Annotated in this window: 43 protein-coding genes and 1 riboswitch (1 of these 44 running past the window's edge); of the genes, 17 read left to right on the top strand and 26 right to left on the bottom strand. The window is 53.7% G+C overall.

Annotated features, from left to right (window positions below; translation table 11 throughout):
- Positions 1 to 1,418 (top strand): Do family serine endopeptidase (locus tag DK507_RS09910; RefSeq protein WP_109356265.1); only part of this gene is annotated, 1,418 nt, incomplete at its 5' end.
- A 104-nt stretch (positions 1,419 to 1,522) separates the two neighbouring features.
- Positions 1,523 to 3,103: a helicase HerA-like domain-containing protein gene (locus DK507_RS09905; protein WP_109356182.1), complete on the top strand. Its 1,581-nt coding sequence runs from the start codon at positions 1,523 to 1,525 to the stop codon at positions 3,101 to 3,103.
- A 9-nt stretch (positions 3,104 to 3,112) separates the two neighbouring features.
- Here the strand turns inward: DK507_RS09905 and DK507_RS09900 are convergent, their stop codons facing one another.
- Positions 3,113 to 3,523, bottom strand: a complete 411-nt coding sequence (locus DK507_RS09900) for a thioesterase family protein (RefSeq protein ID WP_109356181.1) — start codon at positions 3,521 to 3,523, stop codon at positions 3,113 to 3,115.
- Between the two features lie 173 nt (positions 3,524 to 3,696).
- Here DK507_RS09900 and DK507_RS09890 point away from each other — a divergent pair, with 173 nt between their 5' ends.
- The gene (locus DK507_RS09890) at positions 3,697 to 4,410 is read left to right on the top strand and encodes a glutathione S-transferase family protein (RefSeq protein ID WP_162558993.1); all 714 of its coding nucleotides are present in this window, start codon (positions 3,697 to 3,699) and stop codon (positions 4,408 to 4,410) included.
- Between the two features lie 16 nt (positions 4,411 to 4,426).
- Here DK507_RS09890 and DK507_RS09885 read toward each other — a convergent pair whose 3' ends face one another.
- Both DK507_RS09885 and queF read right to left on the bottom strand, forming a co-directional pair.
- The gene (locus DK507_RS09885; protein WP_109356179.1) at positions 4,427 to 5,515 is read right to left on the bottom strand and encodes a glutathione S-transferase family protein; all 1,089 of its coding nucleotides are present in this window, start codon (positions 5,513 to 5,515) and stop codon (positions 4,427 to 4,429) included.
- A gap of 1 nt (position 5,516) precedes the next feature.
- The gene (gene queF / locus DK507_RS09880; RefSeq protein ID WP_109356178.1) at positions 5,517 to 5,987 is read right to left on the bottom strand and encodes a preQ(1) synthase; all 471 of its coding nucleotides are present in this window, start codon (positions 5,985 to 5,987) and stop codon (positions 5,517 to 5,519) included.
- A gap of 130 nt (positions 5,988 to 6,117) precedes the next feature.
- On the opposite strand from queF, the gene DK507_RS09875 reads away from it, so the two are divergent.
- From DK507_RS09875 to DK507_RS09855, 5 genes are all read left to right on the top strand, one after another.
- A complete protein-coding gene (locus DK507_RS09875) occupies positions 6,118 to 7,518 on the top strand; it encodes an LPXTG cell wall anchor domain-containing protein (RefSeq protein ID WP_162558992.1) in 1,401 nt (466 codons plus the stop codon).
- A 72-nt stretch (positions 7,519 to 7,590) separates the two neighbouring features.
- Positions 7,591 to 9,120, top strand: a complete 1,530-nt coding sequence (locus DK507_RS09870) for a cryptochrome/photolyase family protein (RefSeq protein WP_109356176.1) — start codon at positions 7,591 to 7,593, stop codon at positions 9,118 to 9,120.
- A gap of 143 nt (positions 9,121 to 9,263) precedes the next feature.
- Positions 9,264 to 10,100, top strand: a complete 837-nt coding sequence (sseA, locus tag DK507_RS09865; protein ID WP_109356175.1) for a 3-mercaptopyruvate sulfurtransferase — start codon at positions 9,264 to 9,266, stop codon at positions 10,098 to 10,100.
- A gap of 27 nt (positions 10,101 to 10,127) precedes the next feature.
- Positions 10,128 to 11,324: a cystathionine beta-lyase gene (metC, locus tag DK507_RS09860; RefSeq protein ID WP_109356264.1), complete on the top strand. Its 1,197-nt coding sequence runs from the start codon at positions 10,128 to 10,130 to the stop codon at positions 11,322 to 11,324.
- Positions 11,321 to 12,616 (top strand): mechanosensitive ion channel family protein, encoded by a 1,296-nt coding sequence (locus tag DK507_RS09855; RefSeq protein ID WP_254054324.1) that lies wholly within the window; start codon positions 11,321 to 11,323, stop codon positions 12,614 to 12,616. Before metC ends, DK507_RS09855 begins: the two co-directional genes overlap by 4 nt.
- Positions 12,617 to 12,621: 5 nt before the next feature.
- On the opposite strand, the gene DK507_RS09850 is transcribed toward DK507_RS09855, so the two are convergent.
- Positions 12,622 to 13,011, bottom strand: a complete 390-nt coding sequence (locus tag DK507_RS09850; RefSeq protein WP_109356174.1) for a hypothetical protein — start codon at positions 13,009 to 13,011, stop codon at positions 12,622 to 12,624.
- A gap of 237 nt (positions 13,012 to 13,248) precedes the next feature.
- Here DK507_RS09850 and DK507_RS09840 point away from each other — a divergent pair, with 237 nt between their 5' ends.
- Positions 13,249 to 14,025, top strand: coding sequence for a TorF family putative porin (locus DK507_RS09840; RefSeq protein ID WP_109356172.1), 777 nt, complete (start codon positions 13,249 to 13,251; stop codon positions 14,023 to 14,025).
- A gap of 84 nt (positions 14,026 to 14,109) precedes the next feature.
- Here the strand turns inward: DK507_RS09840 and DK507_RS09835 are convergent, their stop codons facing one another.
- Genes DK507_RS09835 through DK507_RS09815 form a run of 5 tightly spaced genes read right to left on the bottom strand, consistent with a single transcriptional unit; the run spans position 14,110 to position 19,417 of the window.
- Positions 14,110 to 15,633: an ABC transporter ATP-binding protein gene (locus DK507_RS09835; RefSeq protein ID WP_254054323.1), complete on the bottom strand. Its 1,524-nt coding sequence runs from the start codon at positions 15,631 to 15,633 to the stop codon at positions 14,110 to 14,112.
- A gap of 20 nt (positions 15,634 to 15,653) precedes the next feature.
- Entirely contained in the window at positions 15,654 to 16,454 is an 801-nt protein-coding gene (locus tag DK507_RS09830) for an ABC transporter permease (RefSeq protein WP_109356170.1), read from the bottom strand.
- A complete protein-coding gene (locus DK507_RS09825; RefSeq protein WP_109356169.1) occupies positions 16,451 to 17,371 on the bottom strand; it encodes an ABC transporter permease in 921 nt (306 codons plus the stop codon). The genes DK507_RS09830 and DK507_RS09825 overlap by 4 nt, the downstream gene beginning before the upstream one ends.
- Positions 17,372 to 17,377: 6 nt before the next feature.
- Positions 17,378 to 18,523 (bottom strand): epoxide hydrolase family protein, encoded by a 1,146-nt coding sequence (locus DK507_RS09820; RefSeq protein WP_109356168.1) that lies wholly within the window; start codon positions 18,521 to 18,523, stop codon positions 17,378 to 17,380.
- A 24-nt stretch (positions 18,524 to 18,547) separates the two neighbouring features.
- A complete protein-coding gene (locus DK507_RS09815; RefSeq protein ID WP_109356167.1) occupies positions 18,548 to 19,417 on the bottom strand; it encodes a 3-hydroxyacyl-CoA dehydrogenase NAD-binding domain-containing protein in 870 nt (289 codons plus the stop codon).
- A gap of 91 nt (positions 19,418 to 19,508) precedes the next feature.
- Here DK507_RS09815 and DK507_RS09810 point away from each other — a divergent pair, with 91 nt between their 5' ends.
- Entirely contained in the window at positions 19,509 to 20,633 is a 1,125-nt protein-coding gene (locus tag DK507_RS09810; RefSeq protein ID WP_109356166.1) for a DUF1176 domain-containing protein, read from the top strand.
- Positions 20,634 to 20,636: 3 nt separating this feature from the next.
- Here DK507_RS09810 and egtD read toward each other — a convergent pair whose 3' ends face one another.
- From egtD to gluQRS, 5 genes are all read right to left on the bottom strand, one after another.
- On the bottom strand, positions 20,637 to 21,596 hold the full coding sequence (egtD, locus tag DK507_RS09805; RefSeq protein WP_109356165.1) for an L-histidine N(alpha)-methyltransferase: 960 nt from the start codon (positions 21,594 to 21,596) through the stop codon (positions 20,637 to 20,639).
- A gap of 33 nt (positions 21,597 to 21,629) precedes the next feature.
- Positions 21,630 to 22,781 (bottom strand): ergothioneine biosynthesis protein EgtB, encoded by a 1,152-nt coding sequence (gene egtB / locus DK507_RS09800; RefSeq protein WP_254054333.1) that lies wholly within the window; start codon positions 22,779 to 22,781, stop codon positions 21,630 to 21,632.
- Between the two features lie 202 nt (positions 22,782 to 22,983).
- The gene (locus DK507_RS09795; protein ID WP_109356164.1) at positions 22,984 to 23,562 is read right to left on the bottom strand and encodes a cob(I)yrinic acid a,c-diamide adenosyltransferase; all 579 of its coding nucleotides are present in this window, start codon (positions 23,560 to 23,562) and stop codon (positions 22,984 to 22,986) included.
- Positions 23,563 to 23,574: 12 nt separating this feature from the next.
- A complete protein-coding gene (locus DK507_RS09790; RefSeq protein ID WP_109356163.1) occupies positions 23,575 to 23,805 on the bottom strand; it encodes an HIG1 domain-containing protein in 231 nt (76 codons plus the stop codon).
- Positions 23,806 to 23,814: 9 nt separating this feature from the next.
- The gene (gluQRS, locus tag DK507_RS09785) at positions 23,815 to 24,705 is read right to left on the bottom strand and encodes a tRNA glutamyl-Q(34) synthetase GluQRS (protein ID WP_109356162.1); all 891 of its coding nucleotides are present in this window, start codon (positions 24,703 to 24,705) and stop codon (positions 23,815 to 23,817) included.
- A gap of 97 nt (positions 24,706 to 24,802) precedes the next feature.
- Between gluQRS and DK507_RS09780 the strand changes: the two genes are divergently transcribed.
- The 4 genes from DK507_RS09780 to ppc all read left to right on the top strand — a co-directional run bounded on the left by DK507_RS09780 (position 24,803) and on the right by ppc (position 30,951).
- Positions 24,803 to 25,369, top strand: coding sequence for an HNH endonuclease (locus DK507_RS09780; protein ID WP_109356161.1), 567 nt, complete (start codon positions 24,803 to 24,805; stop codon positions 25,367 to 25,369).
- A 131-nt stretch (positions 25,370 to 25,500) separates the two neighbouring features.
- Entirely contained in the window at positions 25,501 to 26,142 is a 642-nt protein-coding gene (locus DK507_RS09775; RefSeq protein ID WP_109356160.1) for an OB-fold-containig protein, read from the top strand.
- Between the two features lie 103 nt (positions 26,143 to 26,245).
- Positions 26,246 to 28,060 (top strand): flotillin family protein, encoded by a 1,815-nt coding sequence (locus DK507_RS09770; RefSeq protein ID WP_109356159.1) that lies wholly within the window; start codon positions 26,246 to 26,248, stop codon positions 28,058 to 28,060.
- A gap of 173 nt (positions 28,061 to 28,233) precedes the next feature.
- Positions 28,234 to 30,951, top strand: a complete 2,718-nt coding sequence (gene ppc / locus DK507_RS09765) for a phosphoenolpyruvate carboxylase (protein WP_109356158.1) — start codon at positions 28,234 to 28,236, stop codon at positions 30,949 to 30,951.
- Positions 30,952 to 31,051: 100 nt separating this feature from the next.
- Here the strand turns inward: ppc and DK507_RS09760 are convergent, their stop codons facing one another.
- Positions 31,052 to 31,783 (bottom strand): aspartate/glutamate racemase family protein, encoded by a 732-nt coding sequence (locus DK507_RS09760; RefSeq protein WP_216822375.1) that lies wholly within the window; start codon positions 31,781 to 31,783, stop codon positions 31,052 to 31,054.
- Positions 31,784 to 31,828: 45 nt separating this feature from the next.
- Positions 31,829 to 32,746 carry a 3-keto-5-aminohexanoate cleavage protein gene (locus tag DK507_RS09755; RefSeq protein ID WP_109356157.1) on the bottom strand — a complete coding sequence of 306 codons (918 nt, stop codon included), beginning with the start codon at positions 32,744 to 32,746 and terminating at the stop codon, positions 31,829 to 31,831.
- 144 nt (positions 32,747 to 32,890) lie between these two features.
- Here DK507_RS09755 and DK507_RS09750 point away from each other — a divergent pair, with 144 nt between their 5' ends.
- Positions 32,891 to 34,087, top strand: coding sequence for a diguanylate cyclase (locus DK507_RS09750; protein WP_109356156.1), 1,197 nt, complete (start codon positions 32,891 to 32,893; stop codon positions 34,085 to 34,087).
- A 74-nt stretch (positions 34,088 to 34,161) separates the two neighbouring features.
- On the top strand, positions 34,162 to 34,602 hold the full coding sequence (locus DK507_RS09745) for a hypothetical protein (protein WP_109356155.1): 441 nt from the start codon (positions 34,162 to 34,164) through the stop codon (positions 34,600 to 34,602).
- 33 nt (positions 34,603 to 34,635) lie between these two features.
- Here the strand turns inward: DK507_RS09745 and DK507_RS09740 are convergent, their stop codons facing one another.
- From DK507_RS09740 to DK507_RS09695, 10 genes are all read right to left on the bottom strand, one after another.
- Complete coding sequence (locus DK507_RS09740) at positions 34,636 to 35,106, bottom strand: hypothetical protein (RefSeq protein WP_109356154.1); 471 nt, start codon at positions 35,104 to 35,106, stop codon at positions 34,636 to 34,638.
- Between the two features lie 275 nt (positions 35,107 to 35,381).
- A complete protein-coding gene (locus DK507_RS09735; RefSeq protein WP_162558991.1) occupies positions 35,382 to 36,821 on the bottom strand; it encodes a helix-turn-helix domain-containing protein in 1,440 nt (479 codons plus the stop codon).
- Positions 36,822 to 36,944: 123 nt separating this feature from the next.
- Positions 36,945 to 37,889 (bottom strand): alpha/beta fold hydrolase, encoded by a 945-nt coding sequence (locus DK507_RS09730; RefSeq protein WP_216822374.1) that lies wholly within the window; start codon positions 37,887 to 37,889, stop codon positions 36,945 to 36,947.
- A 12-nt stretch (positions 37,890 to 37,901) separates the two neighbouring features.
- A complete protein-coding gene (locus DK507_RS09725) occupies positions 37,902 to 38,432 on the bottom strand; it encodes a hypothetical protein (protein ID WP_109356152.1) in 531 nt (176 codons plus the stop codon).
- A gap of 9 nt (positions 38,433 to 38,441) precedes the next feature.
- The gene (locus tag DK507_RS09720; protein ID WP_109356151.1) at positions 38,442 to 38,666 is read right to left on the bottom strand and encodes a hypothetical protein; all 225 of its coding nucleotides are present in this window, start codon (positions 38,664 to 38,666) and stop codon (positions 38,442 to 38,444) included.
- 24 nt (positions 38,667 to 38,690) lie between these two features.
- Positions 38,691 to 39,152, bottom strand: coding sequence for a RidA family protein (locus DK507_RS09715; RefSeq protein WP_109356150.1), 462 nt, complete (start codon positions 39,150 to 39,152; stop codon positions 38,691 to 38,693).
- Positions 39,149 to 39,631 (bottom strand): RidA family protein, encoded by a 483-nt coding sequence (locus DK507_RS09710; RefSeq protein ID WP_109356149.1) that lies wholly within the window; start codon positions 39,629 to 39,631, stop codon positions 39,149 to 39,151. The genes DK507_RS09715 and DK507_RS09710 overlap by 4 nt, the downstream gene beginning before the upstream one ends.
- A gap of 5 nt (positions 39,632 to 39,636) precedes the next feature.
- Positions 39,637 to 41,547, bottom strand: a complete 1,911-nt coding sequence (gene thiC, locus DK507_RS09705; RefSeq protein WP_109356148.1) for a phosphomethylpyrimidine synthase ThiC — start codon at positions 41,545 to 41,547, stop codon at positions 39,637 to 39,639.
- A gap of 39 nt (positions 41,548 to 41,586) precedes the next feature.
- A riboswitch (TPP riboswitch) is annotated at positions 41,587 to 41,697 on the bottom strand.
- Positions 41,698 to 41,780: 83 nt separating this feature from the next.
- A complete protein-coding gene (locus DK507_RS09700) occupies positions 41,781 to 42,947 on the bottom strand; it encodes an EAL domain-containing protein (protein ID WP_109356147.1) in 1,167 nt (388 codons plus the stop codon).
- Between the two features lie 143 nt (positions 42,948 to 43,090).
- Complete coding sequence (locus DK507_RS09695) at positions 43,091 to 43,387, bottom strand: DUF1153 domain-containing protein (RefSeq protein ID WP_109356146.1); 297 nt, start codon at positions 43,385 to 43,387, stop codon at positions 43,091 to 43,093.
- A gap of 338 nt (positions 43,388 to 43,725) precedes the next feature.
- On the opposite strand from DK507_RS09695, the gene DK507_RS09690 reads away from it, so the two are divergent.
- A protein-coding gene (locus DK507_RS09690; RefSeq protein WP_109356145.1) for a 3-hydroxyacyl-CoA dehydrogenase NAD-binding domain-containing protein crosses the window boundary here: on the top strand, positions 43,726 to 43,904 show its 5' end (the start). 1,858 nt of this gene lie beyond the right edge of the window; the window shows 179 of its 2,037 coding nt (coding positions 1-179); it begins with the start codon at positions 43,726 to 43,728; its stop codon lies off the right edge, out of view.

Below are 43,904 nucleotides of genomic sequence, written 5' to 3'. Positions count from 1 at the left end.
CCGCTGCGCCGCGCCCAGGCGCGCCGATGAGCTTTGCCGACCTGACCGAGCAATTGCAGCCAGCCGTTGTAAACATTTCTACCACACAGCGCGTACGGGTAAGAAATAACCCATTCGCCGGCACACCATTTGATGGTCTTTTCGGAAACCGCCGCGGTGGAAGCAATGGCGGACAGACCCGCCAGGCCCAATCCCTTGGTTCTGGCTTTATCATTTCCGCTGACGGCTATGTAGTCACAAACAACCACGTGGTTGCCCCCGGCAATCGCAACGCGACGATTGAAACAATCACCGTAATCATGCCGGATCGGACAGAATATGAAGCAACCTTGGTAGGTCGGGATGCTGCATCTGATATCGCCGTTCTGAAAATCAATGCCGACAAAGACCTGCCTTTTGTAAAATTTGGCGATAGCCAGGGCGCTCGTGTCGGCGACTGGGTTATTGCGATCGGCAACCCGTTCGGTCTTGGCGGAACAGTAACCACAGGCATTTTGTCGGCCATTCACCGGAACACCGGACAAGGCGGTGCCTATGACCGTTTCCTTCAGACAGATGCATCCATCAACCGCGGCAATAGTGGCGGGCCGATGTTCGATCTCAACGGCAATGTGATCGGTATTAACAATGCCATTATTTCGCCAACGGGTGGCAATGTTGGTATTGGCTTTGCCATCCCTGCAGAGGTAGCGGTTCCGATTGTTAACACATTGCGTAAAGGCGAAAAAGTTGAACGCGGTTATCTCGGTGTACAAATCAGCCCGCTGACCGAAGATTTGGCGGACTCGCTTGGCCTTCAGAAAAATCGTGGTGAATTTGTCCAGCGTGTTGAGGCAGGCGAAGGCGCTTCTAAGGCTGGCATTCAGGCTGGTGATGTTATTGTGAAGGTGAATGGGCAGGCCGTGACCCCGGATCAGACCCTCTCTTACCTGGTTGCTAACCTGCCCGTTGGCACAAAGGTTCCCATTGAATTGCTGCGAGATGGTAAAACGATAAAGGTCAATGCAACGCTTGGAGAAAGGCCATCAGAGGAAGAATTGGCCGCGAGTAACTTTGATCCTGATGCCGAAGATCCCATGGGCACAGACGAAGATGGAGCTAGCGCGGAAGCTACGGCTGAAGCGCTTGGACTGTCTGTCGTCGATCTGACGCCTGCCATTGCACGTCAAATCCGTGTTCCCTCATCACAAAAAGGCGTTGTTGTATCAACGGTCGATCCCAATAGTGATGCCGCTCGCAAAGGCATCAGACGCACCACGGTTATCATCAGCGTAAACCGTCGCCCGATCAATACCGCATCGGATTTGGACAAAGCGATCAGCGCTGCCAAACGGTCAAACCGTGAAGCTGTACTATTGCAAGTCAGACAAGGCAGCCGTGATCCAAGATTTGTGGGTGTTCGACTGAATGACGAATAACTCCGGCTCAAAATTGTAACATTACCCAAAGGCCAGCGTATCGCGCTGGCCTTTTTGCTGGGTCAAGGATATCCTTCCAACTCAGATATTTGAGGGGATTCGCTATGGCTGAAGCAACAGAGATATTTTTGGGATTAGGCGGGGATGAACGCCAAAGCCTGAACCTCAAACGCGCCAATCGCCATGGCCTGATCGCCGGTGCCACCGGAACCGGTAAAACCGTAACGCTCCAAGGACTAGCGGAGAGTTTTTCTGCCAACGGCGTTCCGGTTTTTGTCGCAGATGTGAAGGGCGATCTAGCCGGCATCTCTATGGCCGGTTCTTCCACCTTCAAACATGCGGACAAACTGGAAGGGCGGGCGAAGGAACTGGGCATGGATGATTACGCCTATTCCGACAATCCGGCTATATTCTGGGATCTTTATGGCAAACAAGGCCACCCAATCCGCACAACCATTACAGAAATGGGGCCCCTGCTGCTCGCACGTTTGATGGACCTCAATGACACGCAGGAAGGCGTGCTTAACATCGTCTTTCGCTTTGCCGATGAAGAAGGGCTGTTGCTGCTGAACCTTGAGGACCTGCAATCTATGCTCGCCTACACGGCGGAAAATGCAAAAGAACTGTCGGCCAGATACGGAAATGTCAGCAAAGCCAGTGTCGGAGCAATCCAGCGCCAGTTGCTGCAACTTGACAGTCAGGGCGCGGGCCAGTTTTTTGGTGAACCGGCTCTGGAAATTGATGATTTCATCAAATGCGATGATCAAGGTCGCGGTTATATAAATGTCCTGGCCGCCGATCAGTTGATGCGCAGCCCGAAACTCTATGCGACTTTTCTGCTCTGGCTGCTCGCGGAACTGTTTGAAACGCTGCCCGAAGTCGGCGATCCGGAAAAACCGAAACTGGTATTCTTCTTTGACGAAGCGCATCTGCTGTTCGAAGACGCTCCAAAAGCTCTGGAAGACAAGATCGAACAGGTCGTACGATTGATCCGGTCTAAAGGCGTAGGTGTCTATTTTGTCACCCAGAACCCCGTCGACATTCCGGAGGATGTCGCCGGACAGCTGGGCAATCGTGTACAGCATGCACTGCGCGCCTTTACCCCGCGGGACAAGAAAGCGATCAAGGCCGCCGCCGATACCTTCCGGATCAATCCTGATCTGGATGTGGAGGAAGCGATTACCGAACTGCGCGTCGGTGAAGCTTTGGTGTCAACTTTGATGGAAGATGGCGCACCGTCTATTGTCCAACGCACATTGATCAAGCCGCCGCGCTCTCGCCTAGGACCGATCACCGCCAAAGAACGCGCGATCATGCAGTCCATTTCGCCCTATGATGGCAAATATGATGAGGAGATAGACAGGAACAGCGCCGAGGAGATATTGGCGCAAAAAGTTATCGACGCTACCGAAACCGCCAAAGAAGTCGAGGAAAAGGGCGAAGAGGAAGTCCGCAAGCAACCGCGCAAGAGCAAGAGTATCTGGGAAAAAGCGTTTAGTCGCGGCGCGAAAGTCGCGATGGGGTCCGCAGCAGGCATCGCCGCCTCAACCATGCTCGGCAAAAAATCACGCGCCAATCCTATGCGATCCGGTGTTACCTCGGCAGTTGGTTCGATTGCGACCGATCTGGCTGGGCCGGTAGCCGGACGGTTTGTTCGCAATCTGATCGGCGGGTTGATGCGCTAAGCGTTCAATTCAGTCTTTGCTGCCAAAGAAATTGGCGGCAATCTCCTTGGCGATTCGCATTGGACGCAGTGTATCTGCGTCAACACAGCACCAGCTGGATTGCACCTCAGCTAGTACATCTTCGCCCCGGCGGATAACCGTGCTGTAAAAAGCGCGCGCGCCATGGACTTTTTCCAGCAGCACTTCGGCAATCACATCATCGTCCAAAAAGGCCGGTTTTCTGTAGGTTATCTCATGTTTCAACGCGACCCACAAATGTGTCGCCACCGCCTCTGACGGCGCGATTTTTTCCCAATGGGCGACAACAGCGTCCTGCACCCATTTCAGGTAGTTGGCATTGTTCACATGGCCCATGAAGTCAATATCATCAGGCTCGATGGCAATGTTGTAGTGATGGGGGATGCTGCTCATGGTGCTCATGGTGCTCATGGTGCTCATGGTGCTCATGGTGCTCATGGTGCTAACAATAATGTTAGCGGCGGGCGATTGATAGGGCAAAAGCAAAAAAGCGACATGACGTTGCATTATGATGCCGGATGGCAACAATTTTTTATGATATGTCGTTGGCGGATGAATCGACGGGGAACATGGAAATGGCCATTAAATATATACAGTTCCAATCGGGTTTTGGCGTACCGAACCCGAGCCCCTTTTGCATGAAGGGAGAGATTTTACTGAAGATGGCGGGGATCGAATATAAAACCAAAATCATGGACGACCCGCGCAAAGCGCCAAAGGGCAAGCTACCTTTCCTGATCGATAATGGAAACGAAGTAGCCGATACAACATTGATCAAACGCCATCTGGAGGACAAATATGGTATCGATTTTGATGCCGGTCTCACGGAGGAACAGCGCGCCATTTCTCATGCCATGGCGCGGATGATCGAAGAACGGCTTTATTGGGTGACCCTCTATAGCCGCTGGATTGATGACCATAACTGGCCGATTATCAAGAATTTCTGGTTTGGCGGCATGCCGCCTTTGATCCGCAATCTGGTGCCAATGATCGCGCAGAAACAAGTCAAAAAAGGACTGCAGGCGCAAGGTATCGGGCGTCATACCGTGGACGATATCTACACCTTTGGGGCCGCCGATCTGGCGGCACTAACGGCGCAACTGTGCGAGAAAGATTTCATGTTCGGGGACAAACCCAGCAGCCTTGATGCGGTTGCCTATCCAATCATCGCCAATAACCTGATTGAGGAACTGCCCGGACCGTTGCTCGATGCGGCAAAATCGCACAGCAACTTTGCCCCCTATGTGCAACGTTGCGGCGCCTTATGGTTCCCTGATGGCCAACATTGAGGCCCGGTTTTGCCGACTATGCCAGCGCCAGTTTGAAATTTTCAAACGCCAAGGGTCGTTCCAGTGCAAAATTCTGAAACCCTTGTACCCCTTTGATAGAGAATAGAAATTCATCTACAGCCGATCTGTCAGCTTCATCCAATCCCTCATAATAGTCCAGTGCGCGTTGCAGCATCCACAAGCTAAACGGCGGTGCGATCCTCTGAGCCGTCACGTCTTCTACGATGAAATCCGCCATGCCGACAACGCGGGGGATATCAGCCCCTTTGTTGGCCTCTGCCCATGCATCAAACATATCGGCGGTGGTTTGCAAAAATGGTATCTGCTCGCCCATCATCCGTTCCAGCACGGGGATCAATGTATCCGGCACTTCGTCACCCGGCAAGAATTCACCAGATAAAGGCGCTTTGACATCAACCATGCGTTCAACCCATGCCGCAACCCGCGGCGCGAGGCGTTTCATAATCTCGCCCGACGCCGGATCACGATAAAGATGCGCATGAAGTGGACCGATTAGACCATAATCCCCAATAGATGGTCGCGATCCCAACAGGTAATCATGCTCCGCAAAATGGGTGTCTAGGTCAGCCAATAGCGCTTCATAACTAACCTCGATGGCAGGTATAGTTTCGGGGTTAATCCCCAAGACCGGACAGAAGCCTTTAAAATTGGATCCTACGCCTCGCCCGATAACGAGTTGCTCCTCCTTGCTCGCATGGGGTGCTGAAGATGCGCCAAATTCGCCGTAAACCCACTCTTCATTATAGTTCCAGCGATAATGCATCGCAGGGATCACCAGCCATTCATCGCCGAAAGTCTCTAGCAACAATGCGACAAGCCGCTGTTTCGGAGTATCTGGATAAACAGAAGGGCCATCTGCAACGTCTTCAAAATGGTCGATGATACAGGTCGTATCCTGAATGGTCCGGCCATCATCAGTATCCAATACTGGAATTACAGGACGGCCGACTTTCGGGACGATAATATCTTTGTAGACATCACCTGAAGCAAGCACTTCTTCATAGTCTATGCCTTTCCAATCAAGATAGGCACGGGCCTTGCCCGAATAGAGGGATAGCGGCGCCGCGTACAATTTGTGGGTCATATCAACCCCTTCCTCGGTAAGATGCAACGCCTTGATCCGGAATCCAGAGCCCCTTGGGTGGTTCTCCTGACTGCCAAAAAACATCGATCGGAATGCCGCCTCTAGGATACCAGTAACCACCGATACGTAGCCATTTCGGCTTCATTTCAGAGAAAAGTCGCTGGCCAATGCCTACAGTGCAGTCTTCATGAAAGGCCGCGTGATTGCGGAATGATCCCAAGAAAAGCTTCAACGATTTGGATTCGACAATCGTCTTGTCCGGAGCATAATCAATGACCAGATGCGCAAAATCAGGCTGTGCAGTCACCGGACAAAGCGAGGTGAATTCCGGTACCGCAAAGCGTGTGAGATAGAGCTCTCCATCTCGCGGATTTGGAACATAGTCCAAGACCGCTTCCTCGGGAGATGTTGGCAACGCGCTGTCCTGACCCAGGAAACGAGGCGCTACTTCGGGCGTGTCATTATCTGTCATGCAGGTCATCTAATGCACGGGGCGGCTCATGTCATCCCTGCTCGCATATTCATTGATGGTTCAGCGAATGAAGCGGTAAGAATGCGGTTCAGGGTCACGAAGGGCGATGGCAATAAATTTCATGAAACCAATGATGCGCGCAAGATCGCTGGCATTGATGATTGCCGGTGTGCTTGGACTTTCTGCGGTATATGCACCATCCGCACAAGGTCAGGCCGCGCCCCGGTCATTGCCGCCGGAGCCTCTACCCGAACTCCCATCCGTTAGCGATTATTCACTGCCGCCTGGCGACGGTCAGACGCCTGCCAGCAATCAGGCCGAGGGACCGGTTGAAGAAAACGCAGCGCCGCCGCAGGCTACACCAAGTCCCGGCACGATTGCACCAAGTGCTCAACCTGTGCCCGTCACACCCTTGCCACAGGCCGAAACCACTCCGACAAATAATAGTTCAAATCAGTCAACGCCGCAGGAAAATGCGCGCCCGAGCACACCAGTCAGTTCCGTGCCGCCCGTCACATCAGCACAGCAACCAAACAGCAATTCAAACGCTACCCCGACGCCTCGCGCGCCATCCATAAACGAAAATCAGCCACAGCCCGGTTTCACAACCGCTTTACCCGGTCAGCCGCTGCCGTCAGACGCACCGGCTCCGGATATCGCGCCAGAGGCCGCCCCATCCGCAACCCCTCGTGCAACAGGTTCTGAAGCCAATATCTTCCATTATCTCGCCGGAGGCTTAGCCCTTCTGTTGTTTGGCGGGTTGGGAGTATTCTTCTGGCGGCGCAAAGCAGCCATGCCCGTCCACGAAGAGGAAGTTGTTGACGATCTGCAGCCTGAGCCAGCGGCCCGGCCGGTGCTCGTGCCAACATCTCGTAAGCCGACGCCCAAAATCTATTCGCCGCCCAATCCAGCGGAGCCTGAGAAACCATCACCAATATCATCAAACGGTTTTATCGTGTCTAGTTTAGGCACTGCTCCCGGAGCCGCACCCACTGCCCCGTCGCCTCCGCCAGCGACCCTAAAACCAACAGGCGGAGCAAAAAAGGTTTCATCCGATCGTCTTCGAATAGAATTTACGGCCACCGGAGCGTCCTCGACGCTGCTGAATGCAGTCCTCGACTATGCAATCACCCTCACCAATATGTCAGATGAAGATATGCGGGATATTTGCCTATCCGGCCTGATGATGCAGGCAGATTCCGAAATTGCCCGAAATCATGATGCACAAAAGGGCGAGCTGCTTCATAAGGCTCAAAGCCTGCTCGCCGGCGAAACCGTGACCCTCGAGGGAGATATACGCCTGCCGCTCAGCACAATCCGCCCGATCACATTCAAATCACAGGCGTTGTTTATACCTCTCGCCCGATTTGTGGTTCGGTATACCGACCATCAAGATGTCGAGAACGAGCAGTCTGCATCGTTTATCGTAGGCCGGGAATATGAACCACCACGCCCGAAAATGGCCCCCTTCAGACTTGATCTTGGACCGCGAAGTTTCAGTCCTGTTGGACAGCGCGCACTAAACACCTGATAGGCAGAAGTTCCACACTTCTGCACCAAAGCACAGACTGCTTTTTAACCGATACTCTGCCAAAAACCCGGCATGTCTAAGAAAACTCTGATCCCTATCCTTGGTGACCAACTGTCCTTTGGTATCTCCTCATTGTCTGATCAAGACCCTGATCAATCCATTCTGTTGATGATGGAAGTTGATGCTGAGACCACCTATGTGAAACATCATAAAGCCAAGATCGCCTATATTTTTTCGGCAATGCGTCACCATGCCGCCGCTCTGCGCGAACGTGGCTGGATAGTGGACTATGTATCCCTGGACGATCCCGAAAATACTGGCAGTTTTACCGGCGAAGTGGCCCGGGCAATGGAACGACATCCAGTAGAGTCAATCCGTATCACGGAGGCGGGTGAATGGCGGGTGATGGCGATGATAGAAAACTGGCAGGACCAGTTTGACGTTCCGGTTACCATCTGCCCCGATGACCGCTTCATCGCCACCCATCAGGAATTTGAAGAATGGGCGGAGGGCAAGAAACAGCTGCGGATGGAGTTTTTCTATCGCGAGATGCGCCGTAAAACAGGACTCTTGCTGGATGACAATGGTAAACCGGAAGGCGGAAAATGGAACTATGACGCCGAAAATCGTAAACCGGCACAAAGCGATTTGATGATGCCGCAACCGATCCGGTTTCAACCCGACGAAATCACACAAGATGTGCTAGACCTCGTTGCTGAAAAATTTGCGCATCATCCCGGCTCACTCGATCATTTTCATTTTGCCGTAACCCGCGAAGAGGCGCTGCGCCAAAGACGAAAATTTCTGGATGACGCATTGGCTCAATTTGGTGATTATCAAGACGCCATGCTGACGGGTGAACCGTTCCTTTGGCACTCTATCCTGTCGCCTTATCTCAACAGCGGCCTACTGGCTCCGCTTGAACTCTGTCGAGAGGTCGCAGACCTTTATGCGGATGGCAAAGTACCGCTCAATGCGGCTGAGGGCTTTATCCGTCAGATTATCGGCTGGCGCGAATATGTTCGCGGCATATATTGGCGCGAGGGACCCGATTATTCCAAGCGCAATTTCCTAGAGGCCCGGCGCCCCCTGCCCGACTTTTACTATACCGGCGATACTAACATGTTGTGTTTGTCAGAAGCGATCGGACAAACTTTGGACCTTGCTTATGCTCATCACATCCAGAGGCTGATGATAACCGGCAATTTCGCATTAATTGCGGGGATTGATCCACACGCAGTTCATGAGTGGTATCTGGAAGTCTATGCCGATGCTTACGAATGGGTGGAACTGCCCAACACATTGGGGATGAGCCAATTTGGCGACGGCGGGGTTATTGCTTCGAAACCATATGCCTCGTCCGGCAACTATATCAACAAAATGTCCGATCACTGCGCATCCTGTCGCTATGATGTAAAAAAGCGCACTGGTGAGGATGCATGTCCTTATAATGCGCTCTACTGGGATTTTCTCGCCCGCAACGAGAACAAGCTGAAGGATAATAACCGTTTGGCTATGCCTTATCGCACGTGGAACAAGATGGACGCCGATGCCCGGAAACAGCTTCGCGGCAGTGCCAAAAAGTTTCTGGAACAGTTATAAATCAATCATTTGCCGAAAAGCCACATAAGCTGTGGATTCCATCTTCAATGCGTTATAGCCTCGACGGCTTGAACACGAATCGATAAACGTTGATATTTCGAAGCAGAGGCAATTTGATCCTCCGCTTGCATAAGGAGCATAAAATGGAATTGCTGGTAACAACAGACTGGCTTGCAAATGAACTGGGCGCATCGGATTTGCGCATTGTTGATGCCACCAAATTCATGCCCGATGCGGGGCGCGATCCTGCTGCTGAATATGAAGCCGGCCATATTCCAGGCGCTGTTTTCATGGACCTCAGCGAACTTACAGATACCAGTAACCCTGTCGAAAACATGTTGCCGCCGCCGGAAAAATTTGCCAGCCGCATGCAATCACTTGGTCTTGGTGATGGTAGTCGCATCGTTCTTTATGATGACAGTCCTCTGAAAAGCGCTGCTCGTGCATGGTGGATGCTGACCATATTTGGAGCCCATGAAGTCGCCATATTGGACGGCGGCATTGCCAAATGGAAATCCGAAGGCCGTCCGCTTGAAACCGGTAAGGAGGCGTTGCGCCACCGTCATTTCACGGTCTGGAAAGACGACAAGGACATCCGCACCAAAGCCGACATGCTGGCAAATCTGCACAGCAAGGGTGAACAGGTTATCGACGCTCGCCCCGCGGCGCGTTTCTCTGGTGCAGAAGAAGATCCACGTCCCGGCATTGTTTCCGGCAACATTCCGGGTTCCGTCAACATTCCACATAGCGAATTTTTCAATGCCGATGGTACCTGGAAAAGCGCCGATGAAATGAAAGCTCTTTTTGACGGAGCAGGCGTTGATCTTGCCAAGCCGGTCGTTACGACCTGTGGTTCCGGGATGACAGCCGCGGTGGTATCCTTTGCTGCTGCGGTGGCGGGCGGCGAAAAAGTCGCACTCTACGATGGCAGTTGGGCCGAATGGGGTGCTGATGCGGATACGCCCAAAGCAACCGCCTGATGTTTTTGGAGGCTATTGGAACAGCAATTGACCGATAGCTCACAAAATTCGAAAAAGCCTGCAACACAGGCAGTTACCAGCGGCAGGCGCAAGGCATGGACCGGGGCGGTGGTCAATCCGCCTGTCTGGCGCGCCAGCACGCATCTCTATGACAATGTTGCCGATTTAAGAGCAGGCCTCTCATCTAACGCTGACGGTCAGTTTTTCTACGGTCGGCGCGGTTCCCCTACACAATGGTCTCTGGCCGATGCACTCACCGAAATGGAGCCCGGTGCCGCCGGTACCATGCTCTATCCTTCCGGTGTCGCAGCCATTGCCTGCGCGATGTTGGCAGTACTCAAGCCCGGAGACGAGGTGCTGCTCACAGACAGCAGCTATGATCCAAGCCGCAGCTATGCCGATGCCTTCCTCAAACGTATGGGTATAACCGCGCGCTATTATGATCCGCTGATTGGTGCTGACATTGGCAGCCTTTTCACTGACAAGACAAAAGCGATATTGCTTGAAAGTCCAGGCAGTCTGACTTTTGAAGTACAGGACGTGCCGGCCATCTGCTCGGCAGCAAAAGAAGCTGGCATTACAAGCCTGTTGGACAATACATGGGCAACGTCCCGCTTTTTTCCGGCTTTGAGTAAAGGTGTTGATATATCCATTGTGGCTGCCACAAAGTATATCGTCGGTCATAGCGATGTCATGATGGGGGCTGCGACAACTCATGACAAATATTGGACGCGACTTCGGCGCACTGCGCAACGATTGGGTCAAGTTGTTTCTCCGGATGATGCCTATCTGGCTGCCCGGGGATTGAGGACTTTGGAAGTCAGGCTGAAACAGCACGAGCAATCGGCACTAACCATCGCTCATTGGCTGAAAAAGCGGGCCGAAGTCGGGCTGGTACTGCACCCTGCTCTGCCAGATTGCCCGGGACATGAAGTGTGGAAGCGTGACTTCAATGGTTCATCGGGGTTGTTCTCTTTTCAACTGATCGACGGCGATGAAAAGTCCAGGGCAGTTTTTATAGACTCGCTGGCTCTCTTTGGCATTGGTTACAGTTGGGGTGGCTTTGAAAGTCTGGCTCTGCCGGTTGATCCCGGAAAATACCGTACCGCGACCGATTGGACGATGAAAGGTGCATTGGTGCGCCTCCATATCGGTCTCGAAGATCCCGATGATTTAATCGCCGATCTTGCCAAAGCCTTTGAACACTATAACAATGCCTTATGATGCAAGAAATCGTCCGTTATCTTGAATCCCTCGCGCCAGATACGCCGCGCAATGTCCAATATATAGAAAGCGGCATCGCTGCTGGCCTGGTGGTATTCGCGCTGGTTTGCGGCTGGTTCCTAAGTAAATATATAGGTCCCAAGTTACGGCATATCTGGGAAACACGGGCAGGCTATGAAAGCGACCTGGCCGGGAGGCGCATCCGCGACATGACGCGGCGAGCGACGACCTTCATATTATGCGGCTTCTTTCTTGCGATCTGGCAATGGCAGCTTATCCCGCAGGTTATCTTTGCTCTGACCATTGCAATTACCATGGGGCTCTTCACAAATGACCTGATCCGCGGGGTCCGGATGCCGGACTGGCTCGGCACCGCCATGGGCCTCACGGTCTTTGTCTCGGCCGCCCTGGGCCTTGTGGGGAATATCGACCGCATCACCATCGCGTTGGAGCGAGTTGGTATTGATGTGGGAACCAACCGCATATCCCTGCTAGCCGTTGTCACGACCATCATGACAGCAGTCATTCTGCTCGCCGTCGCCCGTGTATTGATGAAGCTTGTCAGCCATGTCATCGGCAATAGCGATCTCGATGGAGCGCAAAAAGTGCTTGGCCAGAAGCTGGCAACCGTCGCCATACTGGCCGCTGCTTTCATGCTGGGCCTTGACGTTTTGGGCATCGATCTCACCGCACTGGCGGTCTTTTCAGGTGCATTTGGTCTGGCCATCGGTTTCGGGATGCAGAAGACGATCGGCAACTTGATTGCCGGGATCATCCTGTTGATGGACCGATCAATCAAGCCCGGTGACGTGATCGCCGTTGGTGACAGTTTTGGCTGGGTCAACAAAATCGGTGTCCGCGCGGTGTCTGTCCTCACCCGGGAAGGCAAAGAGCATCTGATTCCCAATGAAAATCTAATGACGCAGGAGGTAGAGAACTGGTCCTATTCCAACAAGAATGTCCGAATCAGCATTCCTGTAGGGGTTTCTTACGACAGCGATATGGATCAGGTCATCGAGCTGATGAAGCAGGCCTGCGTCGATGTGCCGCGTGTTCTCAATCATCCAAAACCGGTGGTCTGGATGCTCGAATTTGGCGACAATAGTGTGAACTTTGAAATAAGGTGCTGGATAAAAGATCCGGAATCAGGTGTCGGCAATTTCAAGGCAGCCGTGCTCAAAAGGGTCTGGGATCTATTCAAGGAAAATGACGTAGAAATTCCGTTCCCGCAGCGCGATGTGCACATCAGATCGCTGCCAGAGACGGGAGCCGTCCAAATCTCGGCCAAATAGCCGACCTATTTTTGAAGCAGGTCCAGGGTCCGGCGTCCGGACATTTGGATTTCCTGCATCAACCTCTGGGCAGCAATATCGACCCGGCCTCGCCCCGTTGAATTCAAATGCAACAAAGCCTTGGCTCCTGATTGCGCCATAACGGCCAAATCATCGCATCCACGATCAAAACATTTCTGGGTCATCGGCAAGCTATGTTTGTAGGCTGATTCCATCGCCGCGAGGTCAGACAACACCAATGCGTGAGAATCCGACGCATTCGTCATATGCGCTACAAGTCCGACAACCGATTCGACAGCCTGCAGGCGTTCAAAGCTGCCGACAAAGCCGCTGCTACTATTATCCGCCTTCTCTATAGAATCAATTTTCGACATAGCTTTCAGATAGGTTGCCATAGTTAACAAGCCCTAAACAGAGCGGTTTGCGGCCAATCAGTCACATGGTGCTGATTTGCAACACTATCAAAATATGTCATATTTGCTGTCATTTTTTTGTTGTGCGGCGCAGCAATATGATGCAACTTTTTCCTGCATGTTTTGAGATTGTCTGTCGTTGGCTCTGTTGACGCAATAAAAAGACAACCGGGACAAATTCCAGGAGGGGCGATACGCATCAACCAGAAAGGGATTTTCATGCGCACGTCCACAAAAGCCAAATTTGGCAAAAAAACTAAATCGGGGATCATTGGTCTTTCGGCTATTTTACTAGCAACCGCAGCATCACCTGCTCTCGCTCAAGAAGTTGAAGGTAGCGGAATTACGATTTCCGGAAATGCCGCTCTCACATCTGATTACCGCTTCCGCGGCCTGTCTTTCTCAGACGGCGATATCGCTGTTCAGGGCGGAATTGATGTCGCTCATGAAAGTGGCTTCTACATCGGCACCTGGGCTTCTTCTATCGAAGATAGCGCGACCTTTGGCCACACCGAGCTTGATCTCTATGGTGGTTGGTCCGGTGATGTCACAGATGGCCTCACGCTTGATGTAGGTTTGCTCTACTATGTTTATCCGAATGGCGAAGGTGGAGCAGCTGGTCCAAGTGACTATTTTGAGCCCTATGCTTCGATTTCGACCACTCTCGGCCCTGTCGAACTGACATCCGGTCTTGCTTACGCTTGGTCGCAGGACAGCCTCGGAAACAGCGACAATATTTACATTTACACCGGTGTTTCTGGCGGCATTCCAAATACGCCAATCACGCTGAACGCAAATATTGGTATCAATGATGGTTCATTGGGTAACCCTGTTGGCGTCCTTGGTGATGACAATTACGTTGATTGGATGCTTGGTGCTGATTGGGCGATTACCGAGAATCTCACGGCCAGCGTCGCTTACACTGATACAGACGCGCCTTCAGTCAATAACTTCACTGACAGCGCAGTTGTATTTACATTGGGCGTATCCTTCTAGAACCCATTGGGTCTGAATTCACATTTAGGTTCGTCATTAAAGGTCGCTCTCGGGGGAGAGCGGCCTTTTTTCGGTCTATATGGTTCAGCTGGCCGCTACTAGTTTCTGGGTAGCCACAGCTTGCGGATTACCTATTACAGATTCCATCTCTCCCATCTCGACAATATGCCCCTCGTCAAGCACCGCAATCCGATGGCAAATTCTCCGCGCAGAGGCGATATCATGCGTGATCAGAATGAGACTGATTTCCTTGTTCCGCTGCAGTTCGGCAAGCAGTTGCAAGATGGATGACCCGACCAGCGGATCAAGAGCAGAGGTTGCTTCATCGAGAACCAGTAGTTCGGGGCCGGCTATTATCGCCCGGGCTATAGCCACACGTTGTGCCTGACCGCCGGAAAGGCTTGCCGGTGTACGATCAAGATACTCTTCGCCCAATTCTACATCACAGAGCGCTTTGAACACCATCTCTTCACGAGTTTGGCGGTTGATATCCGGTCGCAGGTTTTTCAGTGGTTCTGAGATGATATCACGCAGTTTCCATTGCGGATCCAGACTCGCCACCGGGTCCTGAAATACGGGCTGGATCAGTGCCCGCATAGCAAGATTCCGGTCGCGACGTTCGGGCAAATGCTCGCCCCGCCAGCTGATCACCCCCGACGTCAGCGGACCAATTCCCGCGATGGCTCTTCCCAAAGTGGATTTGCCAGATCCGGAACCACCGACGACGGCAAGTGCTTCGCCCTTTCTCACGGTCAAAGAGGCATCTACGACAGCCTCAATTTGACCGCGTCGCCAGCCCGGTTTTGGAAAAGTAACGGTCACATCTTTGGTGCCGACCAGTACATCGCCAGTCGCAGGAAGGTCAGGCGCCGGTTCATCCAGTCGTGGCGTTGCCGCCATCAGACGCTTCGTATAATCTTCATGCGGACGGGCGATCAGATCGACTGTCGCACCACTTTCCACCACCCTGCCCTCTTCCATAACAATCAGATGATCAGCATGATTCTCTATCGAGGCAAGGTCATGACTGACCAGCAACATCGCAAGCCCCTGCTCTTCGCGTAGTTCATCGAGCAGCGTCATGATCTCTCCGCGCAGGCTGGCGTCAAGCGCACTGGTCGGTTCGTCAGCGACAAGCAGCTTGGGCTGATGGGCTATTGCGGCTGCGATCATGACACGCTGACGTTCCCCTCCCGACAACCGATGAGGAAACTGGTCCAGCCGTTCATCCGCTCGTGACAGGCCTACCCGTTCCAGTTTTTGCGCCAATTCGCGTCTGGACAAAGCCGATGGCCCAGCTTGGGCTGCCGCTTCCTTAAGCTGTGCGCCGATAGTCAAATGCGGCGTCAAAGCTGTCAATGGCTGCTGAAATACAAAGCCCGCCAAATAGCTGCGGGCCTTTAGTTTTTGATGCGCGTTCGCCTTTAACAAATCGATGCCGTCCAGCTTGATGGACCCGGCCGCTTCACCCGGTGTCAAACCAAATGGCGTTAGGCAAGAAAGGCTTTTTCCCGAACCGGACGCACCGATAATTGCTGTGCATTTACCAGCTTCGACCGAGATATTGACGCCTTCTACCAACTGCTTGCCATCAATTTGAATGGCCATGTCGCGTATCTCATAAAGGCTCATGAGAAGGTGTCTCGCAACCGTTCGCCCTCAATTGTCAGACAAACCAGAATGATAACCAAAAGTCCGCCGGGTAACAGCAAACCCAAGGGTGTCATATCCATGTCATCGGCGCCTTCCTTGACCAATATGCCCAGCGATGTCAGCGGCTCCTGCACACCCAAACCAAGGAATGAAAGGAAGCTCTCGACCATGACTACCTGCGGTACGGTAAGCATCAAATAGGCCAGCGCAACGCCGGCGATATTGGGCAAGACATGTTTCAGGATAATGGTACGTGGCGGCGTTCCGGCGGCTTCAGCAGCCAATATGAAAGGCCTCTGTTTTAGCGTCATCACCTGTCCGCGCACCACACGCGCCATGGTTAGCCACTCAACCAGTCCAATACCAATAAAGACCAGCAAAATCGAGCGGCCGAAAATCACCATCAGCAGGATAACGATGAACATGAAAGGCAACGCATAGAGCGCATCGACAAAACGCATCATCGCTTCATCCACTTTACCGCCGACCCAACCCGCAGTTGCGCCCCAGGCGATGCCGACGACCAGAGACACCAGAGCGGCCGCTATCGCAACCATCAGCGTGACCTGCGTCCCGGCAGCAAGGCGCGCGAGCCGATCGCGGCCTATCTCATCTGTGCCAAATATATGCGATCCGCTGAAAGCAGGCGCACGCACGGCCTCCCAGTCAATCTGATCATAGGTCCACGGCAATACGAGCGGCAGAATCAACGCCAGAGCGATCAGGACCAGAACCACCCATAGCGGCCAATGAACGCGATTTAGCAACCGCCTCATCCGTCCCGCATCCTTGGATCGAGCCAGCCATAAATCAGGTCAGCAAACAGGTTAAACAGGATAATGAGCGCGGCATAGAGCGTCACCACGCCGAGAACCAAAGGATAATCCCGGTTTAGCGCGCCCTGAACAAAATAGCGGCCCAGTCCCGGTAGTCCGAAGACCGTTTCCACCACCACAGCGCCAGTGAGCAAACCGGCTGCGGCTGGTCCGAGGTAGCTGGCCACCGGAACGAGCGCCGGACGCAATCCATGTTTGAACAGGATTTTCGTTTCAGGCAGTCCCCGTGCCCTTGCAGTGCGAATATGGTCCTGTTTCAGCACCGTTGCCAAACCCGCTCTGGTCAACTTGGCGATGGCCCCGGAAACCGGGAGCGCCAGAGCAACCACCGGCATGATCAACCAGGACCAGCCTTCCCCGGTGCCCGAGACTGGCAATAATCCTAGCCAGAGTCCGAAAAGCAGAGCCAATGCCGGTCCGGTAACAAAGGTCGGCAATGCAGTTGCAACGGTTGCCAACATCATGATTGTCTTGTCAGCCGCCTTGCCAGCCTGAACCGCTGCAAACAGCCCGGCGGAAACTCCAATCAGCAATGCCAAAGCTATCGCCAGACCGCCGAGAGTCAGTGATATCGGCAATCCCTGTGCCACAAGCTCGGAAACCGTAAAATCGCGATAAACCAGTGATGGTCCAAAATCACCCTGCGCCAGCCGTGAAATATACAGCCAGGCTTGCTCCCAAAGCGGTTTATCAAGGCCATAGGCAGTTTGCAGGGCGGCCTGAGTCTCCGGCGGCAACGGTCGTTCACCGTCAAATGGACCACCCGGGGCCAGCCGCATCAGGAAAAAGGAAGCCAATATGATCGCAAGCAGCGTCGGGATCGCTGTTATCAACCGTCTTGCGACCAGCGCTAGCATGGGGCGTTACAGCTCCATCTGGCCAAAACAGCCGCGCACTTCGTTGATGAACAACTCGGGCACTTCCATTGCAGCGAAATGACCGCCTTTGCCCGCTTCACCCCAATATTGCAGGTTTTTAAACCGTTGTTCTGCCCAGCGACGAGATGGGGCCATAATCTCGTTCGGGAAAATACTGCATCCTGTTGCAAGATCGACAGGATCGACATTGGGATTGCCAAAACTCTCCCGATACAGTCTCGCGGAGGAAGCTCCGGCATTGTTGAGCCAATAGAGCATGATATTATCGAGCAAGCGATCACGATCAAAACTCTCATCGGGCGTCATCGCCCCATCAGACCAACCCTGAAATTTCTCAAGGACCCATGCCATCTGGCCTACGGGAGAATCCGCCAGACCATAGCCCAGTGTCTGCGGCTTGGTGCGCTGAATCTCGGCATAACCGCCGCCCTGTGTTTGATACTCAGTGAAGCGCGCTAGCGACGCCTGTTCCTCTGGCGTGGGATTTTTCATCACTTCGTCCGGCGGTGTTCCGACCACGACGAGGTTAATATGGATGCCCCCACAATGACCGATATTCTGCACCCCTATGGCAGATGTTACCAAAGCGCCCCAATCTCCGCCCTGCGCGAAATAGCGGTCATAGCCCAGCCGCGTCATCAATACATCCCAGACGCGCGCGATCTTCTCTGCGCCCCATCCGGTTTCGGTGGGTTTGCCGGAAAAACCATATCCGGGCAGTGAAGGAATGACGAGATGATAGGCGTCCCCCGCATCGCCGCCATGGGCAACCGGATCTGTCAGCGGACCGATAACGTCCATAAACTCGACAATCGATCCTGGCCAACCATGGGTCATGATTAATGGCCGTGCCTCCGCCTCGGGCGAGCGGATATGCATGAAATGAATATCGACCCCGTCAATCTCGGTCATATGATGCGAATACTGGTTTAGCGCCGCTTCACAGCGCCGCCAGTCATAACTCTCGCGCCAATAGTCGGTAACTTGCTGAACATAAGCCAGCGGTATGCCCTGAGACCAGTCGTCTACTGGTTCTGGATCAGGCCAACGGACGCTTGCCAGCCGAGCTTGCAAATCATCCAATGCCGATTGCGGAATATCAATCTGAAAATCCCTGATATCATCGCTCATCGCATCGTCTCCATTTTATCCAGCTTACATCGTAGGCGTCGGCACTTCACCCGAATAATCGTAAAAGCCTTTACCGGTTTTTCGGCCAAGCCAACCAGCCTCGACATATTTCAGCAATAGAGGAGCCGGGCGATATTTGGGATCGCCAAAATCGTTTTGCAGCACGCGCAAAATTTCCAGCAACGTATCAAGTCCGATCATATCCGCCAATGTGATAGGCCCCATTGGATGACCAAGGCCCAATTGTACACCGCGATCTATGTCTTCCATAGAGGCGGTGCCTTCGCCCAGTGCAAAAAATGCTTCATTGAGCATAGGAAGTAATATTCGGTTGACTACGAAGCACGGCGAATCTTTGGCCAGAACCGCCTGTTTACCGAGCGCCTTCACATAGTCGTTAGCCATGGCGACGCTGTGGTCGCTTGTTGCCAGGCCGCGAATGACCTCAACCAAGCCCATTAACGGTACGGGATTAAAGAAATGTACGCCAATGAAGCGGGACGGGTCTTTAACCGACTGTGCCAATCGCGTGATGGATATGGACGATGTGTTGGTGGCCATAAGCGATTGATGGCCCAAGACTTCAGAAGCTGCTCCAAAAATCTGGCGCTTGATATCCTCCCGCTCGGTGGCCGCTTCGATAATGATATCCGCGCTTGCCATCGGATCCAAGGAACCGATCGTTTCGATCCGGTCCAGAGTAGTTTGCGCCACCTGTTGCTCAATCTTCTCTTTGTCGACCAATCGCGACAATTGTTTGGCAATCCCCGCCTTGCCCTTCTCGGCTATCTCCTGATTCATATCAGACAAGTAAACATGGTATCCGGCCTGCGCGGAAACCTGCGCAATTCCTGCTCCCATTTGTCCTGATCCAATGATACCGATTGATTTCATTTGCCGTCCTTTTTCCTTATCATGACCGAGCCGTTAATGCTGATGTAACAAGGCACTAGCGATTGTCGAGCAAACTGGCTAGATTGCAAATATGTCCCCTATTATTTCTACCATTGCCCTTATGGCACTTGCGGCGACAACGGCAGCCAGCGACGTACAGCCGATCCCTAATCCGGGTGAGGTAAAAGTCTTCAAAGATTGGTCGGTAGGCTGTGACAATGGTGGCGATTGTCAAGCGATCTCCTTGGTCGATGATGCCAGCCGCGGTTTTGATGATTGGGGTGGCCCGATTACTATTACCCGCACGGCTGGCACAGATGATGTTTTAAAAATCCGGGCTCTGTTACAAGTCACGGGCATCGGACGTTATGAACTGGTCGTAGACGGCAAAGTCATAATCACTGGCCCTATGGCCGAGGACGATCACCCTGTCGAAATTACCGGCGAAGAAGCCAAGAAAGCGGCAACTGCTATCGCTCGTGGCCGGACATTGGAAATCAGAGCGCCAAATGGGGATAGTCTGACGAAGATATCTTTATCAGGCTCTACCGCCGCGCTGCGATATATTGATCAGCAACAGAAACGAGTGCGCACACCGACCGCTTTAATATCCAAAGGTCGCCGTTCATTCAGGCCCGAAAAGAAAGAAGTACCAGTTGTAGTTGTTGACCAATGGGCACCCGCGAAACGAATTCCTGCAACAACTGAAATTGTTGATCTGGTAGAGAATTCTCCCTGCAAGGATGAAAGATTTGGTGTCGTCGAGGATCAGATATTTCCTTTGGGTCAAAAAGATGGTCGCTATCGTGCGCTCATTTTGATGTCATGTGGTTCTGGTGCCTACAACTTTTCTAGCGCCGCCTATATTGGCGAAATCAAAGGAGATGAGAAAGAGGGCGCCAGTTGGGCATTCCGTCCGGCAACCTATGACCTGCAACCCGCCTGGGGTGGCGAAGATCGACCACCCTTGCTGGTAAACGCCCATTGGGAAGAAAATCGTCAAATCTTGAGCAGCTTGGCAAAAGGTAGAGGCATTGGCGATTGCGGCAACGCCGAGAGCTTCGTCTGGGATGGCGAGCAATTCCGTTTGATCGAAGCCAGCGGTATGCAGGAATGTCGCGGAGCCTATAAGTGGATCACAACCTGGCGCGCAAAATATCAAAAGGCCGAAGAGCTGGCCCAGCAAATACCGGCCGCTGAAGAAGCCGTAGAATAGGTTTTATGGCGCATTCTTAAAGGGGTGCGCTTCAGCCAGGATCAGCGAGAAATAGTCCCGCTCGTCACTCCATTCGCGAACCGGTGACCAGCCGCCTGCGCGCAGCATCAAACGCGCATCACGCAAACCATATTTGTGGCTGTTCTCGATATGAATTTTCTGACCCTTATCGATGTCGAACTGGTTGTCACCGATGGTAAAGTGCACATCTGCCTGGACCTCTAGATAGATTTCAATTCGCGCATAAAGATCATTCCAGATCGCGATGTGGCAGAACTGGTCCACCGGGATTGTACCAGCCATTTCTCGATTAATTCGGCGCAGTAAATTTAGCGAAAACTGCGCAGTTACCCCTGCACTATCGTCATAAGCGGCAACCAGAGTATCTGTATCCTTGATTCGATCAAAGCCGATCAGCAACTGCGATCCCGTGCCTAGCGTCTCTCGCATGAAGCGGAGCAAATCAACGGAGGTACGCGCAATCATATTACCGATTGTAGAGCCCGGGAAAAAACCCAGCTTGGGCATATTGGCCACTTCGCTCGGCAAGTTTATCCGTCGCATAAAGTCGGCCTCTAAGGGGTAAATCGGAAGCTCAGGAAACTGAGTCTGCAATTGCGCAGCGCTTGCGGCGAGAAACTCTCCGGAAATATCTATCGGGACATAGGCTGCAGGATGGGTAGCACTCAAAAGATGCGGTGTTTTTGTGGAACTGCCGGAACCGAATTCAACAACAGCACGGTCTGTGCCACTCATTTCTCCAACCTCTGCGCTGTATCGTTCCAGCAAGCTTGTTTCCGTTCGTGTCGGATAATATTCGGGTAGCTCTGTAATCTGTTCAAATAGTTCCGAACCCTGACGGTCATAGAGCCAACGGGCTGGAATTGCGTAGCTCTGCTCTTGAAAACATCGCATAACATCTTTTTCAAAGCCCGGGTCTACCCGGCTAACTGTCATATCCATGAGAAAGCCGTCCTTGGCGGCCAAATTTGTCGATCAAAGGTCTTTGGCGAGGCGAAGGCCGGTAAGCTGCCAACGCTGATGGGGGTAAAAGAAATTGCGATAGCTATCGCGGATATGGCCCGGCGGCGTGGCAACACTGCCGCCTTTCAATACAAACTGCCCAGACATGAACTTGCCATTATATTCTCCGACTGCGCCCTCTGCGGCTTTAAAACCGGGATAAGGGCGATAGGCGCTGCCAGTCCATTCCCACACGCTGCCGGTGCCTGGCAATCCATTATGCGCCGCAACTTCCCACTCGGCCTCAGTTGGAAGCCGGGCATCCGCCCAGCACGCGTAGGCGTCGGCTTCATAAAGACTGATATGACGAACCGGCGCGCACAACACGATTTCACGCCATCCTTGCAAGGTGAATTCTTCCATCACACCATCGCAAGTGCGCCAATGGAGGGGTTTTGTGACCTTTTCTTGCTGTACCCAGGCCCAACCATCGGACAACCAATATCGATGGTCGGCATAACCACCATCGTCCATAAAATTCTGCCACTCGCCATTTGTAACAGGGCGGTCGGCTATAGCATAAGGGTGCAGCAAGACCTGGTGACGTGGCCCTTCACAGTCAAAGGAGAAACTTTCTCCATCATGACCTATGAATTGGGCGCCATTTGCACCTTCAATCCAATGTAACGGCGCTTCGATAATCGCCGGGCGCGGCTTGGGTTCCATGAAAGCGGGACCAAGCGGATTGCGGGAAAACAGGTGCAATATATCCGTAAGCAACAGTTCCTGATGTTGTTGCTCGTGATGCAGTCCCAGCTCGATCAGATCCAGAGCCTCATCGGAAAAGCTTTCCATCGCTTCGATCATTGCTTCATCTACATGCGCGCGATAATCAAGCACCTCTTCTAGCGATGGCCGGGTCAGCAGACCTCGATCCGGCCGCGCATGCCGCGCACCCTCGGCTTCATAATAGCTGTTGAACAAATAAGCATAAGACTCATCAAACACCCGATAGCCATCAACATGATCGCGCAGCAGGAAAGTTTCAAAAAACCAGCTCGTGTGCGCCAGATGCCATTTGGCCGGGGACGCATCGTCCATCGACTGAACGGTTGCATCAGCATCGCTCAAGCCGACCACCAGCGAACTGCTATGTGCACGGACCTTTTGAAAATCTTCTTTCAGAACTGAACGCCGATTGGTTTTTCGGTCGATCTGAGGCGATGTCACGATAGTTTCGGCTTGGCCTGCGATCTTTCCTACTCCATCCGCTTATTGGGCGTATTAAGAACATAGAGCGAACGAGATTAGGGTCAACCGCTTATATTTGCGCCAGCAGGTTGCAAATTTATGTCTTGCGGTGCGTTTACGCGATAAAAGGGCGCAGTTAGCGCGAAGCTCCAGGAACCCACAAGATGTCAGCTTTGCCGCCATTATTCAGCATTCGGCCAAGAACAAAAAGATAATCCGATAACCGATTAATGTAGGTGATCGCCTGCGGATTGATCGCTATAGCCTGTGCAGCGCCTACGGCGGTTCGTTCTGCACGCCGGGCAACGGCACGCGCCAGATGGATGGATGCGGCAGCTTTGCTGCCACCCGGTAAAATAAAACTGGTCAGCGGATCAAGATGGTCATTGACCCTGTCAATTTCGCTTTCGAGCCTCTCGACCTGCGACGACGTAACACGAAGCACCATTTCTGATGGCCCAAAATCATCTCCCTCGCCAGCGGGCGTTGCCAAATCCGCTCCAAGATCGAACAGATCATTCTGAATCGCCTTGAGCGACTGCACCAATGCCGCATCACTAATTTCGCAAATTGCTACACCCAACGCACTATTGAGTTCATCAACGTCGCCAATGGCTGCCATGCGTATATCGCTCTTGGCCAAGCGTGATCCATCGACCAGCCCCGTCGTTCCGTCATCGCCCGTCTTCGTGTAGATTTTGTTGAGCTTGACCATACAAGCCTGGCCTTAGCTTTGACCGCCGGCAAGCAACAATAGCAGCGCAACCAGTATGACTGCGATGGCCTGATATTTCACCCGAGCGAACATCATTTCATTCTGTTTTTTGTGCGAAGCCGTCACGCCATCAGCATCAACGTCTTCCGGCTCCATATTGACGAAAGCAATCAAACCGCGGACCAAAGCATAAACAACGGCGCCAGCTGCCAACAAGATTAGTAGGATCAGTACATAGCTCATATTCTCTGATTAGCCCTTTGATAAAGTTATTCCAACCGGGAAAATATTTTTTCGTAATTTGTCAGCTAACATGTAGCCATCCGTGCCTGCTTCTCGCAATACGGCCAAAGATGCAGAGCCTAGGCTTTTCGACAGCTTTACCCCTGTTTCATCAAGCAAAACCGGATGATGGACATAGCGGGGAACCGGTAAATCCATCAAGGATTGCAGCAGTCTGTGTATATGGGTCGAGGCAAATAGATCCTCCCCGCGCACAACATGGGTGATCCCGTCACGCGCATCATCCAATGTCACAGCCAAATGATAACTGACGGGCGTATCCTTTGGTATCAACACAACGTCTCCCAATGCCGCCGGATCGGCAATCTGATCCCCGCGATGCTCGTCATGCCAGCCTATATAACCTGCCATATCGATCGCCTTTTTAACATCAAGCCGCCAACTATGCGGTTCCCTATTAAGTCTTTCGGCAACCTCATCCCTGACGAGACCCCGACAAGTCCCGGGGTAAATCGGGCCATCCGGCCCCTCCTCCAGTCCTTCTTTTTCCTGGATAACGCGCATGGATGATCGCGTGCAAAAACAAGGGTAGAGCAATCCCTTTTTCTCCAAGCGCTCGGCCGCGTCAGCGTAGCTTTCGAGCCGTTGGGACTGGAAAACCGCTTCTCCATCCCAATCGAGACCCAACCATCGCAAATCGGCAAAAATCGCGTCAATAAATTCGGGCTTGCTGCGTCCACCATCAATATCCTCGATCCGTAGCAGTAACTTCCCATCCCTCTCGCATGCGTAGTCATGGGCGAAACAGGCGGCATAGGCATGCCCCAAATGCAACAAGCCATTGGGGCTGGGCGCAAAGCGCACCACAACATCTTGGCCAATATCCCCTCTTGACGTCATAGGGCAGATAATGTTCTTTGCATGTCAGTTGTAATGACCATGTCATGTTCTTGCGGATAAAGAGCAGTCAGTCAAAGACTAAGGGAGTAGTTAGACTATGTATCATCCCGACCTGTTACGGCATCCCGAAAGTTGCCCGTCACTGGTGCTGAACGCTGACTATACGCCGCTATCCTATTATCCCTTAAGCCTATGGCCTTGGCAAACCGCGATCAAGGCGGTTTTCCTGGACCGGGTGAACATTGTTTCCAGCTATGAACGCGAAGTCCATAGCCCCAATCTCGACATGAAAATCCCGTCGGTAATTGCGCTGAAAAACTATGTGAAGCCTTCTGAATATCCCGCCTTCACGCGGTTTAACCTGTTTCTGCGCGACAAGTTCATGTGCCAATATTGTGGCAGCCTCGACAATCTGACGTTTGACCATGTCATTCCGCGTCGCCAGAAAGGCCGCACGACTTGGGAAAATGTGGCAACGGCTTGCCTGCCCTGCAACCTGAAAAAAGGCGGCCGGACGCCGAAAGAGGCGCATATGCAGCTTTCGAACAGACCTATCAAACCGACCAATTGGCAGTTGCAGGAACATGGACGCGCCTTCCCGCCGAACTTCCTCCACGATACATGGCATGACTGGTTATACTGGGATATTGAACTAGAAGGGTGAAGAGTTTCTAAGTTCTTAAGAGGAATTCCCTCTCGAATTCCAATTTCTACTGATATTTCAACAGAATTTCGGGACTGACGTCTTGAAATCCAGCTTATTCATCCTATATTCATGTAAAGGAGAGGTTTTGCGTGATAGAATTTTGGCTGGCGGATGAGAATATCTTTTTTAGCGCTGCCATCCTTCTCATGTTTGCCATCGGAATATTGCAGCTTGTTGGATTAAGCGACTTTGGGCCGGACTTCGGTACCGATATGGATCCCGACGCTGATATTGCCGAAGCTGGCGTTGACGGCGCTGGCGAAGGCCTTCTCTCCCTATTGGGATTTGGCCGTCTGCCATTTCTCATGCTGCTTGTGCTTTTTTTGGCCCTATTCGGTATTATCGGGCTAGCGGGTCAGGAATTTTACAGCAGTCTGTTCGGGTGGCTTCTCACGCCATGGCTCGCCGTTCCAGCGGCGACTGCCGTTTCCTTACCGCTAACCGGCTTGTTGGCGCGTCCCTTGTCGCGGATCATTCCCAGCGATGAAACCACCGCAATCGACATTGATATGCTGGTCGGGCGACGCGGAAAAATAGAGATTGGCAAGGCGGAAACTGGTTCGCCAGCCCGTGCCAAGGTAATCGATCTTCACGGCCAAGGCCACTTTGTGATGGTCGAACCAGCCAATGAAGGCGAGATTTTTCGCCAGGCGGAAGAGGTTCTGCTCGTTCGCCGCGAGGAAGGTACATTCAAAATCATTTCGCCCGATACCGTCAAGTTTCTGGAATGAACTCGAACTAAATATTCAAACTGAAAACAGTGCTGGCCGCGTTATCCGCTAGATTGCCCTCTAGTGTATTCAGCGCGCTGCACCCCAAAATAGAAAGAAAAATATGACTGAGAATCTCGTTTCCTTCGCCGTCTATGCCGGCGTTATTTTTGTCACCCTGCTCATCTTCGGGTTGATCATCACCCGGCTCTATAAACGCGCAACCAAAGAAATTGCTTTCGTTCGGACCGGACTTGGCGGTGAAAAGGTTGTGATGAATGGCGGTGCCATGGTGTTGCCAGTCTTACATGAAACCATGCCGGTCAACATGAATACCGTGCGGCTGGCAGTGGAGCGCAATAACGTTGATGCGCTCATCACCCTCGATCGCTTGCGGATTGATGTGAAGGCGGAATTTTATGTTCGTGTGCGCCCGGATGCCGGATCATTGGCTATGGCCGCGCAGACTTTGGGCCTGCGCACCATGCAGCCCGAGGCGCTGAAGGACCTGGTCGAAGGTAAGTTTGTCGATGCGCTGCGCTCGGTTGCTGCGGGCATGACAATGAACGAGCTGCATGAGCAGCGCGCGGACTTCGTCCAGAAAGTGCAGCAAGCCAGCTCTGCCGATCTTGCGATGAACGGTCTCGAACTGGAATCTGTGTCACTAACCGGATTGGACCAAACCAGTATTGAGCACTTCAACGCCAATAACGCTTTTGATGCCGAAGGTTTGACCAAACTTACGGAGCAAATCGAACTTCGCAAGAAAGCCAGAAATGATATTGAGCAGGACACACGTGTTCAAATCGAGACCAAAAACCTCGAAGCCGATCAGCGCAGTTTCACCATTGAACGTGATAATGAGTTTGCGCGACTGGAGCAGGAACGCGAGGTGGAAGTACGCCGCGCGGAACAATCTTCTGAAGTTGCTCGAGAACAAGCGGTACGCAATCGCGAGGCCGAAGAAGCCCGGATCACTGCCAAGCAGAAAATCGATTCCACCCAAATTGAAGCCGATCGTGCGGTGAAAGAAGCAAGTATTGCGCAAGAACAGGCGATTGAAATTGCCCGTCAGGAACAGCAAATTGCGATCCAGAACAAAAGCCGTGAGGAAAGTCACGCCAAAGCGGAAGCGGACGAGGCACGCGCCAAAGCGGTTGCTGCGGAAGAACAAGTGACGACATCGCGTGAAACCGAAGCTGCAGACCGTGACAAGCGGATCGAATTGATCGAGGCCTCCAAGCAGGCGGAACGTGAAGCGATCAGTGTGAAAGTGGAAGCAGAGGCCGAGAAAGAAGCCGCCGCCAATCGGGCAGCTGCTATCCGACTGGGTGCCGAGGGTGAAGCGGAGGCCGAGAAATTGCGCGCCGAAGCATCGCGCGTCCGCTTTGAAGTAGAAGCCGCTGGTCAACGCGCGGTGAACGAGGCAGCCAATATCCTGTCATCCGATCAGATATCGCTGCAAACCAAATTGGCGCTGCTCAATGTGTTGCCTGAAGTGGTGAAGGAATCAGCGAAGCCGATGGAAGCCATCGACTCCATCAAGATCGTTCAGGTCGACGGCATCACCCAAAATGGCGGAGGCGGAAACGGCTCAGGCAATGGCGGAGGTGCCAATGGTGGTGGAGGCAGCAATCTTGCTACCGACGCTGTCGCCGCTGCTTTGTCCTACCGCGCACAAGCACCGGTCATTGACGGGCTGATGAAAGAGCTCGGCCTGGACGGGTCATCACTGGACAGTTTGATTGGTGGAGCGACTGAAACTGAAACAGCTCCGCTTGAAGCGCAGGCAAAGCCGAAACCGAAAGTGGCGGCGACACCAGTCAAAGCCCAATCGAAGAAAATAGCGGAACCCGCGGCTACTGCTCCTGTTCCAGCGAAGGCTGAAAAACAGAAAGGTCCTTGGTCAGAGCAAAAGGAAGGAAAAAGTCCAAGCTGATTGAATATATGCCGCAAAAGGCCCGTCCTCGAAAAAGGGCGGGCCTTTTCTGTTTGCGTCAACGTGCTTCCGATAACCTTGGTGGAGAAATCTAAATCAGCTGAGATCGTTTCAATTTTTACGATCATCAGGATTTTCTTGACCCTGCCTGCGCTGCAGTGCAGCAAAGCGGCATGACCGATACCCTCCCCAAAGATTCATCGGCAACACCGTCATTGGTTGTTCGCCAAAACCCTGACATTAAATATCTCGGCAAATTGCTGGGCGATGTGATCCGTTCCTATGGCGGAGAGGAACTCTACCGCCGTACCGAATATATCCGCTCGACCAGTGTTGACCGGCATCGCGGACTGGCAGATGCAGACGCGATTGATCCTGGCCTAGATGCACTGTCGCTTGATGAAACCACTGCCTTTGTCCGGGGCTTCATGCTCTTTTCTCTGCTCGCCAATCTTGCCGAGGATCGCCAGGGCGTTGCGGCAGAAGAAGGTGCGAGCGTTGCCGAAGCAGTCAAAAAATTGGCCAATGAAGGTGTGGACGAAAAGGCGATACTAGCACTGCTTGACGACGCTTTGATTGCTCCCGTGCTGACCGCTCACCCCACAGAGGTGCGGCGCAAGAGCATGATCGACCACAAGGCAAGAATTGCAGAGTTGTTGCTGATGAAAGATGCCGGGGCCGACAATACACCCGAAGGCGACGTGCTCGATGAAGCGATCATGCGACAAATCGCATTGCTTTGGCAAACCCGGCCACTGCGCCGCGAACGCCTGTTTGTAACCGACGAGGTGCAGATCTCGCAAAGCTACATGCGGGATGTTTTCCTTCCTGTACTACCCAAACTTTATGGCAAATGGGAAAAGGTGCTGGGCGCCCGTCTTCCCAATTTCCTGAAGCTCGGCAGCTGGATCGGCGGCGACCGCGATGGTAATCCCTTTGTCGACGCCGATGCCATGCGCGAGGCTTTGTCGCGGGCCGCAGAAACGGTTATCGGCTACTATCTTGCGCGCATCCATGCCATGGGTGCTGAACTCAGCATTTCAACCGAACTGGCAGATGTGCCAGATGAAGTAATCACCCTCGCCGAGGCTAGCGGTGATGATGCGCCAAGTCGCAAGGACGAACCCTATCGCCGTGCGCTGTCCGGCATCTATGCCCGTCTGTCCGCCACTCATCTGAAACTCTGCGGTCATGTTCCCGGGCGCCCATCGCCCATAGTCGCCAAACCTTATGACAATCCCCAGCAATTGCGCGAGGATCTTGTCACACTGGCTCATGGCCTGCGCTCCGGTGGCAAAGGCGTATTTGCAACGTCTGGAGCCTTAGGGCGCCTGATCAGAACCGTGGAGCTATTTGGTTTTCACCTCGCTACACTCGACATGCGGCAGAATAGCCGCATTCATGAGCGCGTCGTCGCTGAATTGCTGGCCGAAGCCGGCGTTGAGGCCGACTATCTCTCACTGGACGAAGATAAGCGCGTCGACATACTGAGGCAGGAACTTGCAAACAACCGGCCTTTGGTGAGCCCATGGATCAACTATAGCGAAGACACGGCCAAGGAACTTTCCATTTTACGCGCGGCCGCCGAAGCCCATGATCAATATGGCCCGGGAGTCATTGTCAATTACAACATCAGCAACGGCGAAACCGTATCCGACATTCTGGAAGTCTATGTTCTGCTTATGGAGGCTGGCCTTTACCGAGCACCTGAGGATGAAAAGCCGGCGCCCACCTGCCCCATCATGGCTGTGCCGTTATTTGAGACTGTAGCCGATCTGGAAAACGCACCGCAGGTCATGACCGACTTTTTTGCCCTCCCGGAAATGCACGCTCTCACTCGCGCACGAGGTGCACAGGAAGTGATGATCGGCTATTCCGACAGCAACAAGGATGGCGGGTATTTGACCTCTACCTGGAGTCTGTTCAAAGCCAGTCAGGCCCTAACCCCCGTTTTCGAGAATGCTGGCGTGAAGATGCAGCTTTTTCATGGCCGTGGCGGCGCTGTTGGACGTGGCGGCGGCTCAGCCTTTGGCGCGATTAAGGCGCAGCCGAAAGGTACGGTCGATGGTCGCATCCGTATTACCGAACAGGGAGAAGTTATTGCCGCCAAATATGGTACGATGGGCGTCGCAGAGACCAATCTGGAAGCCATGACTTCGGCGGTCTTGCTCCGCTCGCTAGAACCAGATCCTTCGGACCAAAAAGTCCAAACCGGCTTTGCCGATGCGATGAACGAGATTTCGCGGGCCGCCTTCACCGAATATCGTGATCTGGTTTACGGCAATGACAGTTTCCGAACCTTCTTTCGCCAGATGACACCGCTCACTGAAATTGCGAAACTCAAAATAGGATCGCGCCCCGCCAGTCGAACGAAAAGCGACAAGATAGAGGATTTGCGGGCCATTCCCTGGGTTTTCAGCTGGGCACAAGCCCGCGTGATGCTGCCAGGCTGGTTTGGTGTCGGACAGGCGCTGAATGCCTTTGACGATGTCGAAAAGCTAAAAGACATGGCGCAAAGCTGGCCATTTTTTCAGGCGAGCCTGTCCAATATGGAAATGGTTCTCGCCAAATCCGACATGGGTATCGCGGCACGTTACGCTGAACTGGTTGAAGACAAATCCATGCGCGAGGGCTATTTCAATCGCATCCGGTCAAGCTGGGAACAAACCCGTGATATATTGCTGGAGATCACTGACCAGCCTCATTTGCTGGCGAAAAACCCATCCCTGTTCAACAGCATCGAACTACGCTTACCCTATATAGAACCGCTTAACCACCTGCAGATTGAACTCATGAAACGCCTTCGTGCTGGTGAAGATGATCCGCGTATTGGTGAAGGGATACAATTGTCGCTCAATGCTATTGCAACAGCTTTAAGAAATAGCGGTTAAACGGGCATAGCTAAAGATCGAGAACTGCGTCTTTTCGTCAACAACCGGACGAACGTCGACAAACAAATCTCCACTTTTGGCGCAAAGCGGGAAAGTGAACTCAAACCGCTCCACCCCGCCAAGTTGGCATCGGAAGCTCGCCCAGCGCCACCGCCACCGCCGACTTGGCCTGCAGCCGCGTGCTATCCAATATTGGCAGTGGCGACACCTCGTCCGTAATTAGTAGCGGGATTTCCGTGCAGACGAGTGCGACAGCGTCGCAGCTCGTTTGTTTCAGATCACCAATGATCCGAATAAACTCCGCGCGGGTCTCTGGACGGAAATCGCCGAGGCAAAGTTCGTTGAAAATCGCGTTGTGAATAATCTCGCGGTCCTCGGTAGCCGGGATGGAGCGCTCAAGCGATCTGCGAGCCAGTGCGCCCTTGTACACCGGGCCTTCCATCGTCCAATTGGTGCCGAGCACGCCAATATGCCGCCGCCCGTCCGCCTCGGCCTGTGCTGCGACGACCTCGGCGATGTGGAGGCCCGGGATAGAGAAATCCGGGCCTGGCTGTTCTAGTGCAATATGCGCGGTATTGTCAGGTAGGATAAAGAAATCCGCCCCTGCTGCGGCCAACCGTTCAGCATCTTCACAGAAAATCTCCCGCAGCGCCGCGAGATCGCCGCGCTCCCAGAGATCAAGCGTCGGTGCCATCGCCCCGCCGCTCATTGTGATCCGCGGATGCTCGTGCGCGCCCATTTTTCGCACACCCTCCTGCCACACTGTCCGGTAAGACAGTGTCGCGCCTTCCGCGCTATGGGCCAATATACCGATATGCAGTGGTTCGCTCACTGTGATCGCTCCAAGATATGGTTCACGTCTGAAATCCCGGCATAATCACGGTACCGCCACAAACGGCACCGGATAGGCCGGCAAATTCATGATCTTCGCCGCCTGCTGCGGCGTTGCAATCGGACGGCCCAACCGCTCTGCCAGTTCGATGACTTCACGCACCAGATCGACATTTTTCGGCGTGCGCGAACCCCCATAGGGTTCTATCCCGACTTGCACATGGCCGCCGCGCACGATTGCCGCTTCCGCCAGACCGCAACCAACACAGTCTTCGCCAAAGCTCGACACCAGCCACGGCAGGCCGCTACCCGCAATCATCTCCAGATAGGCATCCAGTGCGGTTGCCGTTGGCGGCAAGCCAAAGGGCTGATCATCCGCGCCGAAATAGAATTTCATGATCCCGCCTGGCGGCAATTTTCCCGCACGGTGCAGCGACATGATGAACTTGACGAAGCCCGGTTCAAAGATCGAGATGCTCATCCCCAGCTTTAACCGTCGGCACGCCTCGACATAATAATAGCTGTCCTGCATGTCATTGCGATAGATCAGATTGGTTGGCGCAAAGGCACCATCCTCGCCCGGAACCGACACATTGAAACTGCCCGGATCACACAGGCCCTGCGCGATCAGGCCTTCCTGCGCCATCGCCTCGATATGGGCATAGCGCTCCTCGACCGACACGCCCTCCTTGCCCGGCATGGTCGGGGTGAGAATGGCATCAGGGCGCAGCTTTAGTAGTTTGCGCCACGGCCGGGCATAATCTTCCGCATCCATCACACCGGTGCCACCAAAGACCGGATCGCGCGTATGATTATGCACCAGCGCCGCCCCCGCCTCCATACAGGCGACCGCCTGCGCGACAATATCGTCATCCTCGTAAGGAACGTTGGGATTTTGCTCCGGCTTAACCGATCCGTTGAGCGAAACTTCGATGATCAGCGGTGTGTCAGATATCTGGGTCATGACGACACCTTAGCAAATATGAACCGGCTTGGGGAAGCGCGTTCCGTCACCTCTTTCATCCTGCGACCACGGTGTTTTTCCGTCCATTAACAATCTGTTATCCAAAAACTCATATGTCTGTTTCCAATTCATCAGGGGAATGGAATGGCGGACGCCATTTATCAGAACAGCTATACCGGCGCGCCGGACATTTCCGCTATTGATAAGACGGAAGTTTCGCGGAAGCTGCTCATCGATGGGCTGGAGCGGCGGATTGCCGGGCAGCTCAGCGTCATTATTCCCGTCGGAGTGATCGGATGGATCGCAAGCCTGACCGATAACCGTGCCTTGTGGATATTCCTGAGCCTGCAGATCATAGCGCAATTGGCCATCACCGCCTCATCGCAGTGGCTGCGCCGCGCTATCGAGACCGGCAAAAATACCGCGATACGCAAAAATCTGTGGATGATCGCGGAGGCGTCCAGCGGCATAATCTGGGCGGCTATGATGCTGGACGTCGGGACGCTTATCGGCGGGTCGGATGCGGTGCTGACCACCTGGGTCACGATATTGGTGACGATGGTTGTCTCCATCCTGCTCGCTGCGCCGATTGCCGGCATTGCCTTTCCGCTGCTCGGCGGATTTACCGCTGCGGGCGTCGCGGGCATATTGCTGTTCGACAAGGATTTCAGCGGCTTTGCCCAAATGGCGCTGATCTTCATGTGTGTCGCCCTCTTCATCATTGCCAAGGCGGTCAATTTTCAGGCGCATAAAAGCTGCCGCGCCGGGATCGAGGTGGAACGGTTGGGACAACGGCTGGCCGAAGAACTGCGCCACACATCCTGGTTGTCGCAGCATGACAGCCTGACCGGCCTGTTAAACCGTTCTGCTCTGCAGGAGCACATCGAAGAACTTGGCGATATGCAGACGCAGCTGATCCTGCTCGACATTGACCATTTCAAGCAGATTAACGACAGCTATGGCCACGGCCAGGGTGACGAGGTGATTGCCGCGGTCAGCGCCTGTATCAGCGAAACTCTGGACGAAGCCGCGCCCGATGCATTGGCAGCGCGCTGGGGCGGAGAGGAATTTATCATCGCCCTGCCCGGCTGCGAAACCGGTGCCGATGATATTGCCGAGCGATTATGCGCTGCGGTTGCGAAACTAACGCATAAGGACTGGCCCGCGCGGCTGCGGGTCACCGGCTCGCTGGGCGTAGCGCATGGCCCCGCTAGCGCCTTTTCAGCCACATTCAAGAGCGCAGATAGCGCGATGTATGAAGCCAAGGAACAGGGCCGCAACCGGGTTGTCTGCGCGTCAGATGGCGGCGGAAAAACCTCCCGGGTAGCGCGTGCTGCCTAAGCCGCTTGCAGTGCAAGACTGACCGCCTTCGGACTTAGCTTGACGGCATAACTGTATTACCGTAGCAATACAGCATGAGACGCAAACTCGCCATCCTCATCTGCTTACTCTTCCTCGCCTCTGGTCTTATCCGGATTGGCGTTGGCGGGATGATGATAGGACAAGCAGCGGGCTGGTGGAGCTTTGATGGCGAAGCGGTTGAAGCTTTGGCCGAAACCCGGCTCTTCATTGCCGGGCAGGAGGCTAATTTGGTCGGCTTTACGCCCATTTCCTATTTCGCCTTCATCCTGTTCATGGGCGTGACTATCAGCCTTGGCGCCATCGGGCAGATATGGCGCAAACAGTGGGGACTGGTCCTGATCGGCATCTATCTGCTCAGCCACGGCGCGCTGTTCGTCAACTTCATGACGGTGAACCCGAAAATCTTTCTCTGGGGCTTATCGGTATTGATGACCGCGATCCTGGTCTGGGCCAACCGGCCGCCTCCTCCCGAAAAGGGCTTGCTTCCCGCCTGAGGTGGGCGCGCTTTGCGCTAAGCCGCCTGCTATCTACGCGGCTTGGTTAGCAATCCGGCCGGTGGTCATGTCCTCCAGCGTGATGGTGGTCAGCGTCTCGCCATCGGGGCCGAGAAAGTCGGCCAGCCGGCCATCGGGCGCATAAAGGTTGAACAGCACCAGCGCGCCCTCCGGCCCGCCATGCTCCATATGAACATCGCCCGGTTCCTTCGCCGCATAATCCCCGGCGGCGCGAATGCGCTTCTCCCCAGCGACGCCATTTTCATAATCCACCACATGCAGCTCCCCCGCCAGCACCGTGGAGGTGGTCGCGCAGACATGGCGGTGGAAATGGCAATAGCTGTTCGGCTCCCAGCGGTAGAGCAAATCAATATGCCCGCCCGCGCCATCTGCATCGGGCCGCACGGACAGCACCGCGCCGTGATAGGCGATGGGATAGGCGAAGCGACTGTCCGCGTCGGTGAAGTGGACCCATTTGAGGGCGGGGTTGGATAGCAGGTTCATAGAGTGAACGATAATGAAATTTCAGGGCAAAGGCTAGTGGGTGGCATCTTTAGATGCCCACGCGTCAGGCAAGTGCATGCACGGATTGAGGCGTCGGTGAAAGAGCTTGGCTATGACTTGAGTTTGGTACGGGTTACGGATCAGGGTTGAGGGTGATGGGTTTTGCCGATCGTCTGAGAGTTGTGGGCGTTTAGTAAACTGTCGCCATGATTCGAGAAGCTGGTACGGTAGGAGCTTGAGGAGCCTGGAAAACCCCGCTCGAACTAACACTAGTTTTAATACCGCTCGTTTCGATGTTCATCTTCCTCTTTTCGTCTCTGAATCCTTAATATTTGGGCGGCACTGGCTCTGTTAGCTGCGCTATACAATTCGGGATATATAGAAGGATAGTCATGCTCAACTTCGACCGCTTTGGCTAAATCAGTCTCGATTCCCACAGCAGAAGCGATTGGCTCAAACGCAGACATTGCCTGAAAGAATTTTCGGATTTTTAAGTCTTCAATATCTTCAAATTCAAGGATTTTCTTAAAATCATCGGGTTCTTTTCCAGCAGGCGCCAATATTTCTCCATTCATGCATACCGGCACACCATGTTCAGATTGATAGGTAATAGTCTTTTCAACATCTAAAAAGGGCCTTGTCCGCCAAACATTGAGTAGCTGTGATTTTACATATAGAGGCCCTTTTCTGTCAGCTATCCCGTCCAGCTTCGATTGAATGTCAAACGTCCCAATCAAAGCTGAAAAGACAAAATTCAAATCAATGATCTTCGGATTCTCGTGTCCATATTTTCGGAGAGCATTGATGAAACTCTTTGAGTGTTTGTAACCGTCTAACTCATATTCCAATTCAATAGTATCAAATCCATCCAACATAGGCAGCGGAATTACAACCTCACTTGTCAAATTTGGATTCAGGAACCAAGTTGCAGTCAGATTGCTCGGGTCATTGGACTTCACTTGCCTCCCGATATAACCTCTATTCGTTCGGTAAACCGTATCAAATGGTGTGGTGAAAAACGTATCTTCTCCAAGAGACCGTGAAAATATCTCCCTTACTTTTTCTGTATCAAGCTGCGCCCAAACGTCTTTATCTCGCCAAAGATCGGGGGTGATAAACATCCGAAGATACGGACTATCACTCTCATCCTTAGAAAACTCCGGTTCCTTTTCTATCCACTGAGCATACTCATCCTTAACTTCTTTGCTTCGGCGCCAAAGTTGATCAAGAATGAACCTGTCACTTTCAGGCTTCGGCTCTGATCCATCGCCTACTCTTCTGTATATCTTTCCAGATTTGTGGACATAAGGTGCAGCATTTCCTTGTGGCACGCGTACACAAATTACGCCTGTATCTTTAGCCAGACCTACTTTTTTATTCGGCCCCCACAATACTTTCGTATCAAAATGAGGTATCGGATTCACCGAGCTTGCAACTGATTGCCTTATTGCTTGCAGTGCTGCATCCATTTCGATCCGAGCTATGCCACAAAATTGCCCGGCTACAGACTCGTCCTTGGACTTCTCTTCAATTCCATAAAATAACCAGCCGCCATATGTGTTCGCAAAAGCAGAAACAGATTTAGCAATGGAAATTGCGTTCGGAATCTTTGACTTATACTCAATATACCAGCCTTCAGAAACTGATCGGAGAACAGAGAGATCAGAGGATGTGATTTTACTGATTTGCCTATCAAACGGATTATAGTCACTCAATTCAATTTCCAACAATATTTAAACACCAAAAAAATAGCAGTATTTATAGCCACCTTACTATCTCGAGCGCAAATAAAACCTCCCAGTCCAATACATCACTTCTACAATTTGATAGCGAACTCATCACAACCCACCCCGAAACTCCGCATAAGCCGCCATCACATCCGCTGCGCCTTCGGTCTGCGGATAATGGCCCAGATGGTCCAGTCGCCACGCCGGAACTTCGGGGTTCAGCGCCGCGACGGCGTCGACCAGATGGCCGCCGGAGACCGGGTCCTGGGTGCCGTTAATCAGCGCGATCGGGCATGGCGGGTGGGTCAGCTGGGCTTCCCAGCGGGGGCCGTGGGTGCGGCGGTCGGCGATATAGTGGAGCAGCTTATGCTGCAGCCGGTGGCCGCCATTTGTGCAGATCACATCCCAATAGGCGTCGAGTTCCGCGGCGCCGGGCTGCGTATCCTTGCCGAAAACCTCGCTAAAGCTTTTGCCGAAACGCTCCCGGTTCATCAGGTGCACGAACAGCCAGCCAAAGGGTCCGGTGAGCAGCTTTTGAATGGGCCGCGCGCGATGCTGCGCGGGGAGCAGGCCGCCGTTGAGGAAGGCGCAGCTCAGCACTTTGTGCGCCAGTCCGCCCTCCCCGTGCCGCGCGAGCAATTCCTGCCCCGGGCTGACGCCATAATCATGGACGAGGAGATGAAAATCCTGACCCAGCAATGTCTCGGCCAGATGCGCCGCAAGGTCAGTTTGTTCCTGAAGATCATAATGATGCCGCTTCGGCTTGTCGGAAAAGCCAAAGCCCAGAAAATCAAACGCCACCACCCGGTACCGCGCGGTGAGGTCCGCCCACATGGGCAGCCAGTCGAGACTGGAGGTCGGAAAACCGTGGAGGAGCAGCAAGGGCGGCGCGGTATCTTCCCCGCCGGTGCGGACGAAGATTTGATGCCCTTTCCACGCGACAAACTGTCCGTCTGCGCGCCATTGCTCCGCGCTTTGGGGTGTGATCATGGGTGCCAATTCCTCTTCCTCGCCAATGGCTTGCGATAGCAGTGCTATGGCCGCGCTGGCAATCATGCCCTGCCCTGTTCAGATATCTGCCAGCAATTCGCCCAACTGGCGCACCCGCGCGCGGACCGAGGCGGCGCTATCTTTGGCAGCGGCGCGGGCAGCATCCCGGGCGGCATGGCCATATTCCGGATGCTGGGCCGCAATCCGGCACAGCGCATCCACCGACCAGGCGCGCAGAAACGGACGGTCGTGGTGGAGCAGCGGCGTGAGCCAGCGGTCCATCACCGCTGCGCCATCGGCTGAAAAAGTGAGATGGGCCGCGCTCTGACAGATATGCAACTGCGCCTGCCAGTATCGGATTGCCGGGATTTCATCCCATAGGGCTTCGCTCTGCGCCGCGGAAAGCGCCTGCCTGCGTTCGAGCGCCGCCTTGATCAGCCAGGTCGCACCGCTCGACACCGCCTCCTGATCATGTGCGGCGAGCGCAATCAGCGCATTGAGATATTCTGCCTCGCCACCGAACTCGGCTTCAATCTCCCCCAGCATGCTAACCGCGCGGCCATCAAAGGCCTGAAGATGGGTGAGCAAGGCTGCGGCAGACAGGGCCATGGGATGGGTTTACTCCGCTGGTTCCAATATCCTCGGCGTGGCGACAAAGGGACGGTTTTTCAAAGCATGCAGGCCGTTGGATATCCTTGTACGATCACTGATCAGTCGGACATATTGATAGTCGCAACCAGAAATCGGGTGCGGATATTCGGAGATATCCTGTTGCAGCAATGCCCGCGCTTTTTCCAGTTCCTGCCGAGCGGATTCCAACGCCAGTTCATAAGGTTCCTGCATGATGTTCTCCTCTATAGTGTCAGTTCATTCTGTCGGTTCTTCTTTACCTTTTGGGTTCCAAGCCCAGCATTCAACCTCGACCCGGGCGTCCAGCACCAGTCCAGCTGTCTGGAAAGCGGAACGCGACGGATAGCGGCCGGGTTTGAAATAGCTTTTGTAGACGGTATTAAACGCAGCAAAGTCGCCAATATCCGCCAGCATCACGGTGCATTTGAACAAGGCATCATGATCCAGGTCGTATTTGGCGAGCGTGGCACCAATGCGGTCCATCGTCCGTTTGGTTTCCGGTTCGATACCGCCGGCAACCAGCGCCCGCCCGCTTTTATCGATGCCGAGCTGGCCCGACAGATAGATGATATTCCCAACCTGCACGGCTTCGGACAGCGGAAAAGCACCGCCATTGCCGAGAAATTCGGGCGGCTTGTCACCGGCCTGTGCTGGCGCGGCGAATAACAGCGCCAAGGGTGCGAGAAATTTTATGGTCATTCCGCTGGCTCTTTCCCCTTTGGTGTCAGGCGCGCGGTGATCTTGATCTCTACCAATCCATCGGGCGTGTAGAGGCGGTCAACGTCAATCGCGGTCCAGGCCGGAAAAGGCGCTTTCACAAAGCGGTTCTTGGCGGCGGCGAGAGGCGGCATCGACTGGTCAATATCGACATGATAGGTGGTGATATCGACCACATCGTCCCAGCTTGACCCGGCGCGCTTCAGTATTGTGCCCAGATAGGTGAAGGTGCGGGCATAGCTTTCCTCGTCGGTCATGCCTTCTGGCGTCGGACCGGCGATGACGCCTGACAGATAGACCGTGCCGTTGTGGATGACGGCCTGAGAGAAACCGAACTGCTCCATGAAGGCGCGGCCCTGTTCATTTTCGGGCATCAGGGTCTGCTTGGGCTCTGCCCGCGCGGCGGAAGTGGCCCCGATGATCGCCATGGCGGCGGTGAGCGATGTCAGTAAAGTTTTCATGCGTTTCACTCCGCTGGTTCGTCCACCTCATCGGCCGGCAGATAGAGCTCCTGCCCTTTGTCCTTATAGACTTTCGCCATTTCGCGCATGCCTTCTTCCGCTGCAGCCTTGCTTGCCGCCGCTGTATCAGCGCCCAGTTTTTCCGAGGCGATAAAGCCTTCGGCGCTCTGGTTTTGCTTGCTGGCAAAGTCGCGGACTTCCTGGCTGATTTTCATGCTGCAGAATTTCGGCCCGCACATGGAGCAGAAATGCGCGGTCTTGGCGCCTTCTGCGGGGAGCGTCTGGTCGTGATATTGCATCGCGGTGTCGGGATCGAGCGACAGGTTGAACTGGTCACGCCAGCGGAACTCGAAGCGCGCCTTCGAAAGCGCATCGTCGCGGACCTGTGCAGCCGGGTGACCCTTGGCAAGATCGGCGGCATGGGCGGCAAGTTTATAGGTGACAACGCCAACTTTCACATCGTCGCGATCCGGCAGGCCAAGATGCTCTTTCGGCGTGACATAACAAAGCATCGCTGTGCCATACCAACCGATCTGCGCAGCACCGATGCCGCTGGTAATATGATCATAGCCGGGCGCGATGTCAGTGGTTAGCGGGCCGAGCGTATAGAAAGGTGCCTCGCCGCAGACTTCGAGCTGCTTTTCCATATTCTCCTTGATCTTGTGCATCGGCACATGTCCAGGGCCTTCGATCATCACCTGAACATCGGATTTCCATGCGCGGTGGGTCAGCTCACCCAACGTGTAAAGCTCCGAAAACTGGGCCTCGTCATTGGCATCGGCGATCGACCCGGGGCGCAGGCCATCGCCCAGGCTATAGGCAATGTCATAGGCTTTCATGATCTCGGTAATGTCGTCAAAATGCTCGTAGAGGAAGCTTTCCTTGTGATGCGCCAGGCACCATTTCGCCATGATCGAGCCGCCGCGACTGACGATGCCGGTGACGCGTTTGGCCGCCATCGGAACATAGGGCAGACGCACGCCGGCATGGATGGTGAAATAATCAACACCCTGCTCGGCCTGCTCGATCAGCGTGTCGCGGAAAATTTCCCAGGTCAGGTCTTCGGCGACTCCGCCAACTTTTTCGAGCGCTTGGTAAATGGGTACGGTCCCGATGGGCACGGGTGAGTTGCGGATGATCCACTCCCGTGTATCGTGGATATTCCGGCCGGTGGAGAGATCCATGACGGTATCCCCGCCCCAGCAGATGGACCAGACCATCTTGTCCACTTCAGTCGCCACATCGGATGCCACGGCACTATTGCCAATATTCGCGTTGATCTTCACCAGGAAGTTGCGGCCGATTGCCATCGGTTCGGTTTCGGGATGGTTGATATTATTCGGGATGATCGCACGGCCTCTGGCAATCTCATCCCGCACAAATTCCGGCGTGACATAATCGGGGATAGACGCGCCAAAGCTTTCGCCATCACGCTTATATTCTTTCAGCCGTTCCCGTCCGAGATTTTCGCGCTCGGCAACATATTCCATTTCCGGAGTGATGATACCCTTGCGCGCATAGTGCATTTGCGAGACGTTCATCCCTGCCTTGGCACGCAGAGGCCGCTTCACGACATGCGGGAATTGCGGGACACCGCCGCTGCGGTCGGGGCCTAGCTGGCCATTATCTTCCGGCTTAATCTCACGGCCATCATAGCTTTCGACATCGCCGCGCGCTTCAATCCATTCGCGGCGCAGCTGCGGAAGGCCGGCGTTAATGTCGATCAAGGCATTGGGGTCGGTATAAGGTCCAGAGGTATCATAAACCCGCACCGGCGGCTCACCGCCTTCGAGGTGAATTTCCCGCATCGCTACGCGGATACCAGAGCCGCTATGCGCCGCTACATGCACTTTTTTGGAACCCGCTATCGGGCCAGTGGTTACGCCAATTTCGGTCTTTGCAGGAATGTCAGCCATGGTCTTACTCCAGTTGTCGGAGTGAAGAGCGCGGGATTGTTTTGAACACCGCTCCCTCCCTCCGCCCGGGTTAACGGGATCAGGTTCAACGGGTCGCGGTTTATTCCGCTCTCAACCTGCGTTCACGCACAGGCTCCCCGGGGATGAGTCGCAAGCTAGTGTGCTCATGCCCGAAGGTCCAGCGAAGAATGGCGACGGTAGCGATAGAAGCTGCGTGACGAAGCGCGAATATCCTACCAGCCGGGGACGAAATATTTTGGCGGCACGGCACAGCCCCAGTAAAAGCCCTGACCAAAATCGGCACCGAGCAAACGCGCCTGCGCCAGATGATGCTTGGTTTCGATCCCTTCAATCACCGAGCGCGCTTTGCGGCCGCGACAGAATTCCAGCATCGAAGCCAGCAGCGAGATCGGAATATCGCCATCATAACAGGCATTGAAGATATTCTTGTCGATCTTCAGCTCATCAAACGGAATTTTCGCAATCCGGTCGAGATTGGCAAGACCAGTGCCATAATCGTCAATTGAAATGCCCAGTCCATGGCCGCGCAGCGAATGGCACACTGCTGCAAGGCGGTCGACATCGACCACACGGGACTCCTCGGTGATTTCGAGCATCAGCTGGCCGGGTCGAATATCCGCATGCTTCAGCCGGCTGATAAGTGCGTCGACAAAGCGCCGGTAAGTCATCATGATCGCGCTGCAGTTGAAGGAAACGGGAACCGGACGGCCCCGTTTTGCCAAAGCGGTGGCGAGCTTGATTGATTCATCAACCACCACAAGGGTGGCTTCCACCTCAACCGCGACATCAACCAGATCGGAAAAGATAATGGCGGGGTTCAAAGCACGCCGGGTTTTCACACGGGTCAGCGCTTCGTAACCGACAATCTTGTCATTATCCAGAGACTGTTTGGACTGAAATTCGACCGAAAGATTTGGCAACAACCGGTCCGTTTCGACCAGCGCGCAGACATAATCGAGATCGTTGACCGCATGGCCGCTGACATCCGCCATCCGTCCGATCAAGTTGCACAAAGTCGGGACGGCATAGGGTTTTTGTAATCGCTGGACGACACTGGCAGCATCAAAGGCCAGCTCATCATCGCTGCTATCCTTTGGGTTCGGCGTCAATATGACCGGCATGGAAGATCGCAGTCCGGAAAACCGGTCAAGCAACTCGCTGCCATTTTCTCTCATGGTTTTGGGATCAATGACCAGAGCATCCGGTCCGAAGACCAGACTGGCTTCCTCATCCAGTTTGGAAAATACACAAGCGACGGAAATATCATTCGCTTCCAGATCATCTTGCAATGACCTGGAAAGCGCATTTTCTTCTTCAACAATGATGACTTTGGCTGTCGACATCGTTGGAGGCATTGCGGAGGATGTTGTGGAGGACATAGGGGGCACCTTATTAGATTGGGTTTCGTTCTGACGGTCCTGGAAATTGGACCGAGCGAAAGAGTGAAAATTTAAAATGTAAGGAAAAGCGTTCAGGCTTTTGGGCTTGTCGTACCAAGCCTCAGACCTGATTTAAAAGCCGTTCACATATCCTGATTGAAGCTTTGGTCGCGATATTCCTGTAAGTGGGTGATGCGTAAACCAGACATACCAGAACGATGGATCGCCTGCTGCCAGGAAATCAACTCCTCCAGCGACAGATCATAACGTTCACAGGCTTCATCCGTGGTCAACAGCCCGCCATTCACGGCAGCGACAACCTCGGCTTTACGCCTTATCACCCAGCGGGTTGTATCCGCGGGTGGCAAGTCATGTTCGGCGAGCGCTTCCCCAAGCGGGCCGATGACTCTGGTGGCTTTTGGTATCGTAACATGTTTCATATGGAACCTCATTTCTGCCTTTCGGCGTTGCCCTGTTCCTATGCCCGTGCATAAAAATGCTCTGAGGATGTTAAGTGCGTCTAAATTTCTATGGTTAACAGGGCTTAACATCTGATGCTTGCGACAGACGGTTCTCTGACGGCGTTAGTTGCCCAAAACATCCGGATTCCGAGATCAACAATCATCGAATTTTCCTACATTTAACCCAATAAAACAAAAGCCTGATTTGAAATCCTCTTTCTTTGTGATACTCGGTTGGCCTCTTGGTTTTCGAGCTTCACCTTCGCGCCACACCGCCTCTCTTCGTTAACCAAACGGGATTTTTGCAGGAGAAAAAAATGTCTGTCATCACCACTGAAAAGCATCAGAATATATTGGTCATCATCTCGAACAATCCACCGGTCAATGCGCTTGGCGCGGCAGTTCGACAGGGACTTGTCGATGGCATTGAAGAGGCCATGTCCGACGACGAGATTGAGGCCGTGGTGGTTCGCTGCGATGGACGGACATTTTTTGC

Origin of the sequence: Sphingorhabdus sp. EL138, assembly GCF_900258045.1 — a bacterium.
Classification (GTDB): Bacteria; Pseudomonadota; Alphaproteobacteria; order Sphingomonadales; family Sphingomonadaceae; genus Parasphingorhabdus.
Note: the sequence above shows the minus strand (reverse complement) of the source record. Positions and strands in the feature narration are given on the sequence as shown.

What these genes read in the sequence shown, in the direction of transcription:
- DK507_RS09905 (WP_109356182.1), top strand. Translation starts at nt 1,523, where the DNA reads ATGGCTGAAGCAACAGAGATATTTTTGGGATTAGGCGGGGATGAACGC.
- DK507_RS09900 (WP_109356181.1), bottom strand. Translation starts at nt 3,523, where the DNA reads ATGAGCACCATGAGCAGCATCCCCCATCACTACAACATTGCCATCGAG.
- DK507_RS09890 (WP_162558993.1), top strand. Translation starts at nt 3,697, where the DNA reads ATGGCCATTAAATATATACAGTTCCAATCGGGTTTTGGCGTACCGAAC.
- DK507_RS09885 (WP_109356179.1), bottom strand. Translation starts at nt 5,515, where the DNA reads ATGACCCACAAATTGTACGCGGCGCCGCTATCCCTCTATTCGGGCAAG.
- queF (WP_109356178.1), bottom strand. Translation starts at nt 5,987, where the DNA reads ATGACAGATAATGACACGCCCGAAGTAGCGCCTCGTTTCCTGGGTCAG.
- DK507_RS09875 (WP_162558992.1), top strand. Translation starts at nt 6,118, where the DNA reads ATGATGCGCGCAAGATCGCTGGCATTGATGATTGCCGGTGTGCTTGGA.
- DK507_RS09870 (WP_109356176.1), top strand. Translation starts at nt 7,591, where the DNA reads ATGTCTAAGAAAACTCTGATCCCTATCCTTGGTGACCAACTGTCCTTT.
- sseA (WP_109356175.1), top strand. Translation starts at nt 9,264, where the DNA reads ATGGAATTGCTGGTAACAACAGACTGGCTTGCAAATGAACTGGGCGCA.
- DK507_RS09855 (WP_254054324.1), top strand. Translation starts at nt 11,321, where the DNA reads ATGATGCAAGAAATCGTCCGTTATCTTGAATCCCTCGCGCCAGATACG.
- DK507_RS09850 (WP_109356174.1), bottom strand. Translation starts at nt 13,011, where the DNA reads ATGGCAACCTATCTGAAAGCTATGTCGAAAATTGATTCTATAGAGAAG.
- DK507_RS09840 (WP_109356172.1), top strand. Translation starts at nt 13,249, where the DNA reads ATGCGCACGTCCACAAAAGCCAAATTTGGCAAAAAAACTAAATCGGGG.
- DK507_RS09835 (WP_254054323.1), bottom strand. Translation starts at nt 15,633, where the DNA reads ATGGCCATTCAAATTGATGGCAAGCAGTTGGTAGAAGGCGTCAATATC.
- DK507_RS09830 (WP_109356170.1), bottom strand. Translation starts at nt 16,454, where the DNA reads ATGAGGCGGTTGCTAAATCGCGTTCATTGGCCGCTATGGGTGGTTCTG.
- DK507_RS09825 (WP_109356169.1), bottom strand. Translation starts at nt 17,371, where the DNA reads ATGCTAGCGCTGGTCGCAAGACGGTTGATAACAGCGATCCCGACGCTG.
- DK507_RS09820 (WP_109356168.1), bottom strand. Translation starts at nt 18,523, where the DNA reads ATGAGCGATGATATCAGGGATTTTCAGATTGATATTCCGCAATCGGCA.
- DK507_RS09815 (WP_109356167.1), bottom strand. Translation starts at nt 19,417, where the DNA reads ATGAAATCAATCGGTATCATTGGATCAGGACAAATGGGAGCAGGAATT.
- DK507_RS09810 (WP_109356166.1), top strand. Translation starts at nt 19,509, where the DNA reads ATGTCCCCTATTATTTCTACCATTGCCCTTATGGCACTTGCGGCGACA.
- egtD (WP_109356165.1), bottom strand. Translation starts at nt 21,596, where the DNA reads ATGGATATGACAGTTAGCCGGGTAGACCCGGGCTTTGAAAAAGATGTT.
- DK507_RS09795 (WP_109356164.1), bottom strand. Translation starts at nt 23,562, where the DNA reads ATGGTCAAGCTCAACAAAATCTACACGAAGACGGGCGATGACGGAACG.
- DK507_RS09790 (WP_109356163.1), bottom strand. Translation starts at nt 23,805, where the DNA reads ATGAGCTATGTACTGATCCTACTAATCTTGTTGGCAGCTGGCGCCGTT.
- gluQRS (WP_109356162.1), bottom strand. Translation starts at nt 24,705, where the DNA reads ATGACGTCAAGAGGGGATATTGGCCAAGATGTTGTGGTGCGCTTTGCG.
- DK507_RS09780 (WP_109356161.1), top strand. Translation starts at nt 24,803, where the DNA reads ATGTATCATCCCGACCTGTTACGGCATCCCGAAAGTTGCCCGTCACTG.
- DK507_RS09770 (WP_109356159.1), top strand. Translation starts at nt 26,246, where the DNA reads ATGACTGAGAATCTCGTTTCCTTCGCCGTCTATGCCGGCGTTATTTTT.
- ppc (WP_109356158.1), top strand. Translation starts at nt 28,234, where the DNA reads ATGACCGATACCCTCCCCAAAGATTCATCGGCAACACCGTCATTGGTT.
- DK507_RS09755 (WP_109356157.1), bottom strand. Translation starts at nt 32,746, where the DNA reads ATGACCCAGATATCTGACACACCGCTGATCATCGAAGTTTCGCTCAAC.
- DK507_RS09750 (WP_109356156.1), top strand. Translation starts at nt 32,891, where the DNA reads ATGGCGGACGCCATTTATCAGAACAGCTATACCGGCGCGCCGGACATT.
- DK507_RS09745 (WP_109356155.1), top strand. Translation starts at nt 34,162, where the DNA reads ATGAGACGCAAACTCGCCATCCTCATCTGCTTACTCTTCCTCGCCTCT.
- DK507_RS09740 (WP_109356154.1), bottom strand. Translation starts at nt 35,106, where the DNA reads ATGAACCTGCTATCCAACCCCGCCCTCAAATGGGTCCACTTCACCGAC.
- DK507_RS09730 (WP_216822374.1), bottom strand. Translation starts at nt 37,889, where the DNA reads ATGATTGCCAGCGCGGCCATAGCACTGCTATCGCAAGCCATTGGCGAG.
- DK507_RS09725 (WP_109356152.1), bottom strand. Translation starts at nt 38,432, where the DNA reads ATGGCCCTGTCTGCCGCAGCCTTGCTCACCCATCTTCAGGCCTTTGAT.
- DK507_RS09720 (WP_109356151.1), bottom strand. Translation starts at nt 38,666, where the DNA reads ATGCAGGAACCTTATGAACTGGCGTTGGAATCCGCTCGGCAGGAACTG.
- DK507_RS09715 (WP_109356150.1), bottom strand. Translation starts at nt 39,152, where the DNA reads ATGACCATAAAATTTCTCGCACCCTTGGCGCTGTTATTCGCCGCGCCA.
- DK507_RS09710 (WP_109356149.1), bottom strand. Translation starts at nt 39,631, where the DNA reads ATGAAAACTTTACTGACATCGCTCACCGCCGCCATGGCGATCATCGGG.
- thiC (WP_109356148.1), bottom strand. Translation starts at nt 41,547, where the DNA reads ATGGCTGACATTCCTGCAAAGACCGAAATTGGCGTAACCACTGGCCCG.
- DK507_RS09700 (WP_109356147.1), bottom strand. Translation starts at nt 42,947, where the DNA reads ATGTCCTCCACAACATCCTCCGCAATGCCTCCAACGATGTCGACAGCC.
- DK507_RS09695 (WP_109356146.1), bottom strand. Translation starts at nt 43,387, where the DNA reads ATGAAACATGTTACGATACCAAAAGCCACCAGAGTCATCGGCCCGCTT.